Genomic DNA, 57,671 nt, shown 5'->3' on the forward strand with positions numbered 1-57,671 from the left:
TTTCAAGGTGCAGATAAAACGTTAGCCCCGTTGGTTCGTATGCATTCAGAATGTTTAACGGGTGATGTGTTCCATTCTTCACGTTGTGATTGTGGTGAACAACTTGATGAAACCATCGAAAAAATGGGTAAAGTTGGCGGTATCATTCTTTATTTACGCCAAGAAGGGCGTGGCATTGGTTTATATAATAAAATCGATGCCTATGAATTACAGACTCAAGGTATGAATACCTATGAGGCTAATAATCATCTTGGTTTTGGTGATGATTTGCGTGAATTCTCTGAAGCTGCGCAGATGTTGCGAGCGCTAGGTATTAATGAAGTACGTTTAGTGACGAACAATCCCAAAAAGATTTGTGACCTAGAAGCAAATGGCATCAACATCGTTGAAGTCGTTGGTACAAAAGCGCATGTTAAAGACGGCAATGAAAATTATTTAAAAGTGAAAGCTTCACATGGTAAGCATCGCTTAAAATTTGACTAATATTTATAAAATAAAATAGCCTCATGATATTTTCTTGTTGTTGAAAGTATTATGAGGCTTTTTTTAACTAAAAATTGCATCTAAAAACCAATATTTGCTATGGATTAGTTTTTCTAATGCACTTCATAATAAACTATCGTGCGTTATCAACAAGATTCACTTGTTAGTTACTGATCAGAAGACTACTATTTGCGCTGATTTTACAGGCATAGATACTATTTAAACGAACCAGCTTCGTCTTCAATAGCAAAGATACTCTATTCTATATTTTTCTTCTTATTTAATATGTTGATTATCAATAATTAACTAACAATATTAATCTTTTTGAGGGTGATGGTTGTGATTAAGCAATCTTCGGCTAGCAACATGGGTAAGTTATTATTCTTACTTATTATTTTAGTTGCTGTGGGACAAATGACACAAACAATGTATGTGCCAGCTATTCCTGACATGGCAACATTTTTCTCGATCAAATCCGCTTATTTACAAGCGGTAATGGCTGTATACCTTATCCCTTACGGGTTGTCACAGTTTATTTATGGCCCATTATCTGATCGTATTGGACGCCGTCCGGTCATTATTTCTGGCATGGTGATCTTCCTTATTGGTAGCCTTGGCGCATTATTGTCATCGAATTTCCATTGGTTCCTTGTTGCTACGTTTATCCAAGGTTGTGGTACCGGTTGTAGTGGTGCAATGTGTCGTACTGTGCCTCGTGATAGTTATGATGGTGATGATTTACACCAAGCAAATAGTTTAATTAGTATGGGGGTTATTTTATCACCACTGATTGCTCCTGTGTTAGGCGGTTATCTTTCTAAGCATTTTGGTTGGGAATCGGTATACGCATTTCTATTAGTCTTTGGTGCTGTTGTTACTGTTGCGATGATGAAATACTTTACCGAAACATTGCCACCAGAAAAGCGTCATGCTGAGCGTGTACTTGTAAGCTACCGTTATGTATTAAGTAATCGCCGCTTTCAAGGCTATGTGATTTGTCTTATTGCTACCTTTGCGGGTATTGCGGTATTTGAAGCATCGGCGGGTGTGTTATTGGGTAGTGTATTAAAGCTAGATCCGATCACCGTGAGCTGGTTGTTTATTTTACCTTTACCTGGATATTTAGGTGGGGCATGGTTGTCGGGTCGATTAGTACGACGCCTTGGTATTGATCGAGTGTTGGTTATCGGCATGATTGCACTTGTGCTGGGTGCGGTGACGATTATTATTCCTGGCTTTGCGGGCTTAATTACAATCAAGAGTTTGATTGGTGGTGCGTTCTTGTATTTTGTTGGTACAGGTATGCTATGTCCTGTTGCGACGACAGCGGCAGTACAACCTTTTCCTAATCATGCGGGAACCGCGGGCGCCGTGCTGGGTGGCTTACAAAATGTAGGGGCGGGTGCCGCCACACTAACTGCATCATTTTTAAATGCACAAAGCCAATTTAGCTTAGGTGCTGTTATGACGGTGATGGCGATTATCGTTATCATGAGTTTATGGTGGATCCGTTACAGCAAACAAGACACTACAATTCTTGCTCGTTAATCATATTTACTGGTTATAAAGTTGATTAGCTAATAGCAACGGTTAGATAAATGAAAGGCGCGGAATATGACTTTTTACTAGTTAATATCTAGTTGAAAGTGTATCTCGCGCCTTTTTTATAGATAGCGTATTGACTTAGTCACGCTTCCATAAAATATGACAGCCTTTGTTTTCAGGATCGCGGCTGATCAATAAACGAGCAAAAACATCGTCAAGTTCGTCATTTTCTTCGTTAACTAGGCCGACACATACTTCTGCGTAAAGGTCTTTATCGATTTCACATGCTAAATGTTCTTCCCAATCATCACGGGTTTCAACAACCTCAGCAGCGCCGCGATCATCAAATTGCATGGTAAAAAGCAATACATCAGCTGGCTCTAAGTTATCCGCTGCCATTTCTAGAAAAATATCGTATGCAACGTCAATAACATCATCGTATGAAATAAGGTTTTCTGTTTCCATGATACTGATTGATCTCTATCTGTGTTTAGTAGTGTTATTATACCGAAACCCTTGGAATATGCGATATTTAGCGATAATCGTTAGCGAAACTGATGATTGTCATGCTTGAGGTCGATATAGTAGGGGAAAGAGTGGTGTTTATTTAGTAAGTTAATGACCGAGATTGAGAATCAAACGTCATTAATATGTGTTAGTTGATGTAATGAGTATGTTTTGTGGCTAAGTTTTTACCTCGGTTGGATAGTCAAACCTCTTTTCAATTAGATTTTATGCCATTGCTTATGGCGGTTGTTACAGATTTACAATCTCAATTAACAGCCTTACACAGTATTTATCTGAATGGCAGTATTGCATATCGGCAGGCAACAAGTGGTGTTTCCGATTTGAATCTGACCGTAGTGATCACATCACCGTTAACAGTGGAAGAGCAACATCGTATCGCCTGTGTGTCGCAGACATTAAGTCGTAATTATCCTGTGATCTCAGCGGTTGATATTACATGGGTACTGCTTGATGATGTGTTATCTATTGCGTCTATCTTTAAATGGGGCTTTTGGCTAAAACATTGTAGCGTGTGTTTATATGGTACTAATCTCAGTGAACAATTTGGTGATTTTGAACCTTGTTGGGAAATAGCAAAAGCGTTTAATCACGATATTGCCGCGGCTTTAGTTGCTATAGAACAACAGATTAGACGCACTAAAAGTATCACTGAATACCAATATTATTGTCGGTGCGCGGGTAAAAAAATGCTAAGAAGTTGTTTTATGCTGGTGGCTATTGATGTTGATGGTTGGGCATATACTGATCAACAATGTGCGAATTTTTTTCTGGCACGTTATCCAAATAAAGTAACAGAGATTGAACGGCTATTTGTGTTAATTAATGGCCCACAAGTGCCAAAGAAAGCGTCTATTTTTATGCTATCGCAATTTGGGGCATGGATTGTGAGTGAGTTTAATAATATCGAACGAAAAATTGGTTAACACTTATTTTGTCGTATCAAGGTTAGATTGAGGTTTCTTTGCAGTCACATTCAACCGGGTTTGTATTAACTCGTCAAAGTCGAGACATAAAAGGACAAACGGAAATTGTTCTGTGGGTGAAAACCGCCACGGGTCCTTGTCGATTATCTATTATTGGCGACAAACCTGTGCTTTTTATTTGTGCTCATCAGCAACAGCAAGCCATGGATATTATTCGAGCGATTAATATTCAAGTGCAATGGAAGCCATTAACCTTAAAAACATTTCAGCATCAGGATATCGTTGGTTGCTATAGCGATACTATTCGTGATAATTACGCCATTAGTAAAAGCTTACAAGCTGAGGGTATTCAGGCGTTTGAAGCGGATATTCGATTAGCTGATCGTTTTTTGATGGAACGTTTTATTCGCGGTGGGTTGGTTTTTACTGGTGAGGTAAGGCAGCGTAATGGATACCATGATGTATTATTTACAAAGGCTAAAGCGGCAGATTATATCCCTGATCTGAGTTTGGTATCACTGGATATTGAGTGTTCAGAAAAAGGTGTTTTATATTCGATTGGTTTTCATAGCCAAATGGACAGTCGCGTCATTATGGTGGGAGATAAGCCCGTTGATTATCAACCTAATTCTGAACTTAATATTGAATGGGTGGCTGACGAAAAAGCATTATTGTTGGCGCTAGAAGCATGGTTTATTGAGTACGATCCAGACATTATTATTGGCTGGAACGTGATTGATTTTGATTTTCGATTACTACTGCATCGCGCGGAATGGAATAAAATTAGCCTTCGTATCGGCCGAGGTAAACAAACCCCGCATTATCGACGTTCGACTCAAAATGCCAATCAAGGCTTTATCAGTATTCCTGGCCGAGTGGTCATGGATGGCATTAATACCTTAAAAACTGCATCTTATAATTTTCGCTCGTGGTCATTAGAAGCGGTGGCGCAAGAGTTATTAGGGGAAGGTAAAGCCATTCATAATGTGCATGATCGTATGGCGGAAATTAACCATATGTTTAAGCACGACAAATTATCACTGGCAACATATAACCTACAAGACTGTAAGTTAGTGACACGCATCTTTAAACTGACACATTTGTTAGAGTTTGCAATTGAGCGAAGTCGTCTTACGGGAGTTGAGCTTGATCGTATTGGCGGTTCAGTGGCCGCGTTTACCAATCTTTATATGCCGCAGTTACATCGTGCAGGCTATATTGCTCCTAATCTTGAAAGTGATAATTGGATCGCTAGTCCTGGCGGTTATGTTATGGACTCTAAGCCTGGATTATATGATTCCGTATTAGTGTTAGATTTTAAGTCACTGTATCCCTCTATTATTCGATCATTTAGGATCGATCCAATGGGGCTGGTGGAAGGTTTATTGTTAGAAGAGGGAAAAGCTGAACACCAAGCTATTGCTGGTTTTCGTGGTGGTCAATTTCATCGAACACGTCATTTTTTGCCTGAGATGATTGAATCGTTATGGGCTGCTCGTGATCGTGCTAAAAAAGAGGGTGATAAAGCTTTCTCACAAGCAATTAAGATCATCATGAACTCGTTTTATGGTGTGTTAGGTTCATCGGGTTGTCGTTTTTTTGATCACCGCTTAGCGTCATCAATAACCATGCGTGGTCATGAAATTATGAAGCTCACTCGTGAGCTGATTGAAGCAAAAGGTTACGAAGTGATTTATGGCGATACAGATTCAACCTTTGTTTCGCTAAAAAAAGCCCATTCTCAGCAAGATGCAAATCATATTGGTAATGCACTGGTTGAACATATCAACCAATGGTGGCAACAACATTTACAGCAGCAATACGGCTTAGTATCAGCATTAGAAATTGAATATGAAACGCACTATCATAAATTTTTAATGCCAACAATTCGCGGCCAAGAAATGGGCAGTAAAAAGCGTTATGCAGGACTTGTGTGGCGAGGTGATAATGAACAAATGGTATTTAAAGGATTGGAAACTGTACGTACAGACTGGACACCATTAGCTCAACATTTTCAGCAAACATTATATTCAATGGTCTTTCATGATCTCGATGTTGATGATTATGTGCGTGATTATACCAATCGAACGTTGGCTGGGGAGTTTGACGATCAGTTAATTTATCGTAAGCGTTTACGTCGTAATTTAGATGATTATCAGAAAAACATTCCGCCTCAAGTGCGCGCGGCAAGGTTGGCAGATGAAATGAATACTAAGCTAGGGCGTCCGTTGCAATATCAACATAAAGGTGCGATAGAATATGTGTTTACAATATCAGGTGCTGAGCCTGTTGAATATCGCCAAAACGTGATTGATTATAATCATTATTTAGAAAAGCAATTAAAACCTGTAGCTGACGGCATTCTTATTTTCATAGGAAAATCGTTTGACAACATAACGGCACCACAGTTAGGTTTATTTTAATAAACAACAATAGTTATGTATTAATTACTACATATTCATTCAATCTATTTTTGATTGTTTATTTATAATAATTTATTTTTTTTTAAACTATATGGTATTGCGTTCATATATAATCACCTTGATTTTTAATTGGTGATAACTATGAAATTTAGACATGATATAAATGGTTTAAGAGCAATTGCTGTTATAGCGGTTGTTCTTTTTCATTTTAATACTCCATTACTCTCTGGTGGCTTTGCTGGAGTAGATGTTTTTTTTGCGATATCTGGCTTTCTAATGACAAGTATTATCATTAGAGGAATAAATAATAATAACTTCTCAATTCTTTCTTTTTATAAAGCTAGAGCTATTAGGATTGTACCTGCACTACTCGTTATGAGTGTAACGGTCTTATTACTGTGTTATTTTATATTAATACCATTAAAGTTTGAACAACTTGGTCGACATGTTATGGGTAGCCTTAATTTCATGTCAAATATAACATATTGGAAAGAATCTGGTTATTTTGATACATCATCTCAAACTAAGTGGTTATTACATACTTGGTCGTTATCAGTAGAATGGCAATTTTATTTACTATATCCTATTTTATTAGTTCTGCTGAGTAAAATCTTCTCTCTAAATGTGGTTAAAAAAATATTAGTTATTATGACCATGCTTGGTTTTATATTTAGTATTTATGCATCATATTATTGGCCATCACCTGCATATTATCTATTTCCGACAAGAGCTTGGGAAATGATGATGGGGGGACTAGTTTTTCTATACCCTATTAATATGCAAGTATCTAAAAAGAAATATGTTGAATATAGTGGGCTATTTTTTATCATTGCCAGTTATTTCTTTATTTCAAAAACAGATATGTGGCCAGGATATTTGGCATTAATACCTGTTTTTGGAGCTGCATTAGTTATATTAGCTGCAAATCAAGATAGTATAATTACGAGTAATAAATATATACAAAAAATTGGCTTATGGTCTTATTCTATTTACTTATGGCATTGGCCTATTGTTGTTCTTGGTCGTTATTTAGATATTCAATATTGGGCTGTAATTGGTATTCCAAGCTCTGTATTATTGGGCTTTTTAAGTTATACCTTGATTGAAAAGAAACGGTTTGAATTAAAAGCTATTTTTATTCCTTATTTATTTGTGTTGCTTATATCATATATTGTTATATCACATATAAATATTTTTTATAATATCCCTAAATCAATATTTAAAGCTGTTGTGACTAATACGAAAACTGATCATAATGGTGCTTATACGTGGAGTAGGATTCGAAAACTGAATAAGCAAATAGACTTTATTACGCATACTAAAAATAAAGTGTTAGTGATTGGTGATTCGCAAGCGGGTGATTTTTTAAATGCTTTTTATGATGCGAAATTAACTAAAAATGTTGAAATAGTTACTCGTGTGGTAGAAGCAGATTGCGGGTTCTTCTATTTAACACCAAATGAACAAGAAAGTGCATATTTACAGTCGCCAACAATCAAAAACAGTACAATGTGGCAGAATAAATGTAAAAAATTCATAAAGCATGTTGATGATGGTAATGCGTTAAAAGATGCAAATGTGATAATTCTTGCTATGTATTGGCAAAATGTAAATATGGATTGGATATTTAAATCAATTGAAAATATTAGAAAGAAAAATCCTAATGCAGAAATATATGTAGTTGGAGGAAAATCTTTTAATACTCAGGTATCAACACTTGTTTACGATGCTTATCGTAAAAAAATAGATATTGGTTCTTATGCTGCGAAAAATATCGCAAGTAATAATAAAGAGAACAGGGTATTCCAGAATAAATTGTTTGAATCAAAATCAGTTTTAGCAAAGTATAATTATCATTTTATTAATATGACTAAGATTATGTGTCATAACGATAAGTGTGATGTTATTGATGGTGATAATAATATTTTCTATTCTGATCGACGTCATACAACTCGTGCTGGAACTAAGTATATAGGGATGCAATTAAATAAAATGCATATTTTTCCAGCTACAATAGTCAAACAGATGTAGTTAAGACATAATTTAGAGCGCGCTGTATTGAGCGCGCTTCTCTTTTGAACTAAAGACAATTAATCAAAATAAGTCACGTGTTTTACAGTATCAGTACTTGCTAAAATAGGGTCAAAATTAATAACACCACGATTTTGAGTACAAATCTTATAAACATTATCACATTCAAAAATCGCTAAAATTTCGTCATTAGCACGAAAAACTTCAGGTGGTAATTTTCCAATTTCACCAATACATTCAACGCCTTCATGAGTCCAGACTAATTTTTGAATACGTTTATCATTCGTTGGTTTTGGCGCTGATACATGTTCTGCAATTGATGAATAAACAGATTGTGCTTGATCAACATTTTTAGCCAATGGTACGAAAAAATCCATGGTTCCCTCCAGTTAATGTCTTTATTTTCTAATCAATAAATAGAAACATTTAAGTGATAAATAATTATCTGCCGTGACAATGCTAATAACCTTAGCAGAATTAGTGACTAAAAATCAACACACAAAAATAACAATTAATATTAACAATAAACACAATATTACTGCTTTAATAACATTATTTGGTGGTATATACGGTTACGATTTAAATGCGAATTGATGAGAATGGTTTATGATCAAGAAAGGAGAATAGAGTCATTCAAGAGTGAAGCAACATGGAGCAACTTGATTTTTTTGATGTGCCAAGTCCTTGCGTTGGCTGTTGCCAAGTCAATAATCGAGGTTATTGTAAAGGATGTTATCGAAGTCGGGATGAGCGATTTTATTGGCAACAGATGACTGCAGATCAAAAGATTAACGTTATAAAATTATGCCGACAGCGCTATTTACGTATTATGCGTCGTCAGCGAAATACTGATACTCAAGAGAGTAGTATTTCATCACCGCAACAACAATTTATATTTGATGATATTCAAAAATCGAAGCCATAAAAAAAGCACTCCGAAGAGTGCTTTTTTGAAGAGTTTTATGAACACGCAATTAGATGCGTTTAAAGTCCATGTGCTCAACCTTTGGCTTGTACACGTGACGTTGGATGTCTTGAGGCTTAACCTTAACTTCCTGGCCATCGATTACAAGAACAAAACCTTCGTAGAACTCAGGCTTATCCATTTGGTTGATGATATCACTGTGCTTAAGAGTGATAGCTACTGGTGCAGCTTCGCCACCGTAAACGATTGCAGGGAAGTGCTCAGTAAGACGTAGGCGGCGGCTCGCACCTTTACCAAGGTCTGTACGTACAATTGCATTAAATTTCATAATCAATACTCTTTGATTTAATAATTTACTAAGTAATGCGACCTTACTTAGTATCGTAAAACGAGCGCGCATACTAACAACCAATATTGTTATATGCAAGAACATTGGCTGCGATTTTATCAGTTTTTATTGTTTTCGTCTGCGATAGATGGATATGTAATCAGCTAGTTTATTTTCATTCATTCAAATAGTTAATTAGTTTAAGAATCTGCTTATTTTTAATCGATAATACCAATGATAATGATAGTAATTATCATTTAGGTATGTATAATCATCGTCGAATTACATTGTTGGATTATTGTTAAAGCAGGGAATTATGAACAAACAACTGACACTTATCGCTAGCTCACTCGTTATGGCATTTTCTTCACCATCACTTTATGCGCAAGATAGCGTTTCTCAATTTGATGAAATTGTTGTTTCAGGCACTCGAACAGAAGAATCGATAAAAAATATACCCGGCTCTGTTGCTAAAATTACTTCTGAACAAATGAATAAAAATTTAGCTACTGATGTAAAGCAAGCATTGAAATATGAGCCAGGGGTTTCAGTCAATGGTCAGGGTCGATTTGGTATGGAAGATATTACCATTCGAGGAATGAAAGGCAGTCGCGTTAAAGTATTAGTTGATGGTGTTGAACAACCAACATCTTATAACCCCGGCGCAAATGCAATGCGTAAAAATAGCAATAATTATGAAATTGATACATTAAAAGCAATTGAAATCAATAAGGGGCCAACATCAACCTTATATGGCAGTGATGCTTTGGGTGGCACAGTGATTATGCGTACTAAAAATCCTGAAGACTTATTAAACGGTGAATCATCGCATGTAGGTTTAAAGAGTGGTTACGCAAGTGCTGATGATCAATATAAGTTAGGTGTTGAAGCGGCTAAGCAAATTGGTGACTTAGAGACAATGTTCATCTATACCTACCGTAATGGCCATGAGACCGATGCTTACGATACTCATGACAACAGCAAAGGGATAAACCGTAAGTCAGCTGATCCATTGAATATAGAGTCGCATAATGTGTTAGCGAAAGCGTTTTATCAGATTAACAACGCTAACCGCATTGGATTTACGGGTGAGTATTATACGCGTAGTGCTAATGGCGATATTTTGTCTCGTGATGGTTATAGCGTTATGCCTGGGTTTACTTATACTAAAACTCGCGGTGTCGATGAGGATAATCGTAAACGATTTGGTTTTGAGCATGAATGGCTAGCAAATAATGCCGTGTTTGATTCATTAAAATGGCAAGTCAATTGGCAACAACAACATAGCCAACATGATAATTATGATCATACCGATATGTTTGGTAATCGTAACCGTTATCGTGAAGGGGAAGATACCAGTAAGCAATTTGATATTCAGTTTGCTAAAGCCATTGAGTTAACGCAATCACGCCACAAACTGACTTACGGTGCGACGATCGTCAATGATGAGTTTGATTTAAATTACATTGATTATAATGTAGACAATGGCACTTCTAAGCCTGGGCCGACGGAAGTGTCGAAGGCGAAATCTGAAAAACGTGGTGTGTTTATTCAAGATCAGATCTTCATGCTTAATGATAAAGCCGTGGTAACAGCTGGCGCACGTTATGATGAATTTGAAGCTAAGCCCGATTCAAATTCTGGTTTGGAAGATCATAAAAGTGAAGCGTTTACTGCCCGTTTAGGTGCGGTATATCATTGGAACGATAATTTCAGTACTTATGCTCAATACAGTCAAGGATTTAGAGCGCCAACACTGTATGAAATGTATTACGATAAAAATAATATTGCACATGGGTACATTATTAAATCAAACCCTAATCTTAAACCTGAAGAAAGTAATTCTTATGAGTTAGGATTACGTGCAGAAAATCGTATCGGTAATGTAACGGCATCTGTTTACTATAATGATTATTCTAATTTTATTCAGAAAGTGACAACAAACTCTAATAATATCGATATTACGACCAATGAAAATATAGATAAAGCCCGTATTTACGGTGCAGAACTATCGGCAAACGTGTGGTTAGATGAAATTATTAATGCCCCTATGGGTACCTATGCTAAAGCTACTATTGCCTACCAAGATGGTGAAGATAAAGAAACGGGTAAAACACTTGATACAATCACGCCGTTAACATCCGTTGTTGGTGTGGGTTATGATGCACCAAATGAAACGTGGGGTACTGCGGTAGATATTAAGATGGTTGCAGCAAAAGATAATTGGCAAGATAAAAATAATCTAAATGTTGCTGGCTACACCGTAGTTGATTTAACGACGTATTATCATCCAGTAAAAGATATGACTATTCGTGCGGGATTGTTTAATGCGTTAGATAAAGAGTATTGGGAATATCAAGATCTGGCAGGTGCAAGCAAAACGACTGATGGTATTGATCGTCGTAGTCAGCCTGGACGTAACTTTGGTATCAACCTTAACTACGATTTCTAAGCTTTTATGGGCTAAAAAACAGTAAAAATAAAGCCGTGTTATGATCTTTTTAATGTAAAGTTCATTAACACGGCTTTTTTGATTTTAACAATTAAAGCGTTATAGATTTTTTAGAAATGCACTGTCTTCGAGAACAATTAATGGTTCAATATCACTGTCTTTTTTGATGACCAATGAATTATCAGAACGCAAACAAACACCACCGTAATTACCATCAACAGTAAAAGTACAGACTTGAATATATTTATTAGCGACTTTTGGTAAACACCATAATTGCTGATAAATGTTCTTTTGGTCGTTAAATTGACCATCGGTTTGATCCAATACTGATTCATTATGGCTGACTAAATCGATATTACTGCCGCAACGACCAGCAATCGGTTTAATCGCATAACCTGTTTGACTGAGTTCGTCTGTGATGTGAAAATCGGTATCCAATAAGTAATGATGATGAGGGAATAAGGACCACAATACGGGCAGAATCGCTTTATTGCTTGGGATCACCGTCCATAGTGGCTCAAATACTTTGATTTCAGGGCGCAATAACACGTCAATTAAACGTACTTTTGTATCTGGATAGCCAGTATGAATCGGCACTGCTGCATATTCGGTAGAGCTCACTTCACGCACTTGATCTATGGCTGTTTCCCACGCCCATGTTTTCCAGACACATTCAATTAAACGTTCATTATCATCAATTAATTGTCCGGCTGGATTCCAGTGAATACCGTCTAATCCTTTAAGTATTTTGCTATCAATGCCTGCTAAAGTAAGGGCTTTTTGCATGAATAAAGCGTGATAATCTTCTTCGTCATCATCGTCTTGCATGATATGAACGAAAGAATATTTCTGACTGTATTTCCATACACTGGCAAGTTCATTGAGTAAATCTTCTGCTGGGCTATTTTCAGTAAGGTCGCCACCTTGTTCGGCCCACTTTTGAATTATCAAACAAGCTTCAGTATGGCAAGAGGCTGAGTCAGCATTGTATTCATAAACTTTCAAGCCATTTTCATCCATACAGAAATCTAAACGACCTGTTAGCATGCTATGGCGGTGTTTTTGCCATGATAAACGTAGCCGTGGCCATAGGATTTCTGGAATATCAAACAGTGCTAATAAATTATCATCTTGCAGCACTTTATCTGTTGCATGTAAGTACATCAGATGCAATTCATTGGTTGCTTTAGCCAGCTCTTGTTCCGCACTTTCTGAAATAGTGAAATAGCGGTAGATATCATCATTGAGTAACTTGTTAGCATTAACGCGCGAGTACGTTTGTTCTAGCTCGTCATTGCTATCTAACCAGTCGTTTGCAAACTGACCGCTATTTAATCGCCAAGCTGCTTGAATGTTAAGTAACTCAGGGGTAGGTGAGGGTTGGGGTAGGCTATAAGTTGCATCTGCATTGTAAGCCATCCAACCTAAAATTTCGGTATCATCAAAGGTATCTTCAATGGTGTAACCACCATCTTCAACATGTAACGTAAGTTCACGGGTCCATTGTTGACCTAGTGGTAAGGGAGCAAAAGTCACATTCTGTTCAGCAATCATTATTTTATCATCTTCAATATGAGTAATAATCGCAACGTGGCCTGTGTCTTGGAATTCCCCTCCTTTTTGCCAAATCAATAATGATCCAACAACTGGTTTTTGACGTGAACCATTTTCAAAAGCATATAAGGGTAAAATTTTATCGTTAACCACTTGGCGTAAGAACCGTAACGAGAAAATTTCATACGCCATTCCTACATCGGTAAACACCAATCCATAGTTGATATATAAAAAACGACGCGCAAACTCAACACACTGCCATTTATATCCCATGTATTCACCATGAACATAACTCCTCATTGCAGAGTCATCAGCATATTCATCTTCATCTATCGTACTGTAATCAGAAGAATAAATAGCGATACCCCCCGCTGCATAGCCGAGTAAAGTACCGAAAGGGGCATTGTTAGGATTATCTATATTCATGTTCTTGGCCTAGTTGATGGTTTAACCTTTTTCGACCGATGATGTGGCTCAGAATAGTGAGCGTTATTGAATGCATACGCATCAGGGGAGTGTTGAAAATAAAGGCTTTTCTATAAGCTAAAACTTTTATGAAGCGTTTTCAATACAGAACATAGGCTTGTAAATATATTTCAATGATATGGACGTTTTACGAAATATGATGGGTGTGTGGAATTGTTAAACAAAAAAACAATGGACAGCCATAATATTGCACATCAACCATGAGCTACTATAGTTAAGCTTCAAGTTGCTTATGGTGAAACGAATGACAATCTCAAGACGTAAATTGATCGAGCCTCAAATCACACCTTTTTATCATGTTATTAATCGCTGTGTACGGCGTGCCTATTTGTGTGGTGATGACCCGTATAATGGTAAAAACTATCAGCATCGTCGTGGTTGGATAGTAAATAAAATCAAACAATTAGCCGCTGTGTTTTGTATTGATGTGTGTGCTTATGCTGTGATGAGTAACCATTATCATTTAGTGCTTAAAATAGATACAGAGCAGCAGTAAAAGTTAACTCCAGAAGCGGTAATATCACGCTGGTTACAGCTATTTAATGGTCATCCAATCGCGGTCGATTTTTTAAAAGAGGGTCAAATAGGCGCAGATAAGCAACAAGCACTATCAAAGTTAGTGGCTGAATGGCAGCAACGATTGGGTAGTATTAGCTGGTTTATGCGCTGTCTTAATGAAGAAATTGCGCGAAAAGCCAATAAAGAAGATCAATGTAAAGGTGCATTTTGGGAAGGGCGGTTTAAGTCTCAAGCATTACTCGACGAACAAGCGTTATTATCATGCATGATGTACGTTGATTTAAATCCGATCAGGGCGGGAGTTACACCATCACTAGAGCAATCAGATTTCACCTCAATTCAGCAGCGTATTCGTGAATATAATCAAACGAAAACTCCCTTTAAACCATCCTCATCAAACAAAAGTCATTTCCAATTATTACCCTTTGTTGGCGCAGAACATCAAGCTAAAACCGCAGGGGTAAACTTTGCTTTTGCTGATTACCTTGAACTAATTGACTGGACTGGTCGCTGTATTCGAAATGATAAAAAAGGCTTTATTGCACCTAATCAGCCCAAGATTTTACAGCAAATGGGAATAACAGCAGATGCTTGGCTTGAACACAGTGAACAGTTTATGGAGCATTATGCCAATGTGAGTGGTAAATGGTCCCAAATGTGTGCTTTCAAACAACATGTAGGTGGGCATTGGTGTAAAGGGAAGTCAGCGAGTTATCAGTTACATCCTAATTAAATATAGCTTCTTTAAATGAGATAAAAATACTGCAATAACCATCAGGATTGTGGGCGTTGTTGATCCTGAAATATAGAAATAGAATCGATTTAACCAAGAATGTAAAAAATAAGCGGTAATTTTTACAGTAAAAGAGTCTGTTGCTGGTGGAATAGTTTATTTTTTAGAGGCTCGATTTAGAAACTAAAATATTTGGCTGTCCAAATTGTTCTTCAAATTATTAAAGTAATGACTAACACAGTGAGATCATAGTTTACGAAATCGGACCGTTTTATTTAGTACATTAATCAGGTTTAATAAGACGTATTTTATTCATAGATTATTCTATTTAAACAGTTTTTGGGATTGAACATGCTTTCAGTATTCAACGCAGCAGAATTGTTCTCACTTATTCTTACTCTTGCGACCTTAATAACAGGTATTGTGTTCGCGTTAGATAAGTTTGTATGGCAACCTAAACGAGCAGAGGTAACACAGGAGAGTGCATCAGGTTGGGTGACTCAAGCTCGCTCATTGTTTCCTGTATTGTTTGCTATTTTGATTATTCGATCATTTATTATCGAACCTTTTCAAATTCCAAGTGGTTCAATGCAACCAACCTTGCTTCCTGGTGATTTTATTGGCGTAGAAAAGTTCGCTTATGGACTACGTGATCCTATCTTCCATAAAACATTAATTCCAACGGGTAAGCCACAACGCGGTGACATTACCGTATTTATTGATCCATCAAACCCTAAGATTGATTTAATTAAACGTATTGTTGGTTTACCGGGTGATACCGTTATTTACCAAAACAAAACTCTGTATATTAAACCGGCTTGTGATGGTCGAAAAGTATGTCCCGTCGCGCAAGAAGTACCTAAACAATATGTTGGCTTAACTAATTTTACAGAGCAAGGGGTGCGGTTAGATGAATACAACGAGCAACTAGGCAAAGTTAATCATCACATTTTGCGAGATCCTGCATTACCTGAACAACTTTACCGTTATTACCAACAGCCAGGTTCACCAATGGGCGTATGGGTTGTACCAAAAGGTCATTACTTTGCGATGGGTGATAACCGAGATAACAGCTTAGACAGCCGTTACTGGGGCTTTATGCCAGAGCAGAACTTAGTTGGTAAAGCGACCTTTATTTGGATCAGCTTTACCTTCAATCATGATGCAGGTTCAATGTGGCCGCATTGGTTACCTAATGGCGTTCGCTTCAACCGTATTGGTCGTATTCATTAGAACGACGACAAACAGTAAGCTCAGATAATAAAACCGACGTGCAAATAACTCGTCGGTTTTTTTTGGATTATATTTTATTTCAAATAAAAATATATGGCTGTCCAATGTTTGCTGCCAATGTTTTACTGAAAATGCCAATAGTAAATACAAAACTCACCCCGTCATTCCCTACAGTGAGGTTACGAACGAGATAGGGAATCTACTTACAGCATGTTGTAGTGTTATTATTTTTGCTAGATGTGTTTCTTTATTTAAATAAGAGAAAGATAAACTATATTGCACTTTTTATACTGTTAATGGATACCCGAATTAGTATTAGAAATAAAGCTAAAAGGAATATATCTAATTTTAGTATTTTTGCCGTAATAATTTTACTTTTATATGTTACAGAGTTCCACGGTGGGTTATCCGACTCACATTCAGTATGGGGAGAGTTTGGTTCTTTTTTTGGTGGTGTTCTAAGCCCGATAGTAAGTGTTCTTGCATTTATCGGTCTTCTGTATTCTATGGACCAAACTAAAGCACAGTTTAAACAACAAAGTGAAGAAAACTCCTTTTATTCTTTACTAAATTTTCATCATTCAAAGACTAACCAAACTGTATATAAAGATTCTGTTGGTTTTGATGCTTTCAAAGCTTTATCGGAACAATTTGATATTAGCTATAATGATTTTTGTTTCTCTATTGCCAGAAGAAAAATTCAGGAAGATCCGTCTGAACTTCCAAGTTTTGGATACGATTTTCTATCTCGTATTATTGAAGAGCGTTCTCCATTAATTGAAGGTACTGGGAGAGATTTAGTTATTTACTATTTTGGGCTAAGTGAAAATAAAAATGAATTATTTAAAGGTCTATTTGACGCAAGTATTATTGATGATGAAAAATCTAGAATTGAAGCTATTGGAGATACTCTGATAAGGCAAATGAAACCAGATGAGCGGGTTAAAATAATAGGGGATATCTATAATAACTTTTACCACGATTATGGTCATATATTAGGGCATTATTTTAGAAATCTTTATTACACTCTTCAGTTAGCAGACGCTTCAGATAAGAACGATTCATATGCAAATATATTAAGAGCGCAGCTATCAAGATATGAATTAAACCTTTTATTTTACAATGCATTGAGCAAGTATGGGTCAACCAAATTTAATACTCTATTAGTTAAATATAACATTCTTAATGGTTTATATAATTGGGATGTTTGCTATAAACCTGAACCTGATGATTTAAAAAAAGATTTAGCTCTTTTAAATTGATTAAACTGCTAACAAGGCGCTTAAACGGAACTAAAACAGTGGGTTACGTTTCGCTTTGCTACACATTTTAACCCACAATTTTAGTCCGCTTAGCGCGACGTTATATTCACAAAGCTTAAAAATTGAATCCGCATTATCTCCGTACAAGTTGCGCTTTGGTTGTTTAAATCTTATACTCAGGTTAATTACGGAATTACTCCGTACGGTTGGAGGTTTTATGGCTACTGCAAGACTTGATATCCGTTTGGATGAAGAAATCAAAGCTAAGGCTGAGAAAGCTTCAGCTTTACTTGGTTTAAAAAGCTTAACTGAATATGTTGTTCGTCTAATGGACGAAAATTCAACTCAGGTAATTTCTGAGCATGAAAGCATCACTGTTGAAGCAAATGTATTTGACCAATTCATGCTTGCTTGTGACGAGGCTAAGGCTCCGAATAACGCATTACTTGAAGCTGCAGCATTTACTAAAAGTGGTGAGTTTAAGTGAGTTATTCCAAAACTTTCAAAGAATTGGATAAATCACAGCATGATAGAGCATCATTTGACTGTGGGGAAAAAGAGTTAAATGATTTTATCCAAACTCAAGCTGCTAAACATATGCAAGCAGGTATTAGCCGCACAATGGTTTTGCCTGCTTCAGTGCCACTACCAAATCAGAAATATCCAATTTGTTCATTTTATAGTATTGCGCCAAGTTCGATTAGCCGTGATACGTTGCCACAAGTGATGGCTAAAAAATTACCACGCTATCCAATTCCTGTTTTCCTTTTAGCTCAACTTGCGGTTCATAAAGAATTTCATGGAAGTGGGTTAGGTAAAGTTAGCTTAATCAAAGCTCTCGAATATCTTTGGGAAATTAACTCCCACATGAGAGCTTATGCCATTGTTGTTGATTGTTTAACTGAACAAGCGGAGTCATTCTATGCAAAATATGGTTTCGAGATTCTTTGTGAAATCAATGGTCGAGTAAGAATGTTCATTCCAATGAAAACAGTCGGCCAGTTATTCACTTAGACGTAAGAGTGAATATAACAGATAAGGATATGTGTCGCGCAGCCGACACCTATTCAAGTGTTGGACAAGACCGAGCAACCTTATATAAGTAAATATTGCGAATATCATGAAGGGTGGTGCTGAAAAGAAGTCAAGCGTTATCCTTGGCGTGAACCAATCAATTTAATTCATTGATTTATAATTAGATCCTCTTTAATTATTACGCGTTAATGCCATTATCCTTATTATTTTACGTTTTTATCTGGGTCGAAAAATCCCCGCCAATTGCATGACATGCTGACAGCATGGACAAAAAGGTTGTACCATTAAACGGACAACTTTTTGTTGTGAGGGCAACGTCAGTTTCCTTGCTAACATAAAGGCATATTGGATCAGTTGAAATTGTTTCTTCTCATGCCCTCGTAATATCACTAACTAACTTCTAGCCAACTATAAACTTCAAAAACAGTAAATTAGCTGTAAGACGAGTAAAAGTCAGTACAGCTAATTAGTTATTGTTTTAGCCTTTTTGATACTGATCCAAATCGAATAACTTATCGCGAATTGCCCAGAAGCGGCCACTTTTACGGGCAATAATGATTTCTGGTGGGCGTAATCGATGTTCGTTATTCGCCACTTTTGTCGGGGCGGTATCAGTAAAGGGACGATGCCTATCCACTAAGTGCGGATTAATGAACTTGGTGAGAAAGTCACTTTTTTGAGTCTTGGTTGATAACTGCCAAATCTCGTTAATTTCGTTGTCTTCTTCGCCAATATAAACCACTTTAAGTTGTGGCTTACCAAACTTATTCTTACCCGGCTCTAAGCGCATATCGGTGCATTTCATTATCATTGCATCTTTGAGCTTTAATGCTTCGCGTAGCTTTTTATCAGGATCAACCATCACCGCATCACATTGATGACAGCGGCGAGCGGCAATGTCGTTATCTGCGCCACATTCTTCGCAATATTTTGCGCGGAAACGGTAGCCACATTCTTCACGCTCACCCGTATCGTCATCTTCAAAATAGCCTTGGCAACGACGACCATAATGCTCAACGAGGAAGCCAGCAGGATCAAGCTTGCCCCAAAAGCTATTGTTGAAACCACATGCAGGGCAGGGAACCATTACCACTTCACTGTCGCCATTCGGTTTAGGATCACCTACTTCAGGTTGATAGAGATCGTAACAGTTACCCGCATATTCAAGAATAAGGCAGTCTTTTTTACCTTCAAATAAACGTAAACCACGGCCGACGATTTGTTGATAAAGGCTAATTGATTCTGTTGGGCGTAATACGGCAATAAGATCAACATGGGGCGCATCAAAACCGGTGGTTAATACGGATACGTTAACAAGGTATTTGATTTTTTGTGCTTTAAAATCATTAATGATTCGATCGCGTTCATCAAGAGGAGTGTCGCCGATAACAAGCGCAGCATTTTCATGTGCGAGATAACCCATGATCTCTTGAGCATGATTAACGGTAGAGGCAAAGATCATAATACCGCGGCGATCTTTGGCGTAATCGATGACTTGTTCGATGATCATTGGTGTAGCGCGGCCTGATTGTTCAATCACACTATCAAGATCTGATTCTTTATAATGACCTGTATTGGATGGTGTCAGTGATGAAAAGTCATAACCTAATACCGCCATATCCATTACTTTAGGTTCAGTTAAAAAACCTTCATCAAGCAAGTAACGAATAGGTAATTCAAAAATACAATCGCGAAAGAAACGCTCGGTTTCCGTTTTTACTTGACCACGGGTATGGTATTTATAGATCCAGCCTGTACCTAATCGATAAGGGGTGGCAGTTAATCCAAGCACTTTGATATTGGGATTAACGGTTTGTACATGTTTGATAACTTTGCGGTAAGCGCTATTTTCATCATCAGGCACGCGATGACACTCATCAATAACCAGCAATGAAAATTGTTCATGAAATTTATTAAGACTGTTTGCCATTGATTGAACGGAAGCAAATACCACTTGTTGATCGGTTTCTTTTCGTCCTAATCCCGCAGAGAAAATAGCCGCTTTAAGACCATAGCTTTCATATTTAGCGTGGTTTTGTTCCACCAGCTCTTTTACATGAGTGAGCACCAGAACACGGCCTCTAGCAATACGTGCTAATTCTGCGACGACGAGGCTTTTTCCTGCGCCAGTAGGCAGAGCAAGAACGGCGGGTGTGCTATGTTTGCGAAAGTAATGAATGGTAGCGTTAACGCTATCTTGTTGGTAAGGACGTAAAGTATACATACAGCAAATCTATGACAAATGAACTGTTACTAGTGTACATTTAACCAGTATTTTGGCAAGTGCTAACGGTTGCTAAATAGAGAGCAATAATTTACTGAATGAACGTCCAATTGGTTAGAGTGCGTAAAATAAAACTTGTCAAGGAAATAAGGTTTATTTTGAAGTAATAGCCGTGGTCGTTATTGAATTTATATATTGCATAAATAGGGCAATGTAGTACTAATAATAATGTTACATTGTAACTTAGCTATAATCTTTACTTATAATTAAAAATTCGACCAATGCTTTATATTTTCAGAATTATTATCGTTTTATCGGCATTTTTATCATGGTATGCCGCTGCGTCGACGACGCGAACGACTGCTCATGTAACAGTGCATCATGCTCGTATTCATCGTCATTACTTACATAAAAGTAAGCGACAAGGGCACACATTACACTATAAACACCATGTACGTAAGGCTCATCACCTTACAAAGGCACAAGAACGACGACATGTTCGCTTGGTGAAACGTAAAATTTTCCATGCTTATTATGGATGGAAAGGGACACCTTATCATTTTGGTGGCTCAAGCCATCGAGGGATTGATTGCTCTGCATTTGTGATGAAGATGTACCGTCAGGTATTTCATCGATATTTACCTCGAACAACGTTAGGACAGGTAAAGCTAGGTCGACGAGTGCGTAAGGATCAAGCCAAGTTAGGGGATTTAGTCTTCTTCAAAACAGGACGTAATGAACGTCATGTGGGGATTTATCTTTCTAATGGTGATTTTATGAACTCAGCAAGCTCGCGAGGGGTGTCTATTTCAAATTTACATCATACTTTTTGGAAGCGGCATTTCTGGCAGATTAGACGATTAGTTGCCATATAATATGTAATAAAAACGGAAGCTTTGAGCTTCCGTTTTTTTATGGCTGCAATCTATGACAGGTTGTTATGGCTTTGTCCAGATTCGAGTATTGAGATCGAGTTCATCAACGATATTAATAACAAACTTTAGATCGTAATAAATAGAAGCAATAAATGTTAGTGAGTCAGCTTGTTGGAACAATTTAGGTTCAAAATAATTTTTAGAGCTTGAAATTGCAATATACAGATGATCATTAACAAATGAGAAGGCTATCGTATGATCTGAGCGGTTACTGAAATTGATCAGCCGCTGCACCATTGCTGGCGACAGTAAATAACGTGCTTCTACTTGATCGTTACTGTACACATTGAACAGTTGCGTAAACTCTGGATCTTCAAGAATAACTTGTTGTTGGTTATTGCTGAAAATATCGGAGAGTTTTTGTCCCATCGCTGAAAAAATACTATGATTTTTCGGCATGATGGTCGTTTGACCTGAGAAATGTTTATTCGCATCCGCAACGAAAAAGAGCCCTTTAAAAATCGTGTGCCATTGGTCTTGGCTTTTGCCATTGTTATCTCGACCTTGGGTTTTATATTCCGTGTGTAACTCAGAAAAACGTAACGATGTTTTATCAATTTGGCCTTCAATAAAATCTTCACCGCGATAGCGATCATAGTGGCGACCAAAGAGGGCACTATTTTTATAATCTAGTTTATCAATACATTGTGTTGGCTTATAACTAAAGCTGCTATCAATAGAACTGATTAATTTGGTGACAATTTTATGCTTATAGTCTTTTTTATATTGATCCCATCGCTTGCTGTATAAACGGTGCATAACGATGGCAATAATAATCGAAAAAATAATACCAAAAGCTTGAAAATTATACATAAAGCTTAATGGAATGATAATAGCGGCAAACCCGACACCAAGCAGTAATGATAGCCAATATTGTTTGATGACTTTTTTACGATCCTGATCAAGCGCTTCTAATTGAGGTTTAAGATGGGTTTCGTAAAGTACAGTAAGTTTACTATCCATAAATACTGATGTCCTACTGCTTAAATAAACGTGCCGCATCAATGTTAGTGCGTTCTACGTCTGTAATTTCAAATAACGGTAAAGTGGTTAACATCATTTGATTGGCGATAAAGCTTGATGGAAACATTTCAATGGCGTTGTTATAACGTGTTACTGCGGCATTAAAACTACGACGAGCGGCTGAAATTTGCTCTTCCGTTTCATTAATTGAACGCATTAACAGGGCTGTATTCTCACTTGCTTTTAAATCAGGGTAGGCTTCAACCGCAATTTTAAAGTGAGAAACAGCTTCTGATAGCTGTTTATCTAATTGTGGTTTATTTGCCGTATCGACATGCTGTGATTGTTGTCGTAATGCGGTTAACTCAGTTAGAACCGACTGCTCATGCTTCATGTAAGCTTTAGTGGTTTCAATTAAGTTGGGGAGTAAATCAAATCGCTTTTTCAGCATGACATCAATGCTTGCCTCTGCATTTGCTACTTGGTTCTTTTTACCAATAAGGCTGTTGCGCATTGCAATATATAACCCAGCAACCAGTGCTATAAAGACGATTATACTTATTAACATTGTTATTTTCCTTTATATAAACCAGTAGCGAGGAACAAGGGGTGTGGCTACCTGTATTTAGGTTTCCTTTAGTTATAACGAAAAAAGCCTTGTCAAAACAAGGCTTAAATGCAGATTAATCGTCATTATTAGGTTAATTTATGAGGCAAGAGTGGCTGGTACTGGAGATTCTGTTAAGTTTTTTGTCATCATGCAAAATTGACGACGTGGTGTAAAGCCATGCTTTTCATAGAAATTACGTGCACCCGCATTACCGATATTGACCTCAAGTGATAATGCTTTAACGCCATCTTGAATGACCAATGCTTCAAGTTGTGGTAATAATTCAGTTCCAATGCCATGTTGACGCCAATCTGCTTTTAAATAGAACTGATCGATTAAACCAATTTTACCACCATGCTCAAGACTGAAGCTGTAGCTAACAATAATATGCCCAGCAATATGTTTAACGCCGTGCTGTTCTACTTCAATGAACCATGCCTGTCCCAATTCTGGATTACTTAGCAGTTGCTTCGCCGCGATCATGGTCTGCTCTGCCTTTTGAGGTAAGGCCTCATAATCAAATAATTCATCGATTAACTGAAGAAATTTATCTAATGAAGAAAGTATTGGTGTGCGAAGAGAAATGTTCATACTGAGTCCCTAAGTTAAAGCCTTATCTTGAAAGCTTTATTGATTACAACGTGTGAGTAAGTTGTTGTATTTGCATAGAGTGAATATTTTTTTAATTTGTAATCTAGCAGATATATGACAATTGAGTCATAGAAATGTTCATATTTTTAATTAAATAACGGCAGCGTTAACTATTTTTATTGTTGTTTGTTGCCGTTTCAATGTGTTTAAAGCATGAATGTGTTCGAAAATGAAGTTTTTAATGCATATCTGTGATTTGCTTCCTATAATACCGAATCTTTTGTAAGTAGCGGAGCCAGTCAATGAGGCTTGATAAATTCTTAGGTACCACTTTAGGTATCACCCGTAGAGAAGCCGGTAAACTTCTTCGTGATAAAATGATTGAAGTTGATGGCGAAATTGTTCGCAGTGCTTCTTTCTCTGTCGGTGACGATAACAATGTAGAATTTAACGGTCGTCCACTTCGCCTGCAAGGGCCTCGTTACTTCATGTTAAATAAACCACAAGGTTTTGTGTGTTCACATGTTGATGATTTCAATCCGACTGTTTTTGTATTGTTTGATGAAGTTAGCCCTGAAAAAATGCATGTGGCTGGACGTTTAGACAGTGATACAACCGGCTTAACATTATTAACAGATGATGGCCAATGGTCACACCGTATTACTTCACCACGCCATGTGTGTGAGAAAGTATATTTTGTAGAAACGGCTGATCCTATTGTTGCTGAAAATATTGCGCAATTTGAAGCTGGTGTACAACTGAATGGTGAGAAAGAGCTTACTCGACCTGCAAAGTTAGAAATTGTAGGTGAACGTGAGGGTGTCTTAACCATCACTGAAGGTAAGTATCATCAGGTTAAGCGTATGTTTGCTGCGGTAGGTAATCGTGTTGTCGGTCTACACCGTGAGCGCGTAGGTGCGGTTGAACTAGATGAAGATCTTGAACCTGGTCAATACCGTCCATTAACGGATGAAGAGATTGCATCATTTCTAGCTAAATAATCTTAATGATTGTTTTAAAAACTAAAAAGCATAAATAGCCTTATTTGTGCTTTTTTTATAAGTGATATATTAAACAACAACATCTCTTTGGGTTACAACCGTTAGAAATTTTTTATTTCCTATTAGGAAAGAATGATTGTTGTTTTTTAGCGTACAATAGGGTCATTGTCTCTTCAATAGCAATTATATTCGGCCTATCGTTGTTATTTTTATAAAAAAGAATCCTTATGACTCAACAAGCCTCATCTAAATTGAGTTTACAGCTCATTCTCATTCTCGGTGCAATTGCCGCTTTAACTCCTTTTGCTATTGATATGTATTTACCGGCAATGCCCAATATTGCCAAAGACTTTTTAGTTTCTCCTGGTGCTGTTCAAGTCACCTTAACCGCTTATACCGCAGGTTTTGCTTTTGGTCAGTTAATTCATGGCCCATTAGCTGATAGTTATGGTCGTCGTCCGATGCTCATTGCTGGTACGGTGAGCTTTTTAGTGTTAACTATTTTAGGTGCATTAAGTACTAATATTACCGAGTTAACTATTGTGCGTGTAGCGCAAGGTTTTGCTGGTGCGGCTGCGGCGGTTATTATTGGCGCACTTGTGCGTGATATGTTTGAACGCGAAGAGTTCTCTCGAACCATGTCATTTGTGACACTGGTTATGACTATCGCACCATTAGTTGCCCCAGTATTGGGTGGTCATCTTTCCGTTTGGTTTGGTTGGCGTGCGGTTTTTTGGGCGTTAGCTGTTTTTGCTGTTATTGTTTTAGTGTCTATTCTTTTCCAAATTAAAGAAACGTTGCCCAAAGAAAAACGGATGCCGTTTCATTTATCGTCAATCATAAAAAATTACAAACGACTACTATCTAATCCAGTTGCATTTGGCTTAGTGTGTTGCAGTGGTTTTTCTTTCGCTGGTATGTTTACATTCTTAACCGCTGGCTCTTTTGTCTACATTGATATTTATGGCGTCAGTGTTGAGAATTTTGGTTACTACTTTTGTTTGAACATTCTTTGCATGATTTTGTTTACGAGTATCAATGGCCGTTTTGTGAAACGAAAAGGTACCCATTGGATGTTGCGGTTTGGGTTAGCGATACAATTAACCGCTGGTGTGTTGCTATTTTTGGGGCAATGGCTAGGGTTAGGCTTATGGGGTGTTGTTATTCCGGTTGCGTTATTTATCGGTACACTCTCTACTATTGGTAGTAACACCATGGCGTGTTTATTATCGAGCTATCCACAAATGGCGGGTACTGCTTCTTCTTTGGGTGGAACGTTCCGGTTTGGTATTGGTTCTATTGTTGGTGGTCTGGTTGCATTAATGCCGGATAGTAATGCATGGCCAATGGCATTGACCATGGCATCATGTGCTATATTATCGGCTGGTTTTTATTGGTTCCTTGCCCGCACAGCTTAAAGGTTGTGTGGTGATTTGATATTTTTGGATTGTTTGAAATAAATCATGACCATTTTTTTTAATGAAATTTACAATGTAGTTAACAGCGGGTTAGTGGCTTTACAAGAGGCACAAGCAACAGGTAAAGCACAGAAGAACCCTGTCAGTGAAAGTATTTTTTTGAGTGCTTGGGTAACAAAAGTGCTTAAACAACATAGTTTTGATCGCTGTGTAGTGAAAACATTGCAGGAATGGCAGCAACAATCACGAACCATGGGTAAAAATGCACAGTTAAAATTGCATTTTGAACGTTTAGCGGAAACTTATGCTAAAGTCACTGATGAGCAAGGACAATCAATTGCGATTACATCAGCAGTAATGACAACGTTTTATACCGCGTTAGAACAGCAAGATTGGCTAGTGACTAATGAATACGAAGTGAATCGTAAAGTGAGTCACCATACAGACGGTAAAGCATCATTAGTTGTTTGTTCAGCGCAATATGCAGCATCAATGAATGATGAGGGTGAGTTAGTTAAACCTCTATCTTTGTACGTACGTGGTAATGTGCAGCAGTTTATTGATACGGCTTACCAACATGGAATTTTGTTATTCAAAATTACTGACTATAAGTCTAAAGTTAAATTTCATGGGGAATACATTATTTACCCATCAAATACGGGTTCTCATTTGCCAGAGCTACCGACTCGAATACTATAAACTAAATTGATTTTACCCCCTAAGCCGCATTATTGCGGCTTAGTTGTATTTGAGATAAACGAAGAAAGAGAGGGTAAATAGCGTTAGGTGGTTATCGTACTGGTTTTATTGAAGCCATCTATTAATATGATGAAAGAGTGCCAGTGTTATCGCAAGGATGGCACAGATGATAAGTGTGATACCAAGATCGCCCACTATAGCGGCTTTATGTAAACTGGCTCCAATGACGAGATAATAAAATAACCCCAGTAATGCGCCAGCAGTGCCTAAATGATCACGGTAATTATTTAATGCGGTACTTAATAAATTAGGTAAAGCTAAACCAAATGACAGTGATATAAAAATCATCGGTAAGAAAAACCAAATTGAGGTTTGTAATAGATAAACGCCAATACTACTTATGAGCAGTATGATAGATGCAAGGGTGATGATAGTTTGTGATATGACATGTCGACGTAGTAATCGCATATTAAGCATTGCACCAAGGATTGAGCCTAACGCCAGTACAGCGCTGGTATAGCCGAATAATTTAATGCTGACATGTAATTTTTCAAACATAAAAGGGGCAAGGCTATAATAGGAAAATAATGCAATGTTAAAAATGGCAACCATCAACATGATGTACCAAATGTGAAGATCTTTCAGCATTTTGGTGCCGATAAAGAGCAAGCTATCTCGTTGGGTTTGGGTTGGTTTTGTTTCGGGTAATTGCAATAAGCTCCAGCAGAGTAAGCCACTGGTTAGTATTATCATGCCGATAAACACCCATTTATAGCCGCCATTAACGGTTAACCAACTGCCCGTTATCATGCCAATAATAGGGCTGATGCCAATGGATGTTCCAATAATAGAAAATACCCGTCCGAGCTCTGGACCTTGGTAACAATCACGAAGGATCGTTTGAGTACAGACTGAACCCACCGCCGCTCCAAAGGCACAACAACCAAAGCCTATAAGAAGTAATGTAAATGTCGATGCGTATAAAGTGAAAACAGCAGAGCTGATAAAAATAATGAGTCCAATCAGTGTCGAATAACGACGACCGATGATGTCACACATTCTACCCCAAAAAACGACCCCAACAGCAAAGGTGATAAAGAACACCGACATGCCTTGTGCTGCAGTTGAACCCGTAACGTTAAAATGGGTTTTAATTGACGTTAATGCTGGGCTATACATGGTTTCGATGATTTGTGGAAACATTAATAATGTCACCGCTAACGGCATTGATATTTTATTAATATTGTTATTCATATGATTTTTTATAAATTCCATGATGTCGTTCTAAAAATATAAGCTAAAACGATTCTTTTTATTAATGCGTAGGATTGCTATCTTGAATATACGTATTGTTTCAATATGGTAATTATTATAAGGTACTCATTTTTGAACTTATATTAATATAAAGACTATATATATTAAATTAAGGACAGGTGACGTCAGTAATGGCATATATTGAAGAAGGTCAACAATTTTGTCCCAATGACTTTGATGGTTTAGTTGTCGGTCTGGCGGCGAATGTTGGTGATCATAATTCTGGCGAGCATCGGCATGACAAAGATCAACTATTATTCTCACACCATGGTTGTATGGTAATCACTCTTGAAGGGGTTAAGTGTGTATTGCCTCCTATGCGCGCAGCTTGGATCCCTGCTGGGATGTTGCATAATGCGCAGATGACCAATGTAACTCAGTATCGCTCGTTGTATTTTGATCTAGCTTTACAGTCACAACTAAGTCGTGAAATGAAGATTATTGATATTAATCCATTGATGGCGATACTGCTTGAAAGAATGTCAATGTGGCCGTTTGATAAACCCAATAATGAGCAATTAAACTCAGTTAACCTATTGATAGAAGAGCTTAATTCTGCTACTGAAAGTCATTTAAATCTGCCGTTACCTGATGATGTTAGATTATCTAAGTGGCTTGAAGGGATTAATGATCCCGATTTTATTGCACCGACGTTAGCTGATCTTAGTCTGTTAGTGGGGGCGAGCCAGAAAACCATTACCCGCATTTTTAATAAAGAAACAGCAATGCCATATCAGAGTTGGCGTCAACAATGGCGATTGTTAACCGCAATTGAATTATTATCGCAACATCAGCGTATTACTGATATTTCATACCGTTTAGGTTTTGCGAATGATAGTGCTTTTATTAGTTTCTTTCGTCAAAAAACAGGATTCACGCCACTGAATTTTATGCTTGAATCTAAATCGTAATTTTTAGAGATGATATATTTTAATTGTCATCGCGGTAAGATGAATATTTGTTATTATTGACTCGTTTTTTGCGAAGATTTAACGCCAAATAAACATTTAAATAACCTGTAATATTGTAGAATATCTATTCTACGCAAAGCTCTCATCTTGATATTTTTTAAGTTGAATATTGATATTAATAAGTCATGATAGACTTATTAATTACCGCAGTAATACAGATAGTATTAAGATAATAATTATTGTCACTGTGAGAGGGATAACAGATTAATAGGGACATCTATGCCTGTTTGTTGTACTGAACATCAGTCTACTCATATTTCTACACCTTTGATCTTATCGTTTGATGAGACATTAACTTTCTTTCCATTTGTATTGGAGTTCTATGATTGGCGAGATGGTTTGATTATGTATCGTGCTTATCGTGATGGACACCGTGAGTTATTAGAAGGCAGTTGTTCGTTTTATATCGAACATATTGAATCACTGGCTGGTGGTAAAGCGTGGATTGAAAGTATTCCCGCAGGATTGGTTGATAAAGCCCGCGCTTATGCTGATTTGGGGGTGTACATGCTCAAGATGGCGGCAATGAGTGATAAAGCTCGCCATTTATTAGCCCAACGTCCAATATTACTTTATCTGATGTGTGAACGTTATCCATTAGATCATGAACAAGTATTAGCTTTATGTGAACTAGGCCAACGTAAGATATTAGCTCATTTAGGCTTAGCATCGTGCCGTTCAGCGTTGCGTTTTATTGATCGTATTCAAAGTGATTTTTCCACCCGTTCTGTGGTGATTGTGATCCATCGTTTGCTCGATCCTGAAATGATGACATTTAAACTGTTTCGGCATTATTCAGCAATCACGACTTTAACGTTGCAAGTGTATTTACAATGGCCAACATTAACGGGCACAAAATTAGGCTTTTATTTAATTAAAGCGTCACCGCGAGAACGACTGCGAATTAATCAGATATTATCGGATGTGTTTCAGTTAGGTTATCGTGTGCTTGATGTTGATTCAGTGCGACGTATTCATGCTGTAACATCGTATGATGAATTGAAAAAATTACATGATCGATGGTTAATTGCTCAAAAAACAGCAAAAGTTATACCAGATCCAAGTTGCGACAAGGAGTATGAGATTCCTTATGATGGCAATAGTAATATTGTACCGATTCGAAATTATCAGCAGCTTGAGCTTGAAGGTATAGAACAAAATCACTATGTCGCTATTTACCATCATCGGATTATTAAGGGTGAGTATTTAGTGTATAAAATGCATATGCCAGAACGCGTCACCATAGGGTTAAAGCGACACTATTTAGCTAATGGACGGGCGAGTGATATTTATACGGTTGATCAAATTCAAGCGCGCAATAATCGTTTACCATCGTATGAAACCTTAGAAACGGTGTATAGCTGGCTTGATAGCGTTAGAAAATAATGCCGAGATTATTGTCGGTATATTAAGCATAAAATTTAAATCGCATATCATGTATTTATCAATATGCGATTTAAGCTTTAGCCGTTAATTTTTAATCAAGATCGGATCGTTTAAGAATCAAATTAGGGTTAGGGCAGTTATTGCGGTAAAAATCTAATTCAATGGGATCAACAACGCCAATATAATCATCAGTGTTAGATCCCATATTCTCAATGATCTGTAAATGAAGATGCGGAGCCCAACCGCCATTTTCTGCTGTGGTGCCGATTGCCGTAAATTGTTGACCTGCATTTATAAGATCGCCAACCTGCAATTGTGTATGTGCGGCTTGGTGAAGATGACCATATAAAGTAAAAAAGGTTATTCCCTCAAGCTGGTGGCGTAAAATAATAGTGGGACCGTAATCACCTTCATTTTGATGATTAGCAATACTATGGATTTTGCCATCAAGCGGTGCAAAGACAGGTGTTAAAGAGGGGACACCCAAATCGATTCCCATATGAACGGTACGATTTTTACTGTCACTAAAATTTTCTTTATCTTGATAAATTAGCCGTTGTTCTGCATAACGACCAATCACTATTTGTGCGTTCATTGCTGTTGACTGACGGGCTATTTCATCAGCAAAACTGTGATTGGTGCTAACACTTTGCCAAAGCGCACTGGAAGGGGAAAGATCAACAATGAGTCCACGCCCAAATTGAAGTGGCTCTGGGATCACCGCATGAAACTGATGAGCTTGAAGTGCACTGGTTAATGGTGTCATGTATGTTGTCCTATTCATCATCTTAATTAGCCGCCGTAATGAGCGTTGCTGCCTTTTTAGGGACGATAATCATCGCAATTACATAACCGACGGCGGCAATTGCTGTTGGTAGAATTAAATCAATATTGACAAATACACTGGTTAAATAGCCGCTTAATGTCCACGCAAGGCCTACCATTGCACTCGACATTGCCATAACCCAGCCTTGATCTGCTTCACTGGCTCTGTCTGATAACGCCGTAATGTAAAATGGAAATGCAATCGCCACCATAACGGCGGTAAATATCATCGCAGCAATATGTGTATTAGGTGTAGGCGTTATTGCTAATAAAATCATACCAATCGCAGCAAATAGGGTCGTGATCCGCAATGCTGAGAGTACGTTAATACGCGCTAGAAGGAGTCGAGGAAGCAGTAATAGCGAACAGATCATGACTACACCGATAGCCATCATAAAATATTGGTAGAAGCTGCTTTCTACACTAATGCCCCATTTCTGAGGGAAAATAAACGCGATATTTTGAAAGTATAAACTCCAACTAAATTGGCAAATAAAAACGATCGCTAAACAAGCCAATAAGCCCGATTGGCTACGTTTTAATGGGGCAACAAAAGAGAGTGGATTTTCGTTGTGTAAGGCGATTTGCGGCGGTAACCGAACAAGATTTAGTAGTATTAAACAAAAGATAGCAATAATAAGACAAGCGTAAAATGGTGCTTGAGTGCCATAGGTTGCTGACAATTTACTGCCTAATGCTGGGCCAAATGACATCGCCGCTGTCATTACGATCGCCACCATACTCATTAATGTCGCTTTGGTTTTGCCACGGCTATTATCAGCAAGAATCGCTTGTGCAATCGGCTGGCTAGCAGAGCCAAGGCTATTGATCATGTTACCTGCAAATAATAATGCAATAGATCCGATGACAATGGCATAGATAGGCATCGCAAAACCAATCGCAGCAATGATCAAACATAAGACCATGGTTACTTTACGGCTAAAGCGGTCAGCAAAACGCGCAATGAGTGGGGTGAAAAACATGGAGATAAAAGGAGCGGCTGACATTACCGTACCAAATAAAGTACGACGTTGTTCGATTGGCATATTTTGTGCGATAGCAAGTGAGTGATCAGTTAAAAATAAACTCACATACGCTGGGATCGTAATAAAAAAGCCCGCAGAGCCAAGGAAGATAATGCAATAGAGCGTAAATAAGGTGGTAGGTTTTAACTCCAAATGGTGAGTTGTCGTTGGCATATGCTGTGAGATCCTGACTGCGAGAATAATCGACTATTTTAATCAGGTATTACGATGAATCAAGTTATTACTGGTTCATATATTAATAAATAAACAACGCCTTGTGGGTAAAGACCAATCACAAGGCGTATGTTTAAGCGACTAACGAGGAGAATTACTGGTTAATAGTAATCTCATTGTCCAAGTCTTTTAATGCCATTTTTTGAATGTTAATGCCAAACATCATCATGATTAGGCACCAGTTTAAGTAAGGTAATTTACCTGCACCTAAACTTTCAGTGACGTTCTCTGGTTTCCAGTTAAATAATGCCGCGATATTTTCAGTGGTCATTTCTGCAAATAAACCGCTGTCGATCAATTTTGCGAACTGATCACTAGTCGGGCAAACAAACGTATTTTGACTGCCAAATGCAGAAGGCTTAAATAAGCGTAATACACGTTTGATTTCGTCAACTTCAATCACTTTACCATTGGTTGCGATGTTAGGTCGGCCAATCAGTGCGGCAATAAAACACCAGCAAGGGTAAGGAATTGAAGAAACATCTAGTGGCTCTTTTTTATATTTAGCAGTCCAATTACAGATGTTTTTTTCTTGTAGACCTGTTGCTAAAGTAAGTTGCTTGGCATCATACCCATTATCTTTTAATAGGTTAATTGCTTCTGCAACTTCAGAAACTAAAGGTTTGCTCCAAGTTGCAAAAGGGGTAAAGACATTTTCTCTAATCAAAACGATATTCCAATTGACAGTGTAATACAGGTGTTTTGCTAATTGTTGATGATCATACGTGTTCAGCGCTGTATGTCTATTAATATCCGTCGATATAAATAAGATAGAAACAAGTTATTCATTACCAGCGGCAACTGTACTATTTAAAATAATTAGGCCATAGGACTAGACGACTGGTCTAGTCGCGTTTATAGTTATCACATGAAAACAAAAACAAACGATACACGTCAGCATATTTTAGATATTGGTTACCAACTTGTGGTCACCAAGGGATTCACGAATGTTGGCCTGTCTGAAATTTTAAAAACAGCAGCGGTACCAAAAGGTTCTTTTTATCATTATTTTAAGTCAAAAGAGCAATTTGGTGAGGCGTTAATTCAACACTATTTTGAGCAGTATTTAGAACACGTTAGCGCAATTTTAGAGCAAGGCACTGGAACCGGTTTTGATCGCGTAACTGATTATTTTTCACGTTGGTTAATTATTGATAATGGCACCTGTAACGTCAATAAATGTGTGGTGGTTAAGCTCAGTGCTGAAGTTTCTGATTTGTCTGAACCAATGCGTGAGGCCTTGAAAAAAGGAGCTTATAGCATTGTAAACTTGATTGCATTATGCATTGATGATGGTATTAAAGACGGCTCAATTACGGTAGCCGACAGTCAATTAACGGCTCAAACCTTATATCAATTATGGCTGGGTGCGAGTTTGTTTTATAAACTTAGCCAAGATGTCACAGTATTACAGCAAGCGTTAATCACGACTAAAACGCAGCTACAGCTAGTCGTTTAATGGCGGTTGCTTATTAATTATCCCATTATTTTATGATGGGATTTTTTAAAACCTAAAACTAGACGACTGGTCTAATATTTAATAAAAAGAAAAGGATAGCTCAATGACAAACCTAAACCGCAAAATCGTATTAGCATCTCGCCCTGTTGGTGCTCCAACAGCTGATAATTTTCGTCTAGAACAAACCGTTATTCCTACGATAGCGGCAGGGGAGATTTTATTGCGTAGTGTGTATTTATCATTAGACCCTTATATGCGTGGTCGTATGAGTGATGCTAAATCCTATGCTGATCCTGTTGCGGTAGGTGAGGTTATGGTTGGTGGTACGGTATGTCAAATTGAGCAGTCTAATCATGCTGATTTTGCACAAGGTGAGTGGGTGTTATCTTATTCAGGTTGGCAAGATTATGCTGTTTCAAATGGTGACGGATTAATTAAATTAGGCATGCAGCCAACACATCCATCCTATGCGTTGGGTGTGATGGGAATGCCGGGTTTTACCGCTTATATGGGTTTGCTTGATATTGGTCAACCTAAGCCAGGCGATACGATTGTTGTGGCGGCTGCAACAGGTGCCGTGGGTTCAATGGTGGGCCAGATTGGTAAAATTAAAGGTTGTCGCGTTGTGGGTGTCGCAGGTGGCGAAGAAAAATGTCGCTATGCCAAAGACGTGCTAGGTTTTGATGATTGTATTGATCACAAAGCTGATGATTTCGCAGTACAATTAGCAGCTGCTTGTGATAAAGGCATTGATATTTATTATGAAAATGTCGGTGGTAAAGTCTTTGATGCAGTATTACCGCTACTTAATACGGGCGCTCGTATTCCATTATGTGGTTTGATTTCTCAATATAATGCCACTGAATTACCGCAAGGGCCTGATCGCATGTCGATGCTAATGGGCACGCTATTGATTAAGCGTATCAAGATGCAAGGTTTTATTATCTTTGATGATTATGCAGATCGTTATGATGAATTTGCCACAGATATGAGCCAATGGTTAGCGGAAGGCAAAATCCATTATCGTGAAGATTTAGTGCAAGGGCTAGAAAATGCTCCTCAAGCGTTTATTGGTTTATTAGACGGTAAGAATTTTGGCAAATTGGTTATTCAAACCAATCAAGCTCAATAATAAGGTGAATAGAATATGATCACACTTCATCACTTAAATAAATCACGTTCAAAGCGCATTATTTGGTTATTAGAAGAACTTGACTTAGCATATGAAGTTAAGCCTTATTTACGTGACGCCGTCACGTTTTTAGCGCCACCAGAATTGAAAAATATTCATCCGTTGGGAAAATCACCAGTTATTGAAGACAATGGGGCGGTGATTGCTGAATCTGGCGCTATTACTGAATATTTAATTCAGACTTATAATCCTAATTTAGCACCTAAAGTGGGAACACCAGCTTATATTGAATATTTACAATGGCTTCATTTTGCTGAAAGTTCAGCTATTTTACCGTTATTATTAAAGATGTTTGTTGCTAAAGATGGTGCTAAAACTAATTTCTTAGAAGGCTATGCAGACGTAGAAGCTGAAAAAGTTATCAGTTATTTTGAGCAGAGCCTTGAAGGCAAAACGTATTTAGTTGAAGAACGACTCACCGGAGCAGATATCATGATGTCGTTTATTGCTGAAATACTGCAAAATAACGGAATGATTGTGAATTATCCTAATATTCAACGCTATCAAGCTCAATTAGCAACGCATGATAAGTTTATTAAAGCGGATCAGATTGAGCAGCAATTGGGTTAACCGTTATTATGGTTTATTAAAGGTCACTTTTGAGTGACCTTTTTTGTTATAAGGAGTCATTAAATAATGTAGGCTCGATTAAGACTGATGTCGGGGGTGGGTATTATCGATAATAATATCGTTGCCTGTTTGTGTGCGTATAATAATTTGGGGTCGACCTGCATACAATGCCAATAAAGCCCATACCACACAAACACTTGTGGTCATTAATAAGGGCAATGACCAACTGGCTGTCATTTCGTGTAACGAACCAAAAATGAGAGGACCACTGGCCGCTAATAGATAACCCATACATTGTGCCATGCCTGATAATGCTGCGGCTTGATGTGCATCGTGAGTACGAATACCAACAAAAGACAGACCAAGAATAAAGCCTCCACCACAACTAAAACCAATACAAATCACCCACACAATAGCGTGTTCAGGCATCAATAACAGTCCTAGAATACTAGAGAATGACAATATTGCGATTATGACACTCATTGTGCGTTTATCTTTTATTTTTGCCATTAATGGAATAAGGATCAGTGCCGGCATTGCTGTTGATAATTGAAGAATACCGTGAATATAACCCGCTTGATTCTCTGTATAGCCATTATCAACTAATATGCTTGGTAACCAACTGATAAATATATACATAATAAATGAGTTAAGGCCGAGAAATATTGTCACTTGCCACGCAGCAGCTGAACGCCATAAATAACTATGGCTATCTATATCTGCCGTATCGACTGATGGTCGAGTATGAGTACTTAATTGTGGCAACCACATCAAGATAGAGACTACGGGAAAGATAATAACGCTAGCTAATGAAAATGCCCACGATGGTATTACTGTAATGTGGAGTTTTTCTGCTAAGTTCAACAGCGGAATAGCAGTGCTAGAACTGATGGTTGAGCCAATCCCCATAATAAGTACATAGATGGCTGTTAATGTTGGTACTTGAGTTGGAAAGTCTCTTTTAAGCAAACTGGGTAATAAAACATTACCAATAGCAATACCTATCCCAATAATACAAGTCCCTAAAAAAAGTGTTGCTATTGAGCCTGATGAACGAATGATAACCCCTAATGAAATCAGTGTCAGGGCGATCATCAACGAAGATTCAAGGCCTATTTTTCTTGCTAGCCCAGAAGATATAGGTGAAAAAAGCGCAAAGGCCAGCAAAGGTAGTGTTGTTAACATGCCTGCTTGTGTGGGGGATAAGTGAAGATCATGCGAGATAAACTCTAGAATAGGACCTAAACCGGTAATCGGGGCGCGAAGGTTACTGGCAATTAATAAAATACTGATAATCATTAACGCGGGGTGCGCGACTTTACGAATGGAGTGTGACATATCTGCCTCCTATAAAAATATGAAGGTCATAATAGACTTTACATTTATTTCTTTATTTGGTTGTATTGACATTTTATAGCCTAAAACGGTCATATTATGAATGTTAAAACCAATGTTATGGGGTTTGATACCGATCTATACCCACAAAAGGTACTAGCATTACGGGTTGCAGGTATTGAAAAAGAAGAGGAAGCGCCATTCCACCATCATCATAAAGGGCAATTAGTGATGCCGTTAACTGGGTTTGCTAAATGTTATATTGACGATGCAGTGTGGATGGTGCCAGCACATTGCGCTGTTTGGATTCCGAGTCAAGTACCGCATAGCAATCAAATTTCGATGGATGCTGATGTGTGTATGCTGTTTGTTGATCAAGATATTATTGGAATGCCAAATAAAGCGTGCACACTGTCTGTTACCCCATTATTGCGTGAATTAATTATTCGTTTAGCACAAGAGCAGCAAAATTATGCTAAAGAAGGCGCAGTAGCACGTTTAGTTGATGTGTTGGTTGATGAATTGATAGTAATGCCAACCGAGCAGTTTGATTTTCCTATTCCATCTGAAGCTCGGTTATACCAAATTGCGCAACGTTTACTCACAAATCCTGGTGACAGAAAAACCGTGGGTGAGTGGGCGGCACAATTTGCAATGAGTGAACGAACATTAGCACGCTTGGTTAAACAAGAAATCGGCCTCACTTTTGGTCGCTGGCGTGGGCAGTTACATATTGTAGTGGCATTACAAAAGCTCTCGATGGGGGAGTCGGTACAACGGGTAGCGGAAGATTTAGGTTATGAATCAGTGAGCGCATTTATTTTGTTTTTTAAAAAAACCTTAGGGCGACCGCCAAAGCAATACATGAAGCAACGATAATTAATGACTATTATGATGAATATGTGTATTGAAATAAGTGGGTTGTGATAAACGATATAAGCATAGTGATCAGTGGTTGTGCGTGGTAAATTAAGTAACTTGTTTAGTCTGTATTGTTTTGAGTAAGGAATACGTTATGTCCCGATGGTTAGCCTATCATGGTGACAGTATCTATTTGGATGAATTGATTTATCAGCCAGAGCATTCATTAATTCAGCAAAGTGTCGAATCGAATAAAAAGCGCACTGTTCGTGCGAATGGCGACGGCTTTGGTTTAGGTTGGTATTCTCATCGTGCATTGCCGGGCTATTATCATGATATTTTACCCGCATGGGGTGATGAGAATTTACGCTCACTAGCGCATCATATTAGTTCACATCGTTTTATGGCACATATTCGCCATTCAACAGGATCCCAAGTATCTCGAGTTAATTGTCATCCGTTTGTGCTCGATAATTGGATGTTTTTGCATAATGGTCAGATCAGTGGCTTTGATCAGGTAAAATTCACGTTAGTGCGTCAATTAACGGAAGAATTATTTTTAAAACGAGTTGGCACGACTGATAGCGAATTAATTTTCTTAATGATGATTAAAAATGGGCTTCGCATTGATCCTATTGCCGCGATTAATCAGACTTTATATGAAATTGAACAAGCAATGGAAGATAAGTCGATAACGGGGCCGCTAAAAACGTCGCTTTGTATCTCTGATGGTGAGCAATTTTGGGTGGTGCGTTATAGTTCTGACCATCAACCACCACCAGTGTTTATCCAGTGTTCAAACAAAAAAACTATTATTGCTTCTGAGCCATTAGATCATTCTGGTTCATGGCAAAAAATTCCGCGTCAAACCATTACACATATTGTTAATCATCACTGTACGCAGTATGACTTAATTATTGATTAACCAGTGGTGTGTAATATTGAAAAGGCAGTCTAAATAGGCTGCCTTTTTAATATCGGTGATAATCGTAATCAGCGATGTTTACTGTTCTATTATATTTATTGTTCAATTATAAATATTAAACAGTGTTAATTAAGCCCCCTTGAATGGGTAAATGGCATTGGTATCTGATGTCATTTTGGTAATAATTCTATTTTGAAGATTATTGGCTGTTGCCATTGCTTGATTAGTGACGGTTAATTCAAAATTATTTAACAGTGTTTGTGCTTTTTGAGGCTCAGTTTTATAGATTGCTAAATAATCTTTTTGTGTTTGTGCCATGAGTGCAATTTGTTTCTTTTCAAATTCGGCATAGGCTTTTTTCACCATTGGTGCAAACTGATTATAGTCTGTCATTGCAAGGGTCTGTACCTTACGTAATTGCCAATAAGCTGACATATTATCAGCGATGGTGCCAACGCCTGTTTTGTAAATAGCCGGAATTTTTGCACCTTGATAAAATGCGATATAAGGGGTGAGATCGGTCATGCCCCAGCCAATGTAAGCCACTTCGCCGATCGCCTGAGGTAATGCTGGGTTAATTTGAAGAATATGGGATTGATAGGTTCTAAATACTGAGATAGGACGATAAGTTTCTTTAGGATTAACGTTAGCATAGGGATCATGTGAGGTACCTTGATAATGATTTCGTAGTCCTTGTTTAACATCCTCGACCGATAATTTATGTGCAGGCTCAGCAAAGACAGGAAAAGCCTGTGGATCGGCTAAGGTTGTTTTAATGCCGTTACTGTACATATGTTGTAAGGCGTGTACGCGTGGATAATTATAAAGACGATCGTTGTTGTTATCGATGGAATAGGCGCGATGAAAATTAAATTTACCCTCTTGTTTAGGCTTATATACACCTTGAGCAATAGCAAAACTGATCAGCGTTGGGCTAGAAAGGTATTTATCGGTGTTGTCAGGATCAAAATGTTGTAATCGCCCTTGATTAGCAGAAACAAAATAATTGTTATTATCGAGTTTGGTTGCCATCCATTGGTGACCGCTGCCTGTTTCTAAATACCAGATCCCCGTTTTATCAACAAAAGCCACCCCAAAACCTTCTGCAGCACCTTGTTTTTCAATAATCTCACCTAAGAGTTGTACGCCTTCTTTGGCTGATTTTGCTCGCGGTAAAATAACATTAACAATCGAATCTTCATTGATACCGGCTTTTTCATTGTAAGGATCAACGGCAAGGACAGTGGGGTTGTTATAAATAGTTTCCGTGGCTGACATTCCAATTCCAAGCTCATTAAAACCCGCAGAACCAAAAGAAGTGTCATGCGTTTTTGCTTTAGAAAAACTGCTATAAGCAAGACTGGTTGCAGGTAAAGGGTAAGTAAACGCATTGCTACTAGAGCGAAATTCACCCGTTTTATTCGTTTGATGAGGATGATTAAACCAGTGTGGATTGACTAATGGGCTATGGTCTGCGTTTCTCGCAATAATATAACTACCATCAGTTGTGGCTTGATTACCGATAAGAATTGTTGTGCAAGCTAAAATTGACGGGGAAACTGTTGCCGCGACCACAGCGTAAAGTAATGTGTATTTCATAAGATACCTCTCCATTGCCGTTAAAAAAGTGCTTATTACTATAGGGCATAGAAATAGGGGTATTTGCGTGAAATATCACACTCATTACATCGTTTAAAAGCATTAATTGATAACTAAGTTTGCATCTATTAATTTGAAATTTGTTTGTGCAGTAACTATTTTATTGATCTTATACAAGCAAAGCTTAATGAGTTTTTTTGATGGTTTCGATTATTTTTATTTCTTAATAAGCGGGTTTATGTAACAAGTTATAAGTTTCTGTTTTCAAATTACAATCCTATTAAATGACGGCTTAAATCCTTTTTCCTTTGAAAATCATAGGTAAAATTTAACTAGCGTTACGGTTTGGATGCTGATAGTGTGTCTTCCCTCACACACAGCGTGAGACATTTATGCGACGCAATACAAGTCAAATTAGCAACAACGTAGCTCCAAATATAGTTATGGGACTAAAAGGTTTAGACAATAAACTCGTTCCTGCTCTAACGATTGGGTTTATCACCTTATTCGTTCTTTCTGCTTTAATTGATATGCCTGCTTTTACCTCAATGATTCAAACATCATTCAGTTCTGCTGCAAATAACTTCGGTTCAAGTTGGCAGTGGTTGATGTTGGTGAACTTTTTTCTAGCATTAATTGTAGCGATTAGTCCATTAGGTAAAAAAGTGATGGGCAGTGTTGCTAAACCAACCATTGGCACTTTCCGTTGGTTAGCAATGATCATGTGTACGCTACTTGCTGGTGGCGGCGTTTTTTGGTCTGCCGCAGAACCTATTTATCACTTCATGACCCCGTCTCCATCATTTCCTGGTGTAGAAGCGGGTACGCTTGCCGCAGTAACACCAGCATTAGATCAAGCCTTCTTACACTGGGGTTTTCTTGCTTGGGCTGTACTCGGTACGCTTTCAACGATTGTTTTAATGTATGCTCACCATGAACATGGCATTAAACTTCGCCCACGCGCTTTATTATTTCCGCTTTTTGGTCATCGTTTAGAAAATCATTGGGTAGGCAGTGTTATTGACGCATGTTCAATTATAGCTGTGGCTGCAGGTACTATTGGACCTATAGGCTTTTTAGCCTCTCAATTAGGTTATAGCCTTGAGTTATTAACGGGCTTAGAAAACAATACCCAATCACAGCTGATTATTTTAGCTGTTGTTGTCGCTATTTATTCTGCTTCAGCAGCTTCTGGAATGGACAAAGGTTTACAGTGGTTATCACGCCTTAATGTTATCGGTGCGTTTGTACTGTTAGCGGCAATGCTAATCTTAGGGCCAACAACTTTCTTATTGAAAGAGTTTGGTTCTGCGTTTGGTAGCTACTTACAAAACATGGGTTCAATGAGTTTGACGACCGTAAAGCCTGAATGGAATTTATGGTGGACATGGTTCTTCTGGGGTTGGTTCATTGGTTTTGCACCAATGATGGCGATCTTTATTGCCCGTATTTCTGAAGGCCGTAGTATTCGCAGTTTAATCTTATGTGTTGCTGTTGGTGCACCGATTGCGACTAACTTTTGGTTCGCTGTGCTTGGTGGTACAGGTATTTCATTAGAACTGAATAACCCAGGTATGATTTCAGGACCATTGAATGATGGTGGTCTACCTTCAGTATTATTAGCAACACTGTCTAATTTACCTCTGAGTTATATTCTATTACCTGCGTTTTTAGTGCTAACTACAACCTTTGTCGTCACAACAGGTGACTCAATGGCATACTCGATTGCGATGGTCGTCTCGGGTGATAATGAACCTAGTAGTAAGCACCGTTTATTCTGGGCGATTACCATGGGTGTCGTGGCTGCAGTATTGTTATTAGCCGGGGATGGTGGTTTAAATGCACTACAATCCTTTATTGTTATTACCGCGGTACCTGTTTCATTGCTGATTGGATTAACACTATTAAGTGGTCCTGTTGCGGCATGGAAGATGACATGTGCATCTAAAGTAGCCAAGGCGGCTTAATGTGTGTGATGTGATTTTTACATTCAGTTAGTAATACAAAAAACCGAAAGTGTCATGCTTTCGGTTTTTTTTTATGTCTCTATTTTAATGACTATCTAATCATCACCACATTGATACTAGCGATAAGTAATGTGGTTGATAATTAGATAAGCCGTATTATTTTGTTTCGATATTGCCTTGTTGTATTTTTGCTTTACAGCGTTTCACTAAGGCATGGGTCATGCCTCGAAAAATAAACAAATGAGCTGGCATCATCGCAAACCAATAAAGTAGCCCCATAAAGCCTTTTGGGTGCCACCACGCACGAATGTCGATAGTGCGATGATCACCACAATCTTCAATGGTAAACTCTAATCGACCTAAGCCAGGGGCTTTCATACCAAATAATAACGATAGGAAATGATTTTTTTCAAGACTGATCACTTTCCACGAATCAATTTGATCGCCCAATTGTAATTGTTGAGGATCACGCCGATAACGCTTGAGGGCATCACCACCAATCATGGCATCCATCCATTCTCGTACTCGCCATAATCCATTGGCATAAAAGTAACCTTCTTCACCGCCAACCAGCTGTACTTGGCGCCATAAGTCTTCACAACTGGCATCTGTTTTAAGCGTGTAACCTGCTTGTTTCGGATAGTAGCCATAACCTGTTTGCCAGCGTAGTAGGGCATCAGGATCAAATCCCCAGATTTCGCTTTTAACGACTTCAGTATTCATTATCAGTGTTTCTTGAATGGCTTCTTCATAACTGATCAAATGTTGAGGTATTCGACGTTGAAGTTCACTGCCGTCAGCGGGAAGATCGCAACTTAGTCCTCCAATAAGTGCGCGGGCAATATTAGTTGGAACCGACGTTATAAAACGAAGCCAATAGGTCGCCATTTGAGGGCTTAACCATTTTAATGGAATAACTCGGATTGTTTTGCCATGAACTTTGCTTAAGCGAACCATTTGATCTTTGTAGGTCATTTGTTCAGGCCCCGCGACATCTAAGATTAGATTTTTGTCTTGAGGGCAATCAATAAGCTGAGTGAGATAATAGAGTAAGTTGCGTAGGGCAATAGGAGAGTTACGTGAAGTGACCCAACGCGGAGTTAACATTATGGGTAGGTGATAAACAAAGTCTTGCATGACTTCAAATGCGGCTGATCCTGGTCCGATAATAATACCCGCCCGTAATTCAGTAACACATTTTCCACTATCACGAAGAATATTACCGGTTTCTTTGCGTGCCATTAAATGTTTCGATTGGCTGGTAGGTGATTGTAAGGCGCCAAGATAGATAAGATGCTTAACGTTACTGAGGGCAAGATACTGACTAAAATGTTTAGCACAATCGAGTTCAAATTCAATAAAATCATGACCATGATTCATACCATGAACCAGAAAATAAACGGTATCGATATCTGCAAATAGATCCGTTAAGTCTTGGTCAATATCTAAATCTAATTCAACCAATGTTAGATTATCAATATTTCCCCAGCCACGTTTCTCTAAGAGCTTGAGGTTCCGTCCTGTTGCTGTTACGTGATGGCCTAACTTTAATAGTTGCGGCACAAGATGACTGCCAATATAACCTGAAGCGCCAACGACAAGAATATTTCTGCTCATTAAATAACCACTCTGAATTCCGTGTTGCGATATAGATAGGCAAAAAATTCTGTTATTAAATTTTTTAATATCGCCTTTAAAGATAATGGCTTTTTATTGATTAAAAGCAATAATAAACTGCAAAAGATGATAGTTTTTACAGGTTAATATGATTATTATCACCACAATTATTATGGGTTTTTATGCATATGGTTGTGATAATTCATTTAATAACAAAATCGAGATATATAATTTAGCTAAATCAGATGGATAATTAAACAATCCGTATGGTTGTTAGTTAATTTATATGTGTTTTTATATAATAGTTATTAAATTCAAATTAGAAATATAAAAATTGTATTTAATGACGGTTTTTTAACCCTAATGGTAGTCGATTGTTGTTAAAGAAGAATATTCAAATAAGAAAGCGTGATAAATGGTAATACTTATATAGCTAAGCTGTTCTGTGAGGAATAAAATAGGTATTATTGAATAACTATTTATTTTAATTATTCGATTATTAAAATAAATAGTGGTTAATTTGTAATGCAAGCAAACGTTGGTGATTGAACATGTTACGACTATCTAAACTCTGCAAAGGGTATCTAGACGGTACCGAGTTTCATTCTGTGCTTCAGGGCGCTAATTTGGCTTTACATTCTGGAGAGCAATTAGCACTGATGGGAGAAAGCGGCTCAGGGAAAAGTACATTACTGAATTTAATTGCTGGGCTTGATAAACCTGAATCAGGTGAGATATGGCTTGGTGATACGGCAATACATGCAATTTCTGAACGTGAGCGAACAGCCTTTCGTCGTGAAAATATTGGCCTTGTTTTTCAACAATATAATTTATTACCAACCTTAACTGTGGCTGATAATATTCGTTTTTGTCGACAGCTAAAAGGATTACCTGACGACGATAAGTTATGGTTAAAGCTAATTTCCGCATTGGATTTAATGTCATTATTATCACGTTATCCTGAAGAGATTTCAGGGGGACAACAACAACGTGCGGCTATTGCACGTGCAATTTATATGGAACCGATATTGTTATTAGCAGATGAACCAACAGGGAGTTTAGATGAACGAAATGCAGATGCTGTTATTCGGTTACTTATTACATTAACAAAACACCTTAATTGCACTTTATTAGTTGTTACCCATAGTGAGAAAGTTGCAGCACATATGCAAGGCTGTATTCGCTTACAGGGAGGTCAGTTACATGTTACGCCCCGTAGCTAGTGCACTTTGGGGACACTATCGTCGCCACCCATTGCAAATTGTTTTAGTGTGGCTTGGATTAACACTGGGTATTGCATTATTAGTCGGTGTAATGGGAGTTAATCAACAAGCAAAAGAAAGCTATCGTAAAGGCGAACAACTTTTTTCTAATCCTTTTCCATATCGTATACGCCATGCTCAAATAGGCATGAATGTACCGCAAGGTTTTTACATTCAAATGCGTCGAGCCGGGCTTAAGACATGTGCGCCATTAGTTGAACATCGCATCATTACAGAAAAACAACGTGACTTTCAGCTACTCGGTATTGACCCTGTGGCTATTTTTGGCGCGTTACAAAATAGCGCCATTGATGAAAGTAAAATTCAATTATTGCAACTAATGCGTCCTCCATATCCGATTATGTTAGGTGAAAATTTAGCTAATTATATTGGTATCAAAAATGGAGATATGTTGACACTTAATTCTGGGCGTCAAATAGGTCCGATGAAAGTGATCAATGACAGCCGTATGAATGATTCACGTATGATTGCTGACATTGCTTTGTTACGCGAATTACAACCTAGTTCTGGATTTAGCGCGATTGTTTGCGGTGAAATGAGCAGTAAGCAGTTAATGAAACTGACGCATATTTTACCACCAGGATTAACACTTGAACGTCAACAAAACGCCAAGCTAGAACCCTTAACCAATGCCTTTCATTTGAATTTGTTTGCGATGGGAATGCTGGCGTTTGTGGTGGGATTGTTCATTTTTTATCAAGCAATGTCGCTCTCGTTAGCACAACGACAGCCGTTAGTTGGTATTTTACGTCAATTAGGCGTTAATGGTACGCAACTCGCTGGAGCGCTTATTGGTGAACTGTGTTTGTGGGTGTTCGTTGGGCTAGTTGGTGGTAATCTTATTGGGCTATTATTAGCTCAACAATTACTGCCATCTGTTGCGGCATCATTGAATGATTTATATAACGCCAATGTTGGTTTACAAGTGCACTGGAATTGGCAATGGGGTGCTGCAAGTTTAGCAATTGCGGTTTTTGGCTGTGCATTTGCCTGTACATGGCCGGTTGTGCGCTTAATTAAATCGCCACCCGCACGACTAGCGACACATTTATCTTTAGTTCGATTTAGTGGGCGAGAATTTGCGTGGCAAGCCTTGTTTTCTTGCATCTTCATTATTGGTGCGGTGATTGTTTATAAGCTTGCTCATGGACAGTTAACAGGTTTTGTTTTAATCGCCTTTATTCTTATAGCCTCTGGCTTGATGATGCCTTATTTACTGTGGTTGCTGTTCCATTTTCTCGGTAATATCAGCAGTAAAGCGCGCATGCGATGGTTTTTCTTTGATGCGGCTGCCAGTTTAAGTTATCGCGGTATAGCAGCAATGGCGTTTATGTTGGCGTTAGCTTCTAACATCGGTATGGAGACTATGGTTGGCAGTTTTCGTAATACAACGGAAAACTGGCTTGAACAGCGTTTAGCTGCGGATATTTATATTCGCCCATCAATGAACATGGCACCACGAATATCAAAATGGCTTCAACAACAACCCGAAGTGGATCAAGTGTGGTGGAGCAGACAAAAAGCCACTCGCTCAAATAATGGCACGATTCAAGTTATGAGTATTGGCCAAACATCCGGTGAGCAAAAAGCGCTGTCGGTAAAAGTGGGCCTTAATAATTATTGGCAGCAACTGCATCATGATCGTGCGGTAATGGTCAGTGAGTCTATGGCGCTGAAACATCATTGGCAGCCTGGAGATATTATTAATCTTCCCGCTCCCATGAATCAGAAATGGCGAGTGGTGGGTATTTATTATGATTATGGTAACCCTTACGGACAAGTATTAATCTCTCAGCAAAAATGGCAACATTTTTGGCCGCATTCAGGGCAAGTCGGATTAGCTATTCATTTGAAAAAGGGTGCAAAATCCGAATTATTATTAGCAAAGTTAGGTGAGCGATTCCGCTTACAACCAGAACGTATACGCAATAATGCCGCGTTAATGAAACAAGCAATGACCGTATTTGATCGTACGTTTGTCGTGACATCAACGTTAGGTAATCTAACGTTATTCATTGCTATTTGTGGTTTGTTCTTTTCCACTATTGCTGGTGAAATTTCACGACAACGACAATATTCATTATTACGTTGTATGGGAATGACAAGCATTGAATTGTCGTTATTGGGCGGCGGTCAATTGTTAGTTATAGGGCTTATGACCGCACTGATAGCATTGCCTTTAGGTTTACTTTTAGCACAGCTTTTGATTGATGTTGTGTTGAAATATTCCTTTGGTTGGACGATGCAAGTCCAATATTTCCCTTATGATTATTTTATGACATTAGGCACGGCTTTATTAGCACTGCTTGTTGCTGGAGCATGGCCAGTATGGCGTTTAGTTCATCGATCTGCGATTTTATCTTTGCGAGAGTCATTTTAATGAAAGTTTCAACTCAGCAATCTCGTTGGCATGTGTTTTCTTTATCTATAATGTTAATGGGAATGATGTTGTTAAGTGGTTGTGATGAACAACCAACGAGAAGTAATTCAGTAAAGATATTAACGCAGTCTAAAGATTTTGTGTTTGAACCAGTGATAAAAGGAGAGCCGATAACGTTTCCTCAAGATCATGGCGAACACCCTGAATATCTCGCTGAGTGGTGGTATTTAACCGCTAATCTTAAAACAGAAACAGGAAAAGAAATTGCGGTGCAGTGGACGTTATTTCGCATGGCGACCAATGATGAAGATTTGAGTGGTTGGAAGACCCCACAAATGTATATGGCACATGCTGTTATAAATACGAAAGAGAAAACTTGGGCAACAGAAAGGTTTGCGCGTGGTGGCATTGGTCAAGCAGGGGTTGATCTTAAACCGTTTCGTGCGTGGTTAGATAATTGGTCATGGCGTGCTGCGACCAGTGATCCATTTCCTGGACGACTGAAGTTTTCAGATGATGACATGTCTGCACGATTAAATATCAAGCAAAAAGGTGCCATTATTTTACAGGGAGATAAAGGATATAGCCAAAAACATCCATTATTGGGTATCGCTTCTTATTATTATAGTGTTCCCTTCTTAGACCTTGATGGGACGATCACACTGGACGGTAAACCATATAAAGTGAGTGGCCGTGGTTGGTTTGATCGTGAATGGAGCAGTAGTATGCTCAGTGCCAAACAACAAGGTTGGGATTGGTTTGCGATCCACCTTGACGATGGCAGTGCTCTGATGGTGTCGCAATTGCGTGAAGAAGGCCAAAGACCCTATTTTATTGGCTCGCGATCATGGCCTGATGGTCGAGTGGTAGAGCTAGATAATAATCAAATTCGAATGAAACCGATGCATTTTTACAAGGTGAGTGGTATTTCATTTCCACTTAACTGGCTAATTGAAGTGCCATCACAAGGACTAAAACTCCAAACCAGTGTTGTACGCCAAGATCAATGGTTACCTTTTATATTTCCTTATTGGGAAGGCCCGATTAATGTCACAGGCACACAAGGTGGCAAAGGATTTATGGAACTCACTGGTTATGAAAATAAATAAGGAATATGGATAAATGTTGAGTAAAAAAGCCCAACGGATAAATAATCAAAATAATTTTTTCTACTTAACCTTAGCATTGGTTTTTTTATTGATTAGTGCATCTTTAGATAAGGTTATTACGTCCGGTTTTTTGCAATATATACTAGAAGTTTTCACGTTTATCACTTTTGGCATTTGCTTATTAAGCTTACGCTTTGATAAAAATTGGTTCCGTTTTTTATCGTCATTAGTGGTTGCATGGTTGATTGCTGTGATCACTCGAACGGTATTAGGCATTGAAGAAATTGAAATTATCATGCTGTTATTGATGTTTATTTTCTTTTATGGGACTTTTCGTTCAATTATGCGTCAAATACTCTTTACCGGTTCAATTAATAGCAACAAAATCATTGGCTCAATGGCATTGTTTTTATTGCTTGGTTTAATGTGGGCCATAGGGTATTTAATTCTTATCCATTTCTTACCGGGATCATTTCAAGGCCTCAATAAAGGAGCATGGCATGAGAATTTTGCTGATGCTGCCTACTTTAGTTTTGTTACCTTAACAACCTTGGGATATGGTGATATTTTGCCAATAATGCCAATTGCTAAGGTCTTCGCCTACCTTGAAGCGATTGTTGGCGTATTTTATATGGCGATTGTAGTATCAAGCTTAGTCAGCTCAAGTCGTGAGCAATATTTTATTGATCATCTCGATGACTAATCTGTAGCCAGAGATAGCGAACATTGCATTATAAATAAGAGAATAATCATTAAGGTTATTCTCTTTTTTCATTTAGTGCTATTTTGCTAAGACTGACTAAATAGTGATATATACAAATTTACTATGTCACTAGTTTATTATTTTGTGGTGTGAAGGTGATATGAATCGCTTCTTTAAGAAAGTTTACCAATATATAAATCCCTCAGTTAATCCTGATTTGGCTCCTGCGTTTGATGAATGGCAGAAACATATTCCTACATTGTGGTTATTGGGTAAAACTGGGGCGGGAAAATCAACTCTTATTCAAACGCTCACAGGTAGTAGTTTGGTTGAGATTGGTAATGGTTTTCAACCTTGTACACGTACTGCTCACCATTATCTCTATCCAGCAGAAAATCCATTAGTGTGTTTTTTAGATACACGAGGATTAGGTGAAGCGGATTACGATCCCACTGAAGACATTGCAATGTGTAGTGGTAAAAGCCATGCATTAATGGTGGTGATGAAAGCGGAAGAGCCTGAACAATCAGGTTTATTGGCGGCATTAAAACACATTAAACGCAGTGGTATGATCAAACATTTATTGGTTATTCATACTGCGGTGAACAGTATTGTTGATACTCAAGAACGCCAGCGTGCGATTGAATATAATCATCAGCGGGTAATGGACGTGTGGGGCATTAAACCTGCACAATGGCAATCAGAAACGGCAACTATCTATCAGCCGATTGTGGTTGATCTCATTCCAGATGAAGCACAGTTTATTGGTATTGATATATTACATCATGCCTTAACGGATGCACTTCCGATGTTGAGTTTATTATCAAATCAACAAGCGCATACTAACCGTGAAGAACAAAATTTTTATCAATTACGTCAAGAAGTTTTGTGGTATGCAGGAGTTGCGGGAGCCAGTGATGCTATTCCTGCTGTTGGGTTATTCAGTGTGCCAGCTATTCAAGGCAAGATGTTGCATAGTCTTGCGAATCAATATGGTGTCAGTTGGAATAAAAAAGATTACGCAGAATTTGTGGGCATGCTGGGATCGGGTTTTTTGTTGCAATATTTATCTAAATTGGGGCTTAACCAGTTAGTTAAATTTATTCCTGCGTACGGTCAAACGGTGGGCAGTGCAACCGCTGCTGCGATGAGTTTTTCATCGACTTATGCGATTGGCCGTGCGGCTTGTATGTATTTATATCATCGCAGTAAAGGTGAGTCGATTTCAAAAGACCAAATTAAATTGGCTTATCAACAAGCATTTACGACCGTCAAGCAGGTTGCTGATCGACAACAATTGAGTAAATCATCACCGAAAAAGGATCATGCATGAAACGGGTGAGCAAAAGTTATCAGTTAATTAATCAACTCTCTGAAGGTTTGTTTCCGTTACTGATGTTAGCGGTGTGTTTGCCAATCATGGTATTGGCGGGGTTTGGTGTTGTTGATCTGATTCAACAAGGACAATGGCTGTTATTTTTTGCCATTATTGCTGGTGGTTGTTTAGTGGCTTTTCTTCCTTATTGGTGGTTGCGCCGTAAACGGGTGGTTGCAAATGCTGTTATGGATGATATTGCACCATTATATGTCGCTGCCAATCCACAATGGAGTGAGCACGATCAGCAAGTGTGGCAACAAATGACACTAGTTATTGATAAGCAGCTAGCAGATGACTCTGCATGGGAAAGCCTACAAGCCCACGCTTATGTTTTGGTGGCTGATGTTGCTGCGCAGTATCATCAACAATCGAGCTCGCAAAAGTTGGCTTTTACGGCGCCTGAATTTTTAATGATGGTTGAAGAGGTAAGTCGTCGTTATCGTCACTTTCTACAACAACATGTTCCTTTTTCAGAGAAGATCACCTTAACGAGCCTTAAACAAGGTTACGCGATTAAAGATAAAATGGGGTATGCAAAAAGTGCTTATGATGTTTATCGATTATTCCGTATAGCAACGCCAACAGGCTGGTTAGCCGAAGTACGCGGTTTGGTTGTTGGTAAGTTATTTGATGATGTTAGTGCTGAGGTACAAAGCAAACTAAAAGCGACGTTATTACAAGAAGTCGCTTCAGTTGCTATTGATTTATACAGTGGTCGTTTTAAGCTTGATGATGCAGCGGTGCCACATAGCCAACTACAAGACCACGATCAGCAAGCAACCGCCATTGCCGTAGAACCATTGCGGGTAGCTGTTGTTGGTCAAGTGAGTGCGGGTAAGTCATCGGTTATTAATGGGTTATTGGGTGAGATTGCGGCTGAAGTAAGCGCGTTACCATCAACAGATAAAGCCACAACCTATAAATGTGAAGTTGACGGGCTCGATTTAATCAATCTGATTGATTTACCCGGCATTGATGGCAGTGCTGAAATTGAGAAGAAATTACTAAAACAAATGACCGAAAGTGATGTGGTTATTTGGGTATTGAAAGCTAATCAATCATCACGTCAATTAGATGTTACCCTAAAAAGTGCTTTTGATTCGTTTTATAAGCAACCTCAAAATCAGCAAAGAAAAGCGCCTAAATTGATCATGTTGGTTAACCAAGTCGATAAACTTAAACCTGTTGATGAATGGTTGCCACCGTATGATCTTGAGTCACCACAAACGGACAAAGGGCAAATTATTAGTGATGCAGTGAAGTATAACCGAGAGGTCATGCACGCTGAGTATATTTTGCCGTTTTCCGTGAGTAGCGATCGTATTCCTTATAATCTTGATAGCTTACAATCACAGTTACAGCAGGTGTATCAAGATGGGATCAATACTCAGTTAAACCGTCGTCGCGCTCAAGGTGAAACTATTGATTATACCGAGCAAGCAAAACGGTTATATCGTTTAGGTAAACTAGTATTTGATGCAGCAACTAAGTAGTTATTGTTATCCTTGTTTGTGATAAAAAATGGCCTTGATAGGGTTTAATTTCCCCGTCAAAGCCATTTTTATTGAGCAATAATAATCAGTGGCTTAACTTAATAATATTGTTAAGGCACGTGTTAAGGTAGCAATGTCCACGGGTCACCTGCTGTTGGTGTATTGCCTTGGCTCCACCATTTTGCTTGATAAGTTTTGTTTTGGAAGCTGACTTTATCATTACCACCATAAACGGCAGTAGTACTCCACGTTGTTACATCTGTTGGTAAAGAGATTGATGGCTTATCATCTGTTGGTGGTGTTATTGCATCATCTGTAGATGTTGCAGCTTTGATTAACTTCCATGGGCCGCCTAAATCAGGCTGGTTACTTTGTGTCCACCATTGCGCTTCATAAATAGCGCCTTTATATGTGACTTGCTCACCGCCACTGTAGACTTTGTTTTCGTCCCAATTCGCCACGCCATCAATCGGTGGGTCTGTTGGATCTGTGGTGCCGCCACCCGTGTCAGGGTCTAATTTATCAACCACACGCACCGCGGGCCAGTTCGCATGTGAACCATAGAAATTGGTTACACATTTTTCATAATCGCCTGCAACTAAAGCAGAATAAGCGGTTTGGAAACCAACTAGCTCACATTCAAACGAAACACCACCTGGACGATCAGGATAGTATTTCCAATTTGCATCCCAGTTTGTATAAAGCACATCGGTTGCACCATTTAGATTCAAACTACCATAAGGTGTTTGTTGCCAGCAGGTGTTAGTTTCATCACTCTTTACAGGAATTTGGTAGTTTTCAACTAAACCTTCCCAGTAACGAATACGGTTAACGGGTTGACCTTTATCTTTGTTTTGTTCACCACATTCAATACCACCATTAATAACATTAATAGTGGTGCCAAAACCATAACCGATGCCTGCATCTGTTTCACGTTGGGAAGGGACCCATGTGCGGTCAATCACATGTAACATGGCTGGTTTAGGGGCTTGTGGCGTTAAGAAGAACCAGATAGCAGATGCTAAATTTAACCAAGAATCAGCAACTAACCCTGGATTATTCAATAGTACTGTTGCATCACCATTAAACATCACCTCAGAAAAAGCACCATAGTTAAAGTGGTATGAGAGTTGTTTTGCGCCACGACCAAAGTAACCTTGTCCTTCCGCACAAGGCCAGCGTTTATTTTGCCAATCATCTTGACCACAGCCTGTGGTATAACCCGGTTGACCTTCAGACCAGCCCATTTCACGTACATGAACTAATGCTTGTTGCCATTCTTCAAGTCCTAACGGGTTATCAGAGACGTTTTCAATGCTAATGTGGCCGCCCGTTTCCTGGGCAAAATGAGCAAAAGCAGTGACGATAGATTTCTTACAGATAGCATCAGCATCGCGGCCATCAGTATAATCGCCACAGAACGCAGGAAATTTTCCTATCGCACGTAAAAAGCGGGTATAGGTATATTCAGGGGCAGCCATTTGAGTAAGGTAATTCCATTCAGTTTCAGGAAAAACACGCTCAACCCGTTTTACATTATCAGGGTTAGTGCTTAGCCCTGGAAGAATAGCTTCAACAACGGTATTTGAAGCCGTTGCTAAAGCTTGTGCCCAAACATCGTACATTGGGTCCATTGTTTTAGCATTTTCAGCTGCAATAATTTCCGCACGTTCAATGACATAACCACCTGTAGTATCAGGGTCGGGTTGAGGCGTCATAGCATAACTGTTTGCGGCAAATAGGCTGCCAATTAGGATGGAGAGAGGGTGTAGTTTAGCCATTCATTCATACCTTTATTATTATAGTGCACGATAGTTGATAATAAGGTTATCGGCATGTGGCAATATTATGCAATCACTGACTTTTAAAAGCGTGTTGGCGTGTGGAATTTAAGTGTGGTCCTAAACATTTTTTGCATTGAAAATGATGTTTATGGCGATCTTTATCAATACTATCAGTTGAGAATAGACAAGAAGTGCGGTGATGATGAAGATAAAAAAGTCCTTATAATTAGATGATAATAAGGACTTTTAATTAGAATATTAAGTATTGGCTAGCGTACTAGACATCTTGTCATTGGAATTTTACGCAGGCATCGAACAATGATGATTGACACAGTTAACACCACAGGTACTGCAAACACACTGGCAATGATCGGGTTAATATTCAAAATACTGATGATATTGAGGTAATAAATCACAATAAGTAAATGGCAGAGGTATATACCCAGAACATCTTTGCTTAATGAGTGAATGATTTTATAGTCACCTAAGTTAGGTTTGGCTAATAAAATAAAGAAAATACCTAATGCCCATAATGGGGTACCAAAGAGAAAGTCATGGAAAAAAGAACCATTTTCTTGCAGTGAAAGGTAGTTTGCTTCACCGATAAATAGACAAAATCCAACGATCATCATAATAATGCTGTATTTGAGACTAATACTGATATTACGATGGCGAATTTCAAATCCAAGCATGATCATGAAGGTGCTAAAAAATGGACCATTACGCGTAAATATCGGTGAACTTAATTCTGTTATTTGAGCATAGCTACCAGCCATTAAGCCAAAAATAAATAACAGAGTAGCAACGGGAATAATCAACCGAGATAACTTCAAACGCAGTAAAACGGTAATGGTAGTTAAGCCACTGAGTAGCCCTGGAATATACCAAAGATGCACTAATCCACCTTCAAACAAGGTATTTAAAGGGGTGGTGAGCAGTTTTTGCCAATAGAAGGTACGCTCAGCAACATATCCCTCAGAGGTCACAAGGTGAAAGTTAAACGGCAAAATAAGGTAAATAATACTCCATAAGACCCACATGATGAGTAATGGACGCGCATAGCGCCAGAGATAAGGGACACGCTCGGCGGTTAAACGTGGTTGAATAAAATAACCCGCCATAATAAAAAATAACGGTACAGCAAACCGACTAATTTGATTGAGCCCCATGCCTAACAAGGGTTGACCATCAAATAAAGGTGCCTGCATGAATATTTGGCTATGTAAAGCAATAATGGCAATTATGGCAATAATTCGACCAAATTCAAAGCTGGCTATGCGGTGTTGAGGCATGACGATAAACTCACAAACGAAAGTGGGTCGAAATTATATGGAATTAAGGATTTTGTAAATTGTATTATGATAGTGAATTACGTTATTGATCACAGAATTAAATTTATGATCAATAAAAGTAAATATTTTAATCATGTAAGGAAGATAAAGAGGTAACAATACGGGGGTAGAGTTACCTAACTATTTAAATTAAAGCTGTTTTTATAGCCCAAGTTGATCCAGCAAATCTTGATTGTCATAGGGGCTTACTGCATTTTTGTTGACAGAAGTGATGGGTTTTTGTTGTTGTTGAGCATCATAAGCCGTTTCAAAAATAGTATCTGGATCTTGCTCATCAATCTCAAATTCTTCTAATTGAATAAATTCAGTTTTATCCATCGCGAGCTCAAGATAGAAAATATTATTCTTTTCTGTTGTAAAACTAACACGACGTACTTGAGGGCGATCAAGATTAGTATCAACAGAGAGGATGATTTGTTTATGCAGAGCGAGCATTTTCGGCTGGTTTTGGGTAATTGATATTTTTAATTCTCTGCCAATCTTACCTGTAAAATCACCAACAACTTGATTCATTAACTCACCTAAAATATTAGCAACATCATCAGCGGTATGATGAATAGCAATATCTGTGTCAGGAAAGCCCATTCGAATCATGTAGTTTTGATAAAGTTCCATTGCTGCTGCGGCGGAGAAATTAGTTACGACTAACCCTGTGAAGCCACCATCAAATAAAACAAAGCAACCAATATCCGGTTTTAAGCTTGTTTTATTGATCTTTTGTACCATCGGCGAATATTTTATGTGGCTGTCTGTTGCTCGTGATAATACATCAGCCAGAGAGTGGCATAATTTAATTAAAATATCGTCGGTAGTTATCGTATGATTCTTGCGCATATGCAGCCCTGTAAAACGTATTTGTAACCAATAAATAAAAATTCAGTAGTTAAAAGCCGATAGTGATACCTCTTTTATACTACAACTTTAAAGTGCAATAAGAGCTATCGGCTTATACGTTAAGGACTTAAATGGTTATTTGATTTTATTGTGTGGATTATTGGTAATATTAAGCAAAGCGCTTATCTAAATACGCCATAATGTCATTTGATTCATACATCCAAGTTACTTGCCCATCTTCTTCAATACGTAGACAAGGAACCTTACGTTTGCCTCCTTGTTCTAATAATTCTTGGCCCCAAGGTGACGTTTTTGCATCACGGGTTGCAAGCGGTATATTAAGGCGTTTTGCATGACGACGTACTTTTACGCAAAAAGGGCATGTTTCAAATTGATATAGCTGCATATTAGCGACAGCAGCATCAACTTCCTGTTGAGCAGTGGCTGAGCGTTGCATACCGCGTGGTGAAAAAAGGGAATTGAGTATGAGAATAATTTTACCGACGAACCAACGAAGCGCTTTCATATTATTTTCCAATGGCTGATATTATAAAGTTATGCTGAGATTCTATTATAAAATCGTCAGTGGGTAACTATCTTGTCCGCCATATATTTGATTTATTATTGAGCAGTAATTAAATATGAAACAGTACATATCGATAAATCATCAATGTTGACGATTAAAAAAGACAATTACCTTTTTCTTTTAGTGGTTATTGATTGGAACTAAGATCAATATTTAGATGTATGTCACTGAATGCATAATTTTACATTACTGCATAATGTTGCTTTGCTTTATACTAATGTGAAGTTCAATGGGTAAGTGATTAGTCTGATGATTAACAAAATAAATATTCTCATTTGTGACGATTCAGTCTTAGTACATAAATCTATTACACGATTGCTACAGTCATGCAGTAATGCCACTTTCTTCTATGCTGAAAATGGAAAAGAGGGGCTTGATTGTTTAAAAAGCACTGATATTGATATTATGTTTTTAGATTTAACCATGCCAGTAATGGATGGTTTTAGTGTCATGAAGTCCTTACCTGTCCGTGACTATAACACCACGATTATTGTTTTATCTGCTGACGTACAATTAACTGCCGTGGAAAGAAGTTTAGCGTTAGGTGCGGATTATTTTTTATCTAAGCCATTTAATCATGATGAGTTA

51 protein-coding genes (2 of these 51 cut by a window edge) are annotated in these 57,671 nt (G+C 38.2%); 32 read left to right on the plus strand and 19 right to left on the minus strand.

Features of this window, described 5'->3' with window-relative positions; all coding sequences use genetic code 11:
- Window positions 1–483, plus strand: partial view of a GTP cyclohydrolase II gene (gene ribA, locus C9I86_RS10625; protein ID WP_107276329.1) — the 3' portion only. Its footprint begins 114 nt before the window's first position; only the last 483 of its 597 coding nucleotides appear in the window; its start codon lies beyond the left edge, outside the window; its stop codon occupies window positions 481–483.
- A gap of 333 nt (window positions 484–816) precedes the next feature.
- Complete coding sequence (emrD, locus tag C9I86_RS10630) at window positions 817–2,031, plus strand: multidrug efflux MFS transporter EmrD (protein ID WP_107276330.1); 1,215 nt, start codon at window positions 817–819, stop codon at window positions 2,029–2,031.
- A gap of 135 nt (window positions 2,032–2,166) precedes the next feature.
- Here the strand turns inward: emrD and C9I86_RS10635 are convergent, their stop codons facing one another.
- Window positions 2,167–2,493 (minus strand): HI1450 family dsDNA-mimic protein, encoded by a 327-nt coding sequence (locus C9I86_RS10635; RefSeq protein WP_036794328.1) that lies wholly within the window; start codon window positions 2,491–2,493, stop codon window positions 2,167–2,169.
- 215 nt (window positions 2,494–2,708) lie between these two features.
- On the opposite strand from C9I86_RS10635, the gene C9I86_RS10640 reads away from it, so the two are divergent.
- The 3 genes from C9I86_RS10640 (at window position 2,709) to C9I86_RS10650 (ending at window position 7,933) form a co-directional block, all read left to right on the plus strand.
- Window positions 2,709–3,479, plus strand: a complete 771-nt coding sequence (locus C9I86_RS10640) for a nucleotidyltransferase domain-containing protein (RefSeq protein WP_241956883.1) — start codon at window positions 2,709–2,711, stop codon at window positions 3,477–3,479.
- Window positions 3,480–3,517: 38 nt separating this feature from the next.
- A complete protein-coding gene (locus tag C9I86_RS10645) occupies window positions 3,518–5,902 on the plus strand; it encodes a DNA polymerase II (protein ID WP_107276331.1) in 2,385 nt (794 codons plus the stop codon).
- A gap of 141 nt (window positions 5,903–6,043) precedes the next feature.
- Window positions 6,044–7,933: an acyltransferase family protein gene (locus tag C9I86_RS10650; RefSeq protein WP_107276332.1), complete on the plus strand. Its 1,890-nt coding sequence runs from the start codon at window positions 6,044–6,046 to the stop codon at window positions 7,931–7,933.
- A gap of 59 nt (window positions 7,934–7,992) precedes the next feature.
- Here C9I86_RS10650 and C9I86_RS10655 read toward each other — a convergent pair whose 3' ends face one another.
- Window positions 7,993–8,310, minus strand: coding sequence for a hypothetical protein (locus C9I86_RS10655; protein WP_107276333.1), 318 nt, complete (start codon window positions 8,308–8,310; stop codon window positions 7,993–7,995).
- Window positions 8,311–8,582: 272 nt separating this feature from the next.
- Here C9I86_RS10655 and C9I86_RS10660 point away from each other — a divergent pair, with 272 nt between their 5' ends.
- Window positions 8,583–8,858 (plus strand): DUF1289 domain-containing protein, encoded by a 276-nt coding sequence (locus C9I86_RS10660; protein WP_080157622.1) that lies wholly within the window; start codon window positions 8,583–8,585, stop codon window positions 8,856–8,858.
- 49 nt (window positions 8,859–8,907) lie between these two features.
- On the opposite strand, the gene rplY is transcribed toward C9I86_RS10660, so the two are convergent.
- Window positions 8,908–9,186, minus strand: coding sequence for a 50S ribosomal protein L25 (gene rplY / locus C9I86_RS10665; protein ID WP_036794333.1), 279 nt, complete (start codon window positions 9,184–9,186; stop codon window positions 8,908–8,910).
- A 316-nt stretch (window positions 9,187–9,502) separates the two neighbouring features.
- Between rplY and C9I86_RS10670 the strand changes: the two genes are divergently transcribed.
- Window positions 9,503–11,638 (plus strand): TonB-dependent hemoglobin/transferrin/lactoferrin family receptor, encoded by a 2,136-nt coding sequence (locus C9I86_RS10670; protein ID WP_107276334.1) that lies wholly within the window; start codon window positions 9,503–9,505, stop codon window positions 11,636–11,638.
- 99 nt (window positions 11,639–11,737) lie between these two features.
- On the opposite strand, the gene gss is transcribed toward C9I86_RS10670, so the two are convergent.
- On the minus strand, window positions 11,738–13,618 hold the full coding sequence (gene gss, locus C9I86_RS10675) for a bifunctional glutathionylspermidine amidase/synthase (RefSeq protein WP_107276335.1): 1,881 nt from the start codon (window positions 13,616–13,618) through the stop codon (window positions 11,738–11,740).
- Between the two features lie 304 nt (window positions 13,619–13,922).
- On the opposite strand from gss, the gene C9I86_RS20190 reads away from it, so the two are divergent.
- The 6 genes from C9I86_RS20190 (at window position 13,923) to C9I86_RS10700 (ending at window position 18,439) form a co-directional block, all read left to right on the plus strand.
- Complete coding sequence (locus C9I86_RS20190) at window positions 13,923–14,174, plus strand: transposase (protein WP_199190777.1); 252 nt, start codon at window positions 13,923–13,925, stop codon at window positions 14,172–14,174.
- Window positions 14,175–14,297: 123 nt separating this feature from the next.
- On the plus strand, window positions 14,298–14,930 hold the full coding sequence (locus tag C9I86_RS20195; RefSeq protein ID WP_199190778.1) for a Mobile element protein: 633 nt from the start codon (window positions 14,298–14,300) through the stop codon (window positions 14,928–14,930).
- Window positions 14,931–15,281: 351 nt separating this feature from the next.
- Window positions 15,282–16,163: a signal peptidase I gene (gene lepB, locus C9I86_RS10685; protein WP_107276336.1), complete on the plus strand. Its 882-nt coding sequence runs from the start codon at window positions 15,282–15,284 to the stop codon at window positions 16,161–16,163.
- Window positions 16,164–16,381: 218 nt separating this feature from the next.
- Window positions 16,382–17,425, plus strand: a complete 1,044-nt coding sequence (locus C9I86_RS10690; protein ID WP_107276337.1) for a putative phage abortive infection protein — start codon at window positions 16,382–16,384, stop codon at window positions 17,423–17,425.
- 217 nt (window positions 17,426–17,642) lie between these two features.
- Entirely contained in the window at window positions 17,643–17,912 is a 270-nt protein-coding gene (locus C9I86_RS10695) for a DUF1778 domain-containing protein (protein WP_045040521.1), read from the plus strand.
- Window positions 17,909–18,439 (plus strand): GNAT family N-acetyltransferase, encoded by a 531-nt coding sequence (locus C9I86_RS10700; RefSeq protein ID WP_107276338.1) that lies wholly within the window; start codon window positions 17,909–17,911, stop codon window positions 18,437–18,439. The genes C9I86_RS10695 and C9I86_RS10700 overlap by 4 nt, the downstream gene beginning before the upstream one ends.
- A gap of 499 nt (window positions 18,440–18,938) precedes the next feature.
- Here the strand turns inward: C9I86_RS10700 and C9I86_RS10710 are convergent, their stop codons facing one another.
- On the minus strand, window positions 18,939–20,684 hold the full coding sequence (locus C9I86_RS10710; protein ID WP_107276339.1) for a DEAD/DEAH box helicase: 1,746 nt from the start codon (window positions 20,682–20,684) through the stop codon (window positions 18,939–18,941).
- 281 nt (window positions 20,685–20,965) lie between these two features.
- On the opposite strand from C9I86_RS10710, the gene C9I86_RS10715 reads away from it, so the two are divergent.
- Window positions 20,966–21,559: an NlpC/P60 family protein gene (locus C9I86_RS10715; RefSeq protein ID WP_080157610.1), complete on the plus strand. Its 594-nt coding sequence runs from the start codon at window positions 20,966–20,968 to the stop codon at window positions 21,557–21,559.
- Between the two features lie 63 nt (window positions 21,560–21,622).
- Here the strand turns inward: C9I86_RS10715 and C9I86_RS10720 are convergent, their stop codons facing one another.
- The 3 genes from C9I86_RS10720 to C9I86_RS10730 all read right to left on the minus strand — a co-directional run bounded on the left by C9I86_RS10720 (window position 21,623) and on the right by C9I86_RS10730 (window position 23,783).
- Window positions 21,623–22,582: a DUF3137 domain-containing protein gene (locus C9I86_RS10720; protein WP_158258939.1), complete on the minus strand. Its 960-nt coding sequence runs from the start codon at window positions 22,580–22,582 to the stop codon at window positions 21,623–21,625.
- A 13-nt stretch (window positions 22,583–22,595) separates the two neighbouring features.
- Window positions 22,596–23,150 (minus strand): LemA family protein, encoded by a 555-nt coding sequence (locus tag C9I86_RS10725; protein WP_080157608.1) that lies wholly within the window; start codon window positions 23,148–23,150, stop codon window positions 22,596–22,598.
- 138 nt (window positions 23,151–23,288) lie between these two features.
- A complete protein-coding gene (locus C9I86_RS10730; RefSeq protein ID WP_080157607.1) occupies window positions 23,289–23,783 on the minus strand; it encodes an N-acetyltransferase in 495 nt (164 codons plus the stop codon).
- Between the two features lie 302 nt (window positions 23,784–24,085).
- On the opposite strand from C9I86_RS10730, the gene rsuA reads away from it, so the two are divergent.
- The 3 genes from rsuA (at window position 24,086) to C9I86_RS10745 (ending at window position 26,901) form a co-directional block, all read left to right on the plus strand.
- Window positions 24,086–24,784, plus strand: coding sequence for a 16S rRNA pseudouridine(516) synthase RsuA (gene rsuA / locus C9I86_RS10735; protein ID WP_080157606.1), 699 nt, complete (start codon window positions 24,086–24,088; stop codon window positions 24,782–24,784).
- A gap of 227 nt (window positions 24,785–25,011) precedes the next feature.
- Entirely contained in the window at window positions 25,012–26,202 is a 1,191-nt protein-coding gene (locus C9I86_RS10740; protein WP_080157605.1) for a Bcr/CflA family multidrug efflux MFS transporter, read from the plus strand.
- A 45-nt stretch (window positions 26,203–26,247) separates the two neighbouring features.
- Window positions 26,248–26,901: a DUF2913 family protein gene (locus C9I86_RS10745; RefSeq protein ID WP_107276340.1), complete on the plus strand. Its 654-nt coding sequence runs from the start codon at window positions 26,248–26,250 to the stop codon at window positions 26,899–26,901.
- A 105-nt stretch (window positions 26,902–27,006) separates the two neighbouring features.
- Here C9I86_RS10745 and C9I86_RS10750 read toward each other — a convergent pair whose 3' ends face one another.
- On the minus strand, window positions 27,007–28,155 hold the full coding sequence (locus C9I86_RS10750; RefSeq protein WP_107276341.1) for an MFS transporter: 1,149 nt from the start codon (window positions 28,153–28,155) through the stop codon (window positions 27,007–27,009).
- A gap of 191 nt (window positions 28,156–28,346) precedes the next feature.
- Between C9I86_RS10750 and C9I86_RS10755 the strand changes: the two genes are divergently transcribed.
- Both C9I86_RS10755 and C9I86_RS10760 read left to right on the plus strand, forming a co-directional pair.
- Window positions 28,347–29,126: a helix-turn-helix transcriptional regulator gene (locus tag C9I86_RS10755; RefSeq protein ID WP_080157603.1), complete on the plus strand. Its 780-nt coding sequence runs from the start codon at window positions 28,347–28,349 to the stop codon at window positions 29,124–29,126.
- A gap of 279 nt (window positions 29,127–29,405) precedes the next feature.
- Window positions 29,406–30,572, plus strand: a complete 1,167-nt coding sequence (locus C9I86_RS10760) for a PcfJ domain-containing protein (protein ID WP_080157602.1) — start codon at window positions 29,406–29,408, stop codon at window positions 30,570–30,572.
- Between the two features lie 91 nt (window positions 30,573–30,663).
- Here C9I86_RS10760 and C9I86_RS10765 read toward each other — a convergent pair whose 3' ends face one another.
- From C9I86_RS10765 to C9I86_RS10775, 3 genes are all read right to left on the minus strand, one after another.
- Window positions 30,664–31,338, minus strand: a complete 675-nt coding sequence (locus C9I86_RS10765; protein WP_107276342.1) for a peptidoglycan DD-metalloendopeptidase family protein — start codon at window positions 31,336–31,338, stop codon at window positions 30,664–30,666.
- A 22-nt stretch (window positions 31,339–31,360) separates the two neighbouring features.
- Window positions 31,361–32,596, minus strand: a complete 1,236-nt coding sequence (locus tag C9I86_RS10770) for an MFS transporter (RefSeq protein WP_107276343.1) — start codon at window positions 32,594–32,596, stop codon at window positions 31,361–31,363.
- A gap of 154 nt (window positions 32,597–32,750) precedes the next feature.
- On the minus strand, window positions 32,751–33,323 hold the full coding sequence (locus C9I86_RS10775) for a hypothetical protein (protein ID WP_080157599.1): 573 nt from the start codon (window positions 33,321–33,323) through the stop codon (window positions 32,751–32,753).
- Window positions 33,324–33,524: 201 nt separating this feature from the next.
- Here C9I86_RS10775 and C9I86_RS10780 point away from each other — a divergent pair, with 201 nt between their 5' ends.
- The 3 genes from C9I86_RS10780 to C9I86_RS10790 all read left to right on the plus strand — a co-directional run bounded on the left by C9I86_RS10780 (window position 33,525) and on the right by C9I86_RS10790 (window position 35,877).
- Window positions 33,525–34,115 carry a TetR/AcrR family transcriptional regulator gene (locus tag C9I86_RS10780; RefSeq protein ID WP_080157598.1) on the plus strand — a complete coding sequence of 197 codons (591 nt, stop codon included), beginning with the start codon at window positions 33,525–33,527 and terminating at the stop codon, window positions 34,113–34,115.
- 103 nt (window positions 34,116–34,218) lie between these two features.
- Entirely contained in the window at window positions 34,219–35,247 is a 1,029-nt protein-coding gene (locus C9I86_RS10785; RefSeq protein ID WP_080157597.1) for an NADP-dependent oxidoreductase, read from the plus strand.
- 15 nt (window positions 35,248–35,262) lie between these two features.
- Window positions 35,263–35,877, plus strand: coding sequence for a glutathione S-transferase family protein (locus tag C9I86_RS10790; RefSeq protein WP_107276344.1), 615 nt, complete (start codon window positions 35,263–35,265; stop codon window positions 35,875–35,877).
- Window positions 35,878–35,955: 78 nt separating this feature from the next.
- Here C9I86_RS10790 and C9I86_RS10795 read toward each other — a convergent pair whose 3' ends face one another.
- On the minus strand, window positions 35,956–37,215 hold the full coding sequence (locus C9I86_RS10795; RefSeq protein WP_107276345.1) for a CynX/NimT family MFS transporter: 1,260 nt from the start codon (window positions 37,213–37,215) through the stop codon (window positions 35,956–35,958).
- Window positions 37,216–37,311: 96 nt separating this feature from the next.
- Here C9I86_RS10795 and C9I86_RS10800 point away from each other — a divergent pair, with 96 nt between their 5' ends.
- A complete protein-coding gene (locus C9I86_RS10800) occupies window positions 37,312–38,091 on the plus strand; it encodes a helix-turn-helix domain-containing protein (protein WP_107276346.1) in 780 nt (259 codons plus the stop codon).
- A 136-nt stretch (window positions 38,092–38,227) separates the two neighbouring features.
- The gene (locus C9I86_RS10805) at window positions 38,228–38,998 is read left to right on the plus strand and encodes a class II glutamine amidotransferase (RefSeq protein WP_080157593.1); all 771 of its coding nucleotides are present in this window, start codon (window positions 38,228–38,230) and stop codon (window positions 38,996–38,998) included.
- Between the two features lie 129 nt (window positions 38,999–39,127).
- On the opposite strand, the gene C9I86_RS10810 is transcribed toward C9I86_RS10805, so the two are convergent.
- On the minus strand, window positions 39,128–40,597 hold the full coding sequence (locus C9I86_RS10810) for a C69 family dipeptidase (RefSeq protein ID WP_107276347.1): 1,470 nt from the start codon (window positions 40,595–40,597) through the stop codon (window positions 39,128–39,130).
- A gap of 392 nt (window positions 40,598–40,989) precedes the next feature.
- Here C9I86_RS10810 and C9I86_RS10815 point away from each other — a divergent pair, with 392 nt between their 5' ends.
- Window positions 40,990–42,564, plus strand: coding sequence for a BCCT family transporter (locus C9I86_RS10815; RefSeq protein ID WP_080157591.1), 1,575 nt, complete (start codon window positions 40,990–40,992; stop codon window positions 42,562–42,564).
- Window positions 42,565–42,720: 156 nt separating this feature from the next.
- Here the strand turns inward: C9I86_RS10815 and C9I86_RS10820 are convergent, their stop codons facing one another.
- Window positions 42,721–44,181 (minus strand): SDR family oxidoreductase, encoded by a 1,461-nt coding sequence (locus C9I86_RS10820; RefSeq protein WP_080157590.1) that lies wholly within the window; start codon window positions 44,179–44,181, stop codon window positions 42,721–42,723.
- 551 nt (window positions 44,182–44,732) lie between these two features.
- Here C9I86_RS10820 and C9I86_RS10825 point away from each other — a divergent pair.
- The 6 genes from C9I86_RS10825 to C9I86_RS10850 all read left to right on the plus strand — a co-directional run bounded on the left by C9I86_RS10825 (window position 44,733) and on the right by C9I86_RS10850 (window position 52,527).
- Complete coding sequence (locus C9I86_RS10825) at window positions 44,733–45,404, plus strand: ABC transporter ATP-binding protein (protein WP_080157589.1); 672 nt, start codon at window positions 44,733–44,735, stop codon at window positions 45,402–45,404.
- Window positions 45,385–47,844: an ABC transporter permease gene (locus C9I86_RS10830; protein ID WP_107276348.1), complete on the plus strand. Its 2,460-nt coding sequence runs from the start codon at window positions 45,385–45,387 to the stop codon at window positions 47,842–47,844. The genes C9I86_RS10825 and C9I86_RS10830 overlap by 20 nt, the downstream gene beginning before the upstream one ends.
- Window positions 47,844–48,953: a lipocalin-like domain-containing protein gene (locus C9I86_RS10835; protein ID WP_080157587.1), complete on the plus strand. Its 1,110-nt coding sequence runs from the start codon at window positions 47,844–47,846 to the stop codon at window positions 48,951–48,953. Before C9I86_RS10830 ends, C9I86_RS10835 begins: the two co-directional genes overlap by 1 nt.
- 13 nt (window positions 48,954–48,966) lie before the next feature.
- Window positions 48,967–49,656 (plus strand): potassium channel family protein, encoded by a 690-nt coding sequence (locus tag C9I86_RS10840; RefSeq protein WP_080157586.1) that lies wholly within the window; start codon window positions 48,967–48,969, stop codon window positions 49,654–49,656.
- 160 nt (window positions 49,657–49,816) lie between these two features.
- A complete protein-coding gene (locus C9I86_RS10845; RefSeq protein ID WP_080157585.1) occupies window positions 49,817–50,989 on the plus strand; it encodes a YcjF family protein in 1,173 nt (390 codons plus the stop codon).
- Window positions 50,986–52,527, plus strand: coding sequence for a GTPase family protein (locus C9I86_RS10850; RefSeq protein ID WP_107276349.1), 1,542 nt, complete (start codon window positions 50,986–50,988; stop codon window positions 52,525–52,527). The genes C9I86_RS10845 and C9I86_RS10850 overlap by 4 nt, the downstream gene beginning before the upstream one ends.
- A 122-nt stretch (window positions 52,528–52,649) precedes the next feature.
- Here the strand turns inward: C9I86_RS10850 and C9I86_RS10855 are convergent, their stop codons facing one another.
- The 4 genes from C9I86_RS10855 to C9I86_RS10870 all read right to left on the minus strand — a co-directional run bounded on the left by C9I86_RS10855 (window position 52,650) and on the right by C9I86_RS10870 (window position 57,023).
- Entirely contained in the window at window positions 52,650–54,308 is a 1,659-nt protein-coding gene (locus C9I86_RS10855) for a chitinase (RefSeq protein WP_080157583.1), read from the minus strand.
- A gap of 272 nt (window positions 54,309–54,580) precedes the next feature.
- Window positions 54,581–55,603 carry an acyltransferase gene (locus C9I86_RS10860; RefSeq protein WP_107276350.1) on the minus strand — a complete coding sequence of 341 codons (1,023 nt, stop codon included), beginning with the start codon at window positions 55,601–55,603 and terminating at the stop codon, window positions 54,581–54,583.
- Window positions 55,604–55,804: 201 nt separating this feature from the next.
- The gene (locus C9I86_RS10865; RefSeq protein ID WP_107276351.1) at window positions 55,805–56,497 is read right to left on the minus strand and encodes a DUF3334 family protein; all 693 of its coding nucleotides are present in this window, start codon (window positions 56,495–56,497) and stop codon (window positions 55,805–55,807) included.
- A gap of 169 nt (window positions 56,498–56,666) precedes the next feature.
- Window positions 56,667–57,023, minus strand: a complete 357-nt coding sequence (locus C9I86_RS10870) for a glutathione S-transferase N-terminal domain-containing protein (RefSeq protein ID WP_080157580.1) — start codon at window positions 57,021–57,023, stop codon at window positions 56,667–56,669.
- Window positions 57,024–57,332: 309 nt separating this feature from the next.
- Between C9I86_RS10870 and C9I86_RS10875 the strand changes: the two genes are divergently transcribed.
- On the plus strand, window positions 57,333–57,671 hold the start of the coding sequence (locus C9I86_RS10875; RefSeq protein WP_107276352.1) for a response regulator. 642 nt of this gene lie beyond the right edge of the window; the window shows 339 of its 981 coding nt (coding positions 1–339); the start codon lies at window positions 57,333–57,335; its stop codon lies beyond the right edge, outside the window.

Origin of the sequence: Photobacterium sp. NCIMB 13483 (assembly GCF_003025475.1) — a bacterium.
Classification (GTDB): domain Bacteria; phylum Pseudomonadota; class Gammaproteobacteria; order Enterobacterales; family Vibrionaceae; genus Photobacterium; species Photobacterium piscicola.

Bases quoted from the DNA above. Each gene is read 5' to 3' on its own strand.
- C9I86_RS10670 (WP_107276334.1), top strand. From the start codon at position 9,503: ATGAACAAACAACTGACACTTATCGCTAGCTCACTCGTTATGGCATTT.
- C9I86_RS10785 (WP_080157597.1), top strand. From the start codon at position 34,219: ATGACAAACCTAAACCGCAAAATCGTATTAGCATCTCGCCCTGTTGGT.
- C9I86_RS10870 (WP_080157580.1), bottom strand. From the start codon at position 57,023: ATGAAAGCGCTTCGTTGGTTCGTCGGTAAAATTATTCTCATACTCAAT.
- emrD (WP_107276330.1), top strand. From the start codon at position 817: ATGGTTGTGATTAAGCAATCTTCGGCTAGCAACATGGGTAAGTTATTA.
- C9I86_RS10845 (WP_080157585.1), top strand. From the start codon at position 49,817: ATGAATCGCTTCTTTAAGAAAGTTTACCAATATATAAATCCCTCAGTT.
- C9I86_RS10655 (WP_107276333.1), bottom strand. From the start codon at position 8,310: ATGGATTTTTTCGTACCATTGGCTAAAAATGTTGATCAAGCACAATCT.
- C9I86_RS10810 (WP_107276347.1), bottom strand. From the start codon at position 40,597: ATGAAATACACATTACTTTACGCTGTGGTCGCGGCAACAGTTTCCCCG.
- C9I86_RS10840 (WP_080157586.1), top strand. From the start codon at position 48,967: ATGTTGAGTAAAAAAGCCCAACGGATAAATAATCAAAATAATTTTTTC.
- C9I86_RS10755 (WP_080157603.1), top strand. From the start codon at position 28,347: ATGGCATATATTGAAGAAGGTCAACAATTTTGTCCCAATGACTTTGAT.
- C9I86_RS10720 (WP_158258939.1), bottom strand. From the start codon at position 22,582: ATGGATAGTAAACTTACTGTACTTTACGAAACCCATCTTAAACCTCAA.
- C9I86_RS10815 (WP_080157591.1), top strand. From the start codon at position 40,990: ATGCGACGCAATACAAGTCAAATTAGCAACAACGTAGCTCCAAATATA.
- C9I86_RS10715 (WP_080157610.1), top strand. From the start codon at position 20,966: ATGCTTTATATTTTCAGAATTATTATCGTTTTATCGGCATTTTTATCA.
- C9I86_RS10750 (WP_107276341.1), bottom strand. From the start codon at position 28,155: ATGAATAACAATATTAATAAAATATCAATGCCGTTAGCGGTGACATTA.
- lepB (WP_107276336.1), top strand. From the start codon at position 15,282: ATGCTTTCAGTATTCAACGCAGCAGAATTGTTCTCACTTATTCTTACT.
- rsuA (WP_080157606.1), top strand. From the start codon at position 24,086: ATGAGGCTTGATAAATTCTTAGGTACCACTTTAGGTATCACCCGTAGA.
- C9I86_RS10795 (WP_107276345.1), bottom strand. From the start codon at position 37,215: ATGTCACACTCCATTCGTAAAGTCGCGCACCCCGCGTTAATGATTATC.
- C9I86_RS10725 (WP_080157608.1), bottom strand. From the start codon at position 23,150: ATGTTAATAAGTATAATCGTCTTTATAGCACTGGTTGCTGGGTTATAT.
- C9I86_RS10710 (WP_107276339.1), bottom strand. From the start codon at position 20,684: ATGTATACTTTACGTCCTTACCAACAAGATAGCGTTAACGCTACCATT.
- C9I86_RS10820 (WP_080157590.1), bottom strand. From the start codon at position 44,181: ATGAGCAGAAATATTCTTGTCGTTGGCGCTTCAGGTTATATTGGCAGT.
- C9I86_RS10780 (WP_080157598.1), top strand. From the start codon at position 33,525: ATGAAAACAAAAACAAACGATACACGTCAGCATATTTTAGATATTGGT.
- C9I86_RS10730 (WP_080157607.1), bottom strand. From the start codon at position 23,783: ATGAACATTTCTCTTCGCACACCAATACTTTCTTCATTAGATAAATTT.
- C9I86_RS10650 (WP_107276332.1), top strand. From the start codon at position 6,044: ATGAAATTTAGACATGATATAAATGGTTTAAGAGCAATTGCTGTTATA.
- gss (WP_107276335.1), bottom strand. From the start codon at position 13,618: ATGAATATAGATAATCCTAACAATGCCCCTTTCGGTACTTTACTCGGC.
- C9I86_RS10850 (WP_107276349.1), top strand. From the start codon at position 50,986: ATGAAACGGGTGAGCAAAAGTTATCAGTTAATTAATCAACTCTCTGAA.
- C9I86_RS10805 (WP_080157593.1), top strand. From the start codon at position 38,228: ATGTCCCGATGGTTAGCCTATCATGGTGACAGTATCTATTTGGATGAA.
- C9I86_RS10695 (WP_045040521.1), top strand. From the start codon at position 17,643: ATGGCTACTGCAAGACTTGATATCCGTTTGGATGAAGAAATCAAAGCT.
- rplY (WP_036794333.1), bottom strand. From the start codon at position 9,186: ATGAAATTTAATGCAATTGTACGTACAGACCTTGGTAAAGGTGCGAGC.
- C9I86_RS10765 (WP_107276342.1), bottom strand. From the start codon at position 31,338: ATGACACCATTAACCAGTGCACTTCAAGCTCATCAGTTTCATGCGGTG.
- C9I86_RS10790 (WP_107276344.1), top strand. From the start codon at position 35,263: ATGATCACACTTCATCACTTAAATAAATCACGTTCAAAGCGCATTATT.
- C9I86_RS20190 (WP_199190777.1), top strand. From the start codon at position 13,923: ATGACAATCTCAAGACGTAAATTGATCGAGCCTCAAATCACACCTTTT.
- C9I86_RS10745 (WP_107276340.1), top strand. From the start codon at position 26,248: ATGACCATTTTTTTTAATGAAATTTACAATGTAGTTAACAGCGGGTTA.
- C9I86_RS10800 (WP_107276346.1), top strand. From the start codon at position 37,312: ATGAATGTTAAAACCAATGTTATGGGGTTTGATACCGATCTATACCCA.
- C9I86_RS10860 (WP_107276350.1), bottom strand. From the start codon at position 55,603: ATGCCTCAACACCGCATAGCCAGCTTTGAATTTGGTCGAATTATTGCC.
- C9I86_RS10830 (WP_107276348.1), top strand. From the start codon at position 45,385: ATGTTACGCCCCGTAGCTAGTGCACTTTGGGGACACTATCGTCGCCAC.
- C9I86_RS10865 (WP_107276351.1), bottom strand. From the start codon at position 56,497: ATGCGCAAGAATCATACGATAACTACCGACGATATTTTAATTAAATTA.
- C9I86_RS10760 (WP_080157602.1), top strand. From the start codon at position 29,406: ATGCCTGTTTGTTGTACTGAACATCAGTCTACTCATATTTCTACACCT.
- C9I86_RS10835 (WP_080157587.1), top strand. From the start codon at position 47,844: ATGAAAGTTTCAACTCAGCAATCTCGTTGGCATGTGTTTTCTTTATCT.
- C9I86_RS10740 (WP_080157605.1), top strand. From the start codon at position 25,012: ATGACTCAACAAGCCTCATCTAAATTGAGTTTACAGCTCATTCTCATT.
- C9I86_RS10635 (WP_036794328.1), bottom strand. From the start codon at position 2,493: ATGGAAACAGAAAACCTTATTTCATACGATGATGTTATTGACGTTGCA.
- C9I86_RS10660 (WP_080157622.1), top strand. From the start codon at position 8,583: ATGGAGCAACTTGATTTTTTTGATGTGCCAAGTCCTTGCGTTGGCTGT.
- C9I86_RS10855 (WP_080157583.1), bottom strand. From the start codon at position 54,308: ATGGCTAAACTACACCCTCTCTCCATCCTAATTGGCAGCCTATTTGCC.
- C9I86_RS10770 (WP_107276343.1), bottom strand. From the start codon at position 32,596: ATGCCAACGACAACTCACCATTTGGAGTTAAAACCTACCACCTTATTT.
- C9I86_RS10825 (WP_080157589.1), top strand. From the start codon at position 44,733: ATGTTACGACTATCTAAACTCTGCAAAGGGTATCTAGACGGTACCGAG.